The sequence below is a fragment of the Mesorhizobium sp. B2-5-13 genome (assembly GCF_006440535.1).
In the GTDB taxonomy this organism is placed as follows: Bacteria; Pseudomonadota; Alphaproteobacteria; order Rhizobiales; family Rhizobiaceae; genus Mesorhizobium; species Mesorhizobium salmacidum.
In genome coordinates, this window is sequence record NZ_VFUI01000014.1 from 1 (window position 1) to 56211 (window position 56211).

Consider the following 56211-nt stretch of genomic DNA (forward strand, 5'->3'; position numbering starts at 1 on the left):
AATGCGCCTGGAATGACGACTATCTCATCAATGCCATCACTCATATGCGATAGCCCTGCCGTGAACGGGGAGAAGGACGCTGTGGCAACGCCTACCCCACCCACTCGATCGGCACATGCCCCGGGTCAGCCTCCACGCGGCCGAGCCATGCGACCACGGCCGGATAGGCGTCGAGCTGGAAGCCGCCCTGCTCCGCCGTGTGGGTATAGGCATAGAGCGCGATGTCGGCGATGCTGAATGCGCGGCCGGCGAAGAAGGCGTTGCTTTCGAGATATGTGTTCATGACGCCGAGCGCTTTGTTGCCGCGCTCCAGCGTCGCCGCCAGCCGCTCCGGCGTCGCATCCGCTGCCCGCTCGGGAAAAGTCAGCAGCGCCTTGCGCACGGCGATATAGGGCTCGTGGCTGTATTGTTCGAAGAACAGCCATTGATAGGCGAGCCCGCGCTCGTATTTGTCCGTCGGCAGCAGGCGCGTGCCTTCGGCGAGATAGAGCAGGATGGCATTGGATTCTGCCAGCCGCCGGCCATCGTCCAATTCCAGCAGCGGCACCATCGCGTTCGGGTTCTTGGCGACAAACTCAGCTTTGCGCGTATCGCCGGTATGCGAACTCACCTCGACAGTGGTGAAGGCGAGGCCGAGCTTGGCCATCAGCAGCCGCGGCTTGTAGCAATTGCCGCTGTCGATCATGCTGTAGAGTATCATTGTGGTTCCCCGGAGCGCTGCTTCTGCGTGCGGATTATCGCAGCGGCGCCATCATCAACCAGTGATTTCTTTTGGCGCGACCATCAACGCCGCTTATGCAACGGCACGACCTTGTTGTCGAAGCCCAGCAGCGCATCGACCGCAAGCGGCTCTTCGTTGAAGATGGTGCCGGCAAGCGCGGGACGCCCGAGAAGAAAACCCTGCAGCAAATCGACCCCGCCTTCGAGCGCGACACGCAGGTGGGTGGGCTGCTCGATGCCTTCGACCAGCACCTTGGCGCCGCGGTCGTGCAGGCTGGACACCAGCGGGCGGAAGAAGCGTTCCGCGGCGGCGTGGCGGCAGAATTCCGCGAACCAGCCGCCATCGATCTTGACGATGTCGGGCTGAAGCAAGCTCACCCGCTCCTCGGTCGAATGGCCGGTCCCGAAATCATCGATGGCAATGCGGATGCCGTCGCGTCGCATTTCACGCACCAGCCTTGCCAGCAGCGCGTCGTCCGCCGCCTGTTCGGTGATTTCACAGACCAGCATGGCGGGCGCCAGGCCGAGTTCGTCGAGATGCCGGCTCATCAGCCGGATCTCGGCCAGCGCACGTCCAGCATGGTCGTTGACCAGTGGATTATAGTTGAAGAACAGGTCGAGCCCGTCGACGCCGATATTGTGGAAATTCCTGAGATGCAGCACGCGGCACATGGTTTCGACGAACAGCCGGTCCGAAGCCGCGACGCTGTCGAAGAACATCCGCGGCGACCCCGGCCGGCCGGCGCGGTGCGGCTCGATCAGGCCTTCGACGGCCACCGGTTGCAAGCTGCCGCCGCGCGGGGCGTAGATCGGCTGGTAGGCGCTGCGCAGGCGGAAGTCGCCATGGACGCCATATTCGATGCCGATCTCGTCGGCGAAGATCGCATCGCCCATGGTGCGCCGCCGCTCGAGGCTCATGGCGATACCCTGCGTCCGAAGGCTTTTGCGGGCCGCCCCTTGCGCGGCGTCGCGGTGACGGGAGCGGACGCATGGCTTGCGGCGGGGGCAGGTTCCGGACTGCTCTTTGCGAAAGCGCGGAAACTCGTCGGCGCCAGTTCGGGACGGGCCAGCACGTAACCCTGGACCATCGAGGCGCCCGATCGCTCGGCCAGCTCCAGTTGCCAACCTTCCTCGATACCCTCGAACACGGTGCGGATGCCCTGGTCCTCGAAGCTCCTCACCATGGACGTCAGCAGCGCGAAACCAGCGCCCGATTCCATCAGTTGCGTGATCCAGTGCGCATCGAACTTGACGATGTCAGGGCTCAGCTCCTTGACGCGGGTGATGTCGGAATCGTCGGCGCCATAGTCGTCGACGGCGATCCGGAAGCCGTTGGCTCTGAGCGCGGCGACGAAGCCGTGCAGGGTCTCCTGCGATGCCGATCTCTGCTCCGTCACCTCACAAACGACGCGGCCCGGATCGATACCGGCCTCGTGCAGCACCAGCCGCATGTCACGCAAGGCGTTGTCGACGATCGATCGCTCGGTGAACACCGACGGGTCGAAATTGACGAAGATCGATGCCTCCCGCGGCAGGCAGGCGCCGGCATTGAGCAGATGCAGTGTCCTGGTCAGCGCTTCGACATGCAGGCGGTCGACCGCCGGACATGTCGAGAAGAAGGTCATCGGCGATTGCGGCTCGCCGTCGCGAAATGGGCGGATCAGCCCTTCGAAGGCGGCGACCGACAGCTTGCCCTCGTTGAAGGCAAAGATCGGCTGGAAGGCGCTTTGCAGCGTATAGATGCCCCAGACACCGCTCGAGGTGCCGTCATCATGACGGATGATATGGTCAAGTCCGATGCTGCGTGACAAGCGTTCCTCGCTCCGCGACCAGGCGGAATTGAACGGCGATCCTGCCATGCAAGCCTCTACCGCCCGTTAATGAATTTATTGTTGCCGATCACGCCTCGTTGACCGCGCCACGCCACCTGGCCCAGCCGACAAGGCTTGCACTGACGGGAATGTTGCGACATGAGAAGCGCCGCGGCCGCTCCTGGCCGCGCCGATCCTTTGGAGAGACAAAAGGTCATGGCCTTTCTTGCCGACACCCTTTCCCGCGTTAAGCCTTCCGCCACCATCGCGGTGACGCAGAAAGCCCGCGAGCTGAAAAATGCCGGCAGGGACATCATTGGCCTTGGCGCCGGCGAGCCTGATTTCGACACGCCCGACAACATCAAGAATGCGGCGATAGAGGCCATTCGCCGTGGCGAGACTAAATATCCGCCGGTTTCGGGCATCGTGCCGCTGCGCGAGGCGATCGCGAAGAAGTTCAAGCGCGAGAACAATCTCGACTACAGGCCCGAGCAAACCATCGTCGGCACCGGCGGCAAGCAGATCCTGTTCAACGCCTTCATGGCGACGCTGAACCCCGGCGACGAGGTCATCATCCCTCGCCCCTACTGGGTCAGCTATCCCGAAATGGTGGCGATCTGCGGCGGCACGTCGGTGTTTGCCGACACCTCGATCGACAACGGCTTCAAGCTGACCCCCGCGGTGCTGGAAAAGGCGATCACGCCGAAGACCAAATGGCTCTTGATGAACTCGCCGTCCAACCCGTCGGGCGCGGCCTATACGGAGGCCGAATTGCGCGCGCTGGCCGATGTACTGTTGAAGCATCCGCAGGTCTGGACGCTGACCGACGACATGTATGAGCACCTGACCTATGGCGACTTCGTCTTCAAGACCATCGCTGAGGTCGAGCCCAGGCTCTACGAGCGCACGCTGACCATGAACGGTGTCTCGAAAGCCTATGCGATGACCGGCTGGCGCATCGGCTATGCCGCCGGTCCCGTCCAGTTGATCAAGGCGATGGACATGATCCAGGGCCAGCAGACCTCTGGCGCCTGCACCATCGCGCAATGGGCTTCCGTCGAGGCGCTCAACGGCCCGCAGGACTTCATCGCCAAGAACAAGGCGATCTTCCAAGGCAGGCGCGACCTCGTCGTATCGATGCTCAACCAGGCGCGCGGCATCACGTGCCCGTCGCCGGAAGGCGCCTTCTATGTCTATCCGTCCTGCGCCCAGCTGATCGGCAGGAAGACAAAGGCCGGCAAGGTGATCGACACCGACGAGACCTTCTGCTCGGAACTGCTCGAGGCAGAGGGCGTCGCGGTGGTGTTCGGCTCGGCCTTCGGCCTCGGCCCCAATTTCCGCATCTCCTACGCCACCTCGGAGACGCTGCTGGAGGAAGCCTGCACGCGCATCCAGCGCTTCACGGCATCGCTGACCTGATCAGGTAAGTCCAAAACAAACCCGGCGTCACCGCTTTCAGGCGTTACCGCCGGGTTTTGTCAACCCAGGCTCAGCACTCAGCCGCCATATTGCGCCGGCGTCACCGCTTCCAGCCAATCGGCATGGACGCCGTCAAGCGCCTCCTGCATGGCGATGTGCGTCATTGCCGATTTCGGCGCCGCGCCATGCCAATGCTTCTCGCCGGGCGCGAATGAGATGACGTCACCGGCCCTGATTTCCTGGATTGGTCCATCCCATGTCTGGGCCAGGCCGGCGCCAGCAGTCACATAAAGCGTCTGGCCAACCGGATGCGTGTGCCAGTAGGTGCGCGCGCCCGGCTCGAAACTGACCAGCGTGGCCCTGAGCCGCGCCGGCGCCTCCGTCTCGATGATCGGCGTCTGCAGAACCCGGCCGGTGAAGTATTTGTCCGGCGCTATGATGGTCGGCACGCTGCCGCAAGCAATGATCTTCATCGTCTGACCCTGGAGTTGGTGGGAGCTGGCGAGACGCCGGCCCCTTGAAGTGAGCCGCATTCTCGGTCTGGATTGGCCCTGATGCAACCGCCCTTGTCACCTCGCTTGGACGAAGGCCTGATTCTTCTCTTAACCATGACCCTTGCCGGCACGGGACCGCCAAGCGAAATGCCGGCGAATTCAATGTCTTGTTAACGGCTGCGCACTAGCCGTTAGCCTGCATTGCGGGGGCTGGCGGATGAGCATACTAGCAACGATCAAGGACCACAGCGGCCGGATCTATCGCGGTATCCAGTCGCTGCTCGTGATCAGCATCGGCGCGGCGGTGCTTGGTGCTTTCGACGTCTCGCGAAACCTGTCCGCCGGCGGTGCCTTCGCCATCTCGATCCTGGCCACGAGCCTGGCCTTGCTGGCGTTGATGTACATGCGCAGCAGCGTCGTCCATCGTCTCCAGTCGGCCGCCGCGGCGGAGGCCGAGAAACATCATTTCCTCACCAGGGATGCGATGACCGGCGCCATGACGAGACGTTATTTCCTCGAAGCGCTGCGCGAAGGCCTGGGCACCAGACGCGACAGGCGCGAGGCAGCCTTGCTCTTGATCGACCTCGACCATTTCAAGCAGTTGAACGACACGTTCGGACACCAGTTCGGCGACCTTACCTTGGCGCATCTGGTCAAGACCGCCGAGCGCGTCTTTGCCGGCGCCATGGTCGGACGCCTCGGCGGCGACGAATTCGGTGTCATCATTCCCCATGGCGACCTGGCGGCCATCAACAAGGATGTCAGACGATTGCTGGATGCCATGCGCGACGGCAAATCGCATGAAGGCAAGACCATTCCGCTCTCCATTTCGATCGGCGTCGCCCTGGCGCCGGCCCACGCCTCGAACACGACGGAACTGATGCTGGTTGCCGATCTGGCGCTTTATGAAAGCAAGGCGGCGGGCCGTGGCCGCGTCACCGTCTTCGATGAGGAGATGCTGTCCGACAAGCGCTACCGGCGTCTGGTCGAACGGGAATTGCGCGCCGCGGTCTATCTGGGCGAACTCGAACTGCATTATCAGCCGATCGTCAGCCCGGACGGTTCCACCGAGGCGTTCGAGGGGCTGATCCGCTGGCGCCACCCGGTTCGCGGCCTGATCGCGCCGGCCGAGTTCATTGCGATCGCCGAACGGTCGACGTTGATCGACATGCTCGGCGAATGGGTGTTCAAACGGGCTTGTGCCGATATCGGCCAGTTCCCCGGCCACCGCATTTCCATCAACGTCTCCGGCGAGCAGCTCAAGCGCGACGAGATCGTCACCATGTGCGACCGCGTGCTGAAGGACACTGGCCGGTCGGCATCACAGTTCATCATCGAGATCACCGAGACGGTGGCGACCGCCGCCACGCCCGAGATCCTGCGGCGCCTCGAGGCATTGCGTGGCCTCGGCTTTCACATAGCCCTCGACGATTTCGGCACCGGCCATTGCGGCTTCAACTATCTGAAGACCTTGCCCGTGGATATCATCAAGATCGATCGCTCCTACATCCGCGCCCTCGCCCATGACCAGGTAGCGCAGATATTCGTCTCGGCGCTGGCCCAGATCGCGCGCATCCAGCAGGTCACCATCGTGGCGGAAGGCGTGGAGACGGCGGAAGAATTCGCTCTCGCCAAGGCTGCCGGGTGCAATCGTTTCCAAGGTTATTTTCTTCGGCAGGCCGGCGCCTCGCGGCAAGCTCGCGCTGCTTGCCGGCCGCTCGGTCGAACCGCTCGCGCTCAGCGCCTGAGCCGGCCAGCCCCACCGGCCTCCTATTTTCCTTGCCCTCCCGGCAAACAAGTGGGACGATAATCGCGGGCAGGTCGAAACAGACCCACCCGCGACGGTCGAACAGGCCGGCCGCCGCTCAGGACCGATTGACCTTGGCCTGAACCATGAATGCCAGTCGGTCCCCAGGAAAAACGCCTGAGTGGAGGTCAGCCATGGGTAATCGCGCCGGAGGACGACGCACGGGACCGAAATGCATTGCCATAGTCGGTCCCTTCGCAAGCGGTAAGACGACACTTCTCGAAGCCATATTGGCCCGTACCGGCGCCATTCCCCGCCAGAACCCGGTTTCCTCTGGCAATACCGTTTCAGATCATTCGCCCGAAGCCCGCGCCCACGCCATGAGCGTCGAGGCGTCGATCGCCACCACCGAATTCATGGGCGAACAGTTCACCTTCATCGACTGCCCCGGGTCGATCGAATTCTCCTTCGAGGCCGAACCGGTGCTGGCCGCTTGCGATGTCGCGGTGGTCGTGGCCGAGGCCGACGAAAAGAAGATTCCCGCTTTGCAGCTCATCATGCGCAAGCTCGACGATCTCGGCGTGCCGCGCATCCTGTTCCTCAACAAGGTCGACAAGGCGATCGCGGGCGTGCGCGACACGCTGAAGATGCTGCAGCCGACAAGTGCCGCGCCGCTGCTTCTGCGTCAGATCCCGCTGCGCAAGGACGGCGTCGTCATCGGCTCGATCGATCTGGCGCTGGAGCGCGCCTACATCTACCGCGAATATGCCGAGAGCGAGGTGGCTCAGATACCAAGCGACGACAAGGCGCGCGAACTGGAGGCCCGCTTCTCCATGCTGGAGACGCTGGCCGACCATGACGATCAGCTGATGGAGCAGTTGCTGGAAGAGATCGAACCGCCCAAGGACGCGATCTTCGACGATCTCGCCGCAGATCTGCGCGACGGCGCGGTGACGCCGGTGCTGATCGGCACCGCCGAGAAAGGCAATGGCGTGCTGCGCCTCTTGAAAACGATCCGCCATGACGCGCCCGACATCGAGGCGACCCGCAAGCGGCTCGGCGCTCCGGACGGCAATGCGACGGTGGTCCAGGTGATGAAGACCATCCACACGCCGCATGGCGGCAAACTGTCGGTGTCGCGCATCCTGTCCGGCCAGGTCGCCGACAGCTCGGAACTATGGCTGCCCGGCGGCGACACCGCCAAGGTTTCCGGCATCTACAGGATGCTGGGCAAGGACCAGGTCAAGCTGACCACCGCCAGGGCCGGCGATACCGTGGCGCTCGGCAAGCTGGACACGGTCAAGACCGGCCAGACGCTGACTTCGGCCAAGGGCGGGGCCAAACAGCTCTTCGATGTCGAGCCGCCGCAGCCGGTCTTCGCCTTCGCACTGCGCCCCAAGGAGCGCAAGGACGAGGTCAAGATGTCGGCCGCCATCCAGCGCCTGGCCGAGGAAGATCCCTCGCTCAGCCTGCACCACAATCAGGACTCGGCCGAGACCGTGCTGTCAGGCCATGGCGAGATGCATCTGCGCGTCGTGCGCGAGCGGCTGGAGGGCAAGAACCAGATCCCGGTCGAGGGCCATGCGCCAGCGGTGCCCTATCGCGAGACGATCCGCAAACCGGTGCAGCAGCGCGGCCGCCACAAGAAACAGTCGGGCGGCCACGGCCAGTTCGGCGATGTGGTGATCGAGATCAAGCCGCTGCCGCGCGGCTCCGGCTTCCAGTTCACCGACACCATCACCGGCGGCGTCGTCCCGAAGACTTACATCCAGTCGGTTGAAACAGGCATACGCGATTACCTCAAGTCCGGCCCGCTCGGGTTTCCCGTGGTCGACATCGCTGTCAACCTGTCGGACGGCTCGTACCATGCGGTCGATTCCTCCGACATGGCTTTCCAGATGGCGGCCAAGCTCGCCATGAAGGAAGGCATGGCCGCCTGCTCGCCGGTGCTTCTGGAGCCGGTGATGAAGGTCGAGATCGTCACGCCGTCGGACGCGACGTCGAAGATCATCGCACTGATCCCGCAACGGCGCGGCCAGATCCTCGGCTATGACGCGCGGCCCGACTGGCCTGGATGGGATGTCGTCGAGGCGACCATGCCGCAGGCCGAGATCGGTGATCTGATCATCGAGCTGCGGTCGGCCACTTCAGGCGTTGCCAGCTACCGGGCCGCCTTCGACCACATGGCCGAGCTGACTGGCCGTCTCGCCGACGAGGCGATGAACGCCAACGGCAAGGCCGCCTGATTTCGCCCGGTGGCCGATTTGGAATGCATGTGAAGCGCCCGCTTCGAAGGATCGAGGGGGGCACAAACCAAAAACGACGCCCGGGAGGCCGGACGCCGTTTTGTTTTGCGGACCGTTTTCTTGGGAGGAAAAACGGCAGGTCCGCCGCGTGCAAGATCGCCGCGCTTCGGCGAGAAAAGGTTCGGACGCGGTAGCCGCCTGAGCCCGGGTCGTCCGAGTGATGCCCCCATCTCCCGTCCGAACCACACCGCGTCCTATGATCCATTTAGCAGATGAGGGATGTCCTTGTCATGTTACCAGAGGTTACATGACACTGTTACGCGGCAATTCTGGTGAACTTTTCAGCCATCCCATTGGCATGCAGGCAACAAAAAAGCCGGATCAATGAAGATCCGGCTGAGTTTGATTGGAAGTGCCTGTTAAGGCTAACCTCCAGAGGGGAACACTCGAGGGCGCTAATGGGAGGAGAACGCGCCCAGGAGATGATTTATATATGTGCTCATCATGCCCAAGAAACAAGCATCTATTTTGCAACACACGCATGCAAAAAGGCACAGGCTGTGGTCCAACCCGTTCCAGAAGCCAATAGGACCAGCAGAATCGTGAAGATGAAGCTCGCTTTCGGGTCATTGTCGTCTCGAAAACGCCGATGCCGGCCGATTCTGCTCCCCAAATGCCGAAAAACACTGATGATGTGGAATGAGGCAGCAATGGTTTAATTCAAAGGCAGTCAGGCGGAGATCAACCAATGCGTAGGTTTTCGGCGATTGCCGGCAGCGGCATTTTCCTGATTGCGGCCCCTGGCGTGGTCGCCGGGCTGATTCCCTGGCTGCTCAGCGCTCGCTGGGGCCTGCCATGGTCGCCCCTGCCCGGCCTTGTCTTCGCCGGCGGCGTGCTCATCGTCGCCGCCGCCGCCGTGCTGCTGCATGCCTTCGCCCGCTTCGCACTGGAGGGGCTGGGCACACCCGCCCCTGTCGCACCGACCGAAAGGCTGGTGATCGGCGGCATCTACCGCCATGTCCGCAATCCGATGTATGTCGCCGTGCTGTCGATCATTCTCGGCCAGGCGCTGCTGTTTTCGAGCTGGTCGATCGCCGCGTACGCGGCAATCGCGGCGGCTGCCATGGTGACCTTCGTCAAGCTCTATGAGGAGCCGACGCTCGCCGGCCGCTATGGCGCCGAATACGAAGCCTACCGCCGCAACGTACCGGGCTGGCTGCCGCGGATTACACCTTGGAAAGAATAGGCTTTGACCTTGGATCAGAAGGACCAGCTTCTGGCCTTGGCGATGATGAAGTCGCGGAACACGTGCAGCTTGGCCTGGTTCTTCATCGCGTCGGGATAAGCGAAATAGGTGTCGAAGGACGGCACCTCGGTTTCCGGCAGCAGCTGCACCAAGCCGGAATCCTTGCTGATGACATAGTCCGGCAACATGGCGATGCCGGCGCCGCCCTGCACGGCGCGTTTGATCGACAGGATGTCGTTGATCTGCAGCGACGGCACGCGCTGGCCGCTCTCGAAATCGCCGACCGTCTCCAGCCAGTTCAACTCCGACAGATGCGACGGCACAGGCAGGCCGAAGGTGACGATGCGATGGTTTCTCAACTCTGCGATAGAGCCCGGCTTGCCGTGCTTGGCGACGTAGGATGGCGCTGCGTAGAGATGGAAATGCACGGTGAACAGGCGGCGCTGGATCAGGTCCGGCTGCTGCGGCTGGCGCAGCCGGATGGCGCAATCGGCCTGGCGCATGGTGAGGTCGAGCTCCTCATTGGCGAGGATCAGCTGCAGGCTGACTTCGGGATAGAGTTCGATGAACTCCTGCACCCGTTCGGTCAACCAGCCGGCGCCGAGGCCGACGGTCGTCGTTACTCTGAGCACGCCGGACGGCCGGTCCTTGGTCTCGGTCAGCCGCGACTTGATGGTTTCCAGCTTCATCAGCACGTCATGCGCCGTGCGGAACAGCATCTCACCCTGTTCGGTCAGCACCAGGCCGCGTGCATGGCGGTTGAACAGAGGCACGCCGACATCGTGTTCGAGCGCGCTGACCTGCCTCGAGATCGCCGATTGCGACAGATGCAGGGTCTCGGCCGCATGCGTAAACGACCCCGCTTCCGCCGCAGCGTGAAACACGCGTAGCTTGTCCCAGTCCAACGCCATGATTTCCCCTCGTTCCGGTTGGCGTTTGAATGAAAAATCAGGCTTTTACACGGCGCTTCTAAGCCGATTTTCTAACAGTTTTGCGAGCCGCCTATTCCGCTGCCTCGCGATGCACCTCGATGCCGGCCAGATATTTTTCCGCTTCGAGCGCGGCCATGCAGCCGAGCCCCGCCGCCGTCACCGCCTGCCGGTAGATATCGTCCGTCACGTCGCCGGCGGCGAAGACGCCAGGCACGTCGGTGCGCGTCGAATCCGGTGCTGTCCACAGATAGCCGTTCGGCTTCTGCTTCAGCTTACCGGCGAACAGCTCGACCGCGGGCGCATGGCCGATGGCCACGAAGACGCCGTCGACCTTGAGGTGGCTCTCGGCACCGGTCACGGCATGCCTGAGCTTCAGCCCCTCGACCGAAGGCGGCAGCGGTGCCTTGCCGGGGCGCCCGGTGATCTCGTCGACGATCGTGTCCCAGATGACGCGGACATTGTCCTTCTTCAACAGCCGCTCACGCAGGATGCGCTCGGCACGGAAGTCCGAGCGCCTGTGGATGACGGTGACGCTCTTGGCGAGGTTGGACAGATAGAGCGCCTCCTCCACCGCCGAATTGCCGCCGCCGACCACCGCGACATCCTTGCCGCGATAGAAGAAGCCGTCGCAGGTGGCGCAGGCGGAAACGCCGAAGCCCATGAAGTCCTGCTCGGTCGGAATGCCCAGCCACTTGGCCTGCGCGCCGGTGGCGATGATCAGCGCATCGGCCGTGTAGGTCGTGCCGGAATCGCCCTTGGCGCGGAACGGCCGCACATTGAGGTCGACCTCGGTGATGATGTCGTTGATGATGTCGGTGCCGACATGCTCGGCCTGCTTGAGCATCTGCTCCATCAGCCACGGCCCCTGGATCGGATCGGCGAAGCCGGGATAGTTTTCGACATCCGTGGTGATCATCAGCTGGCCGCCCTGCTGCAGGCCGGCGACGAGCATCGGCTTCAGCATCGCACGCGCGGCATAGACCGCCGCCGTATAGCCGGCCGGACCGGAACCGATGATGAGAACGGGCGCATGCTTGGTGATCATCTGGAGCCTCTGCGGGGCGGACACGGGTGTGCCTTGGAAAAAGACGTGGAATATCGCGCTTAATGTAAGGGCTGCCAGCCACGCCAGCAAGACGAACGGACCGTCGTCCCCGGAAAGCTTCGGCCCATATGGATTTTCGCGCGACGAGCGCTTTCGTTACCTCTCTAAAATCCCGTCGACGGGGGCTGGCTTCGAGACAAAAGTCGTTTAACTACAAATCGCGAAAGATTCTTGCGCCATACCGATGATCGAGAACCCAATGCCCCTCAAGGCCGATCTGGACGCCATTGACTGGAAGATCCTGCGCGAGCTTCAGTCGGACGGGCGCATGACCAATGTCGAGCTCTCGAACCGCGTCGGCATTTCCGCACCGCCCTGCCTGCGCCGGGTCAAGCGGCTGGAGGAAGCCGGCATCATCCGCGGCTATCGCGCGCTGCTCAACGCGCCTGCGCTCGGCCTCGATGTCGTCGCCTTTTGCCTGGTCGGGCTGCATCATCAGGCCGATGCCGAACTGCGCATTTTCGCCGAGCGCACGCGCGGCTGGCCGATCGTGCGCGATGCCTGGATGGTGTCGGGCGAGTCCGACTTCCTGCTGCATTGCGTGGCCAGCGACCTCGGCAGCTTCCAGACCTTCGTCATCGAGGAACTGACCTCGACGCCGAACGTCGACACGGTGCGCACGGCGCTCACCATCCGCCGCGTCAAGGATGAGGGTTTGGTGTCGTTCGAACGCCCCTGAGGCCAGGCGAACGCCCGTGCGCCGGGCGAATTCCTTGCGTTCGCCACATCGGCGCCGCGTTGGTATTCGAAAGACGCCGATATGCAAGGCTGAACGGCTCTGCCGGACTTCACTGCTCGACTGGGCGCTTGACTGGTTTCTCAAGCAATTCCAGGAAGGGTGTGTAACGGTTTTCCGCCCGGAATTGCTTGAGAACAGATGGCACGAGCAGCGTGAATTCCGAGATAATCCGCCATGGGAAGGGGACCATGACCCGTTTTGCAAGTCCGGTCTCGGCGCTCATCATCTGCGTGAACGAGGCCGACATGATCGGCCCGTGCCTGGAAAGCATCGATTTCTGTGCCGAGATCATCATCGTTGATTCCGGCTCGACGGATGGCACCGTCGAATGCATTGAAAGCTATATCGCAAAGGGCTATCCGATAACGCTGCTGCACAATGATTGGCCCGGCTTCCCCCGCCAACGGCAATTCGCGCTCGACCACGCCAACCAGCCCTGGTGTCTTTCGATCGACCCGGACGAGCGCGTCGACGACCGGTTGCGGCAGTCGATCGTGGCCATCACCCAGGCGGCCGGCGGTAAGGCCAGCGGGTGGTACATGCGCCGCCGCGACTGGCTGAAGGGCTACGGCTATGCCCATCGCTGGGTGCTGCACAACAGGCTGCTCAGGCTTTTCCGCAGGGAAGGCGCCACCATGGATCTCACCGCGCGGGTGCATGAATCCGTTCGCGTGCCGGGCGAAACCGACACGATCGAAGACGGTGTCCTGCTGCATCGCCGTGAAATATCGGTCGAGGAGGATCTTGCCAGGGCCAACGCATATTCCGGCCTCAAGGCGGTCACGCTGGTTGAGAAAGGCAAGAAGCCCGGCCTGGTGCGGCTGGTGCTATCGCCGTTCGGCAATTTCCTCAAGTTCTACCTGGCCAAGCGCTACTTCCTGTGCGGCCGCCATGGCTTCGTCTACTCGATGTCGGTGATGATCTATTCCTTCGCCACCGAGGCCAAGCTCTACGAAGCCTCGCAACGCAACGACCAAGCGTAGGCCCTACGATCCGAGCGCGTCGATGGCGGCGAGCAGGCCGCCGAGATCGTGGTCGTCATGCAAGCGCCTGATGACGAAGCCGGGCTGAAGTGCCGCCTCACCATCGACCAGCCACCCCTGCGCAAGGCCCGCGCGTTGGCCGGCCTGCGTGTCGGCCAGCTTGTCGCCGACCACCAGGGAGAGCTGGAGGTCAAGATCAAGGCGCCTGCCCGCCTCTATCAGCATGCCCGGATTGGGCTTGCGCATCGGATGATCGGCTACAGCGAGAGGCCCGACGCCCGCCTCGTGATAGGCGCAGGCCAGCACCATGTCGACGGACACGCCCTGCCCGCGCAGCAGGTCGAGCACCCGGCCGTTCACGGCGGCAAAGGCACTCCAGCCGAAATAGCCGCGCGCGATGCCGGACTGGTTGGTGACCATGACGACCGGGATTCCGGCCCGGTTGGCGGCGGCGATTGCCGGCAGCATCTGCGGCCTCAGCTCGATCTCGGCCGGATCACTGGGATAGTCCGTGTCGACATTGATGGTGCCGTCGCGGTCCAGGAACAGCGCCGGCGACCGTGCCGGGAAAACCCGGCCGCCGATCCGCTCCACCCACAGGCCCGGTTCGGTCAATGGGTGCGGCTTCCCGATCCTGTCAGCCATTCGACAGGCGCGCTTCGACCACCTCGCACAGATAATGATAGAGGCACAAATGGCCCTGCTGGATGATCGGCGTCGAGGTCGAGGGTACGTTGAGCAGGATGTCGGTGAGCGGATTCAGCTTGCCGCCGGTATCGCCGGTCAGGCTGACCACCGTCATATCCATCATGCGCGCCTGTTCGGCCGCGGCGAGAATGCTCGGCGAATTGCCGCTGGTCGAGATCGCCAAAAGCACGCCGCCTGCAGCGCCATGCGCTTCGACCTGGCGCGAAAACACCGTATCGAAGCCGTAATCATTGCCCCAGGCGGTCAGCATCCCGGCGTTCGCCGGCAGCGCGATCACATTGTAGGCCTTGCGCTCCTTCAGGAAGCGGCCGACCAGTTCAGTGGCGATATGGATGGCGTCGCTGGCCGAGCCGCCATTGCCGCAGACCAGCAATGCCTTTCCAGACGAAAGCGCCGACACGACAGCGCTCACCGCTCGTTCCATCTCGCTGGTCAAATCCCGCGCGACCGTGGCAGTGATGGCGGCCGCCGAGCGGACCAGATAATCGTTCAATTCGGACATGAGATCCCTCAGTTGGTGGCGCTGCCGGCGCGTAGTTTGCCGATGGTGCCAGTGGTGCTCTTGCCGGCGACCAGGTCGACCAGCACGACGCGGCCGCCCGCCTTCTGCACCACATCGGCGCCGACCACGGTGTCGATCGTGTAGTCGGCGCCCTTCACCAGTATGTCGGGCAGAAGCGCCTCGATCAGCGCCAAAGGCGTATCCTCCTCGAACACCACCACGGCATCGACCGAGGCGAGCGCGGCGAGCACGCAGGCGCGATCATGCTGGTCGTTGACCGGGCGGCCCGGACCTTTCAGCCGCCGCACGGAGGCATCGCTGTTCAACCCGAGCACCAGCCGGTCGCACTGGCTGCGCGCCGCGTGCAGCAGGCTGACATGGCCAGCATGCAGGATATCGAAGCAGCCATTGGTGAAGCCGACGCTCAGACCTTCCGCCTTCCATCCCGCCACCATGCGCGCGGCCGAAGTAACGTCGAGGATGGCGTCCTTGTGCGCGGTCGGTCCGTGCGAGCGGAACAGCGCGCCGGTGAGTTCCTCGACACTCAGCCGCGCGGTGCCGCGCTTGCCGACCACGACGCCGCCGGCGGCGTTGGCGATCGAGGCCGCGGCGACAGGATCGGCACCGGCGGCAAGCGCCAGCGCGAAGGCCGCGATCACCGTATCGCCGGCGCCCGAGACGTCGAACACCTCGCGCGCCTGGGTGGCGATGTGGCGTGCCTCGTCGGGGCCGACCACGCTCATGCCCTTTTCGCTGCGGGTGGCGACGACGAAGTCGAAACCGTGCGCCGAAATCAGCTCGCGTGCCGCCGCGACGATCTCGTCATCGGCGAACACCGCATGGCCGACGGCCTCGCCAAGCTCCTTGCGGTTGGGCGTGACGGCGGTCGCCCCGGCATAGCGCGCATAGTCGCGACCCTTCGGATCGACCAGCACCGGCTTGCCCGCCTCTCGGCAGATGGCAATCAGTTCGGTGGCGACGCCGTCCAGCAATATGCCCTTGCCGTAATCGGACAGGATGACAATGTCCGCCTGTTTCAACGCATCCCGGAAACGGCGGATCAGCTCCGCCCGTTCGGCCTCGCCGAGCGGCTTGATCTCTTCCTCGTCGAAACGCAGCACCTGCTGGTTGAGCGCGCTGAAGCGGCTCTTCGACGAGGTCATGCGGCCGCGCTGCTGCACAAGCCCCGCCGTATCGGCGCCAAGCTCGCCCAGCATCCGCGCCAGGCTGTCGCCGGCAGGATCAGTGCCGATCACCGAGACCGGAACGGCGCGTGCGCCAAGCGAGACGATGTTGGCCACGACATTGCCGGCGCCACCCATCGCCGAGCTTTCGCCCCGCCCATGCAGCACCGGGATCGGCGCTTCCGGCGAGATCCGTTCGATGACGCCATTGACGAAGCGGTCGAGGATGAGGTCGCCGGCCACCAGCACGGCGACGTCGCCGAAGCGCGCGATGGCGCGGTGCAGGGGCTCGGGTGAAGGCGGATTGTGCTTGATCATGTCATCTGCCACGTGCGGAAAACGCCGATCTCAGATAGGTCGAAACACCAGATTTGCGAGGCCGGCCGGTCATGCCTGCGGATATACCGCAATTCGGCACAGCGCAACGCCAGGGGCAGAGGCAAACCCGGACAGGTCAGGTTTTCTGCAGGGCGACGTGGACGCCGAGGCCGACCAGTACCGCGCCGCCGGCCCGCTGCATCAGGCGCTGCGCCCCGCTCGAACGCCGCAGCCGTCCGATCACGAGGCCGGCCAGGAATACGCAGACGATGTCGGCCGAGGAGAACATCAGGTTGACGATCGTGCCCAGCACGACGAATTGCAGCCAGACCGGCAAGGTCGCCGAGGCATCGATGAACTGCGGCAGGAACGCCATGAAGAAGATCGCGGTCTTGGGGTTGAGCACCTCGACGGTGATGCTCTCGAAAAACGCCCGGCGGGCCGATTTGCGCTCGATCGCCGGCAGCGCCACGTCGCCCTCCACGCGCTTGCGAAACAGCGAAATGCCGAGCCAGATGAGGTAAAGCGCGCCGACCAGCTTGACCGCCATGTAGAGCGGCGGCACGGCATGGAACAGCACGGACAAGCCGGCGGCGGCGGCAAAGACATGCACATAGCCGCCGAGATGAATGCCGAGTGCCGCCGTCAGCCCCGACCAGCGCCCGCGCGCCATCGTTTGCGCGGCGGCGTAGAGCATCGCGGGACCCGGAATGTAGGCGAAGATCGCCGTGGTGGCGAAGAACGCGATCAGCAGTTCGGTCGACGGCATTTCTTGTCCCTCATGGTCCCGTCCAGCGGCGAACCGACAGAAGCGGCAGCTTTGCGGCGCCACTGTGACGCAATCACCTGCTTTGTCGACAGCCCGGCCAGCCTCCCTTATAAGGACCGGAATCGCACGCAAGCAGAGGCCTTCATGATCATCGTCACGGGCGGCGCCGGCATGATCGGCTCCAACATCGTCGCCGCGCTCAATGCGGAAGGCCATGACGACATCCTGGTCGTCGACGATCTCACCGACGGTCACAAGATCGCCAACTTGGCCGATTTGACGATAGCAGACTATCTCGACAAGGACGATTTCCTGACCCGCATGGAGGCCGGCTCGCTCGGCCGCATCGAAGCAGTGTTCCATCAGGGCGCCTGTTCGACCACCACCGAGTGGAACGGCAAGTTCATGATGGAGGTGAATTACGCCTATTCGAAACGGCTGCTGCATGCCTGCCAGGCGCTGCGCGTGCCTTTCCTCTACGCCTCCTCCGCTTCGGTCTATGGCGGCGGCGCCGAATTTCGCGAGGAGGCTGCGCTCGAGCGGCCGCTCAACGTCTATGCCTATTCCAAGAAACTCTTCGACGACTATGTCAGGCGCACGGTGTTCGACGCCGATCATTCGCAAGTCGCGGGGCTGCGCTACTTCAATGTCTATGGCCCGCGCGAAGCGCACAAAGGGGCCATGGCCTCGGTTGCCTTCCATCTGTTCAACCAGGTCGAGCGCGGCGAGAATCCGAAGCTGTTCGGTGCCCATGACGGCTTCGGGCCAGGCGAACAGAGCCGCGACTTCATCCATGTCGGCGATGTCGCCGACGTCAATCTGTGGCTGTGGAAGCACGGCGCGAGCGGCATCTTCAACTGCGGTACCGGGCACGCCCAGCCGTTCCGCGCCATCGCCGAAACGGTCATCGACACGCTGGGCAAGGGCGAGGTCGAGTTCATCCCCTTCCCCGACCATCTCAAGGGCAGCTACCAGAGTTTTACCCAGGCTGATATGTCCCGCTTGCGCGCGGCCGGCTATAACGGGCAATTCCGCACAGTAGAAACCGGCGTCAGAGACTATGTCGAATGGCTGAAAGCCCAACGATCCTCGTGATCGGCCCACGCTGGGTGGGCGATATGGTGATGGCGCAGTGCCTGTTCTCGGCGCTGAAGGAACGCCATCCCGACGCCGCGATCGATGTGCTGGCGCCCGCCTGGGCGGCACCACTGGTCAAGCGCATGCCCGAAATCCGCCAGCAGATCGACTTTCCGCTGCAGCCCGGCGCGCTCGAATTCACCCATCGCCGCCGCTTCGGCCGCCTGCTGCGCGGCCGCTACGACATGGCCTATGTCCTGCCGGGCAGCTGGAAGTCGGCGCTGATCCCGTTCTTTGCCCGCATTCCGCGTCGTTTCGGCCACCTTCGGGAAATGCGCTACGGCCTGCTGACCGACATCGTGCCATTGCCCGACGCCGTGAAACGGCGCACTGCTCAGGCCTATTTCGGGCTCGCCCAGGGCGGCAGTTTCCGCGCGCCCCGGCTGACCGTGGATCCGAAAAACCAAGCCGCCCTGCTCGACCGGGTCGGTCTGGCGCCGCGGGAATTCGTGGCCCTGATGCCCGGCGCCGAGTTCGGTCCGGCCAAGCGCTGGCCAAGTGAAAGCTACGCCGGCCTTGCCCGCGAATTCATGGGCAAAGGCTTGAAGGTCGCCCTGTTCGGTTCGAAGAACGATCGCGACGTGACGGCGGAGATCGCCGCCCTTGCCCCCGGTGTCGTCGACCTCGCCGGCCAGACGCGGCTGGAGGACGCCATCGACCTGATCGCGGCGGCAAGGCTCGCGGTCTCCAATGATAGCGGGCTGATGCATGTCGCGGCCGCCGTCGGCACGCCGATCGTTGCCGTCTACGGCTCGACCTCGCCTGAAAATACGCCGCCGCTGGCGGAGCGACGCGAACTGGTCTGGCTCGGCCTGTCCTGTTCGCCCTGCCACCGGAAAATCTGTCCGCTCGGCCACCTTAACTGCCTGAAGGCATTGGAAGTCCGGCAGGTCGCCGCGGCGGCCGACCGGCTGCTGGAACTTCCGGCCGCGGCATGAAGGCGCTGATCGTCAAGACCTCGTCGATGGGCGACGTCATCCACACCTTTCCGGCACTCGAGGATGCCAGCCTCAACCGGCCGGACGTGATCTTCGACTGGTGCGTGGAGGAGGCTTTTGCCGGCATCGTCGCCCTGCATCCAGCGATCGGCACCATCCATACGGTGGCGATAAGGCGCTGGCGAAAGAACCTTTTCGACACGAACACCTGGCGCGAGGCGGCGGCCTTGCGCCGTGCTTTGCGCGCCTGCCGGTATGACCTCATCATCGATGCGCAAGGCCTGCTGAAGTCGGCCCTGGTGGCGCGCCAGGCACGTGCGCCGATTGCCGGCTTCAACCGGTCGAGTGCGCGCGAACCCTCGGCGACGCTGTTCTACGACATCACCCACGCCGTGCCGCGCGACCTGCACGCCATCGAGCGGACACGGCGGCTGTTCGGGTTGGCGCTTGGCTACCAGCCCGATTTGTCGACCCTCGACTCCGGCATGGTGCCACCCTCCGGCAGTCTGGCCGGCATCGACGGCAAAACCGCCTTCCTGCTGCACGGCACCAGCCGCGAGGACAAGAAATGGCCGGTCGAGGACTGGATCGGAACTGCCAGCCTGCTGGTCGAGCGCGGCATGACGCCGGTCACCACCTGGTCCAACGAGCGTGAGAAGACGGTGGCCGAAGCGATCGCCAAGGCCGTGTCATCCACGGTCGTGGTGCCCAAATCGCCGCTGGCCGACATCGCGGCCATCCTCGGGCGCTCGACACTGGTCATCGGCGCCGACACGGGATTGACCCATCTCGCCAGCGCTTTCGGCCTGCCGACGGTTGCGGTATTTTTGGCGACGGAGCCGGGCTTGACCGGGCCGCGTGGGCCTTATGCGTCGACTTTGCTGGCGCCGGCCGGCGGGGGCGTGACGCCGACCGAGGTTGTGGCTGAGGCGGAGAAACTGTTGGCACTGAAATTACAAGCGCCGGCTTAGGACCTTTCAGAATTCGCTCTGGCGAGTCAAATAGCTTGATTCTTCGAGAACCGGAGCGGCGCGTACTTTAAGGTACGTTGAGCACCGGAAGCGCAGAAAACCGGGCTAGTTGGCGGCCAGAGTAGAATTATCAAAGGTCCTAAATAAACTGCACCTGGACGATCTCGTACCCGCGTGCGCCACCAGGCGCATTGACCTCGATGGCGTCGCCGACTTCCTTGCCGATGAGCGCACGGGCGATGGGCGAGGAGATCGAGATGCGGCCCGATTTCACGTCGGCTTCCTGGTCGCCGACGATCTGGTAGGTCTTCTTCTCCTCGGTGTCCTCGTCGACCAGCACCACGGTGGCGCCGAACTTGACCTTGTCGCCGCTGAGCTTGGTGACGTCGATCACCTCGGCGCGCGCGATATAATCCTCGAGCTCGTTGACGCGGCCCTCATTGAGGCTCTGCGCCTCTTTCGCGGCATGATATTCGGCATTTTCGGACAGGTCGCCATGCGAGCGCGCCTCGGAGATCGCCTCGATGATGCGCGGCCGCTCTTCCTGCTGGCGCCAGCGCAGTTCTTCCTTCAATGACGCGAACCCCTCGCCTGTCATCGGGACCTTGTTCATAGTGCCTGACCTTTCCTGCCGCCGCCCCCGCGTTTCGGGGGAAGCCTTGTCGTTGGGTATAAAAAGAAAACGGTCCGGCAGCCTCGGGCTAACGGAACCGTTTCACCGCAATTTCCCTGAATATAGCAATCTTTGCGGGCTTTTCACGCTCAAAAATCGGTTTTGCAAAAATCATCCCTTCTTTTGTCAGCGAAGGTGGCTGTGGGATGGAGAACAAAAACGGCCGCGATTGCTCGCGGCCGTTTCGAGACCATGAAACCCGATCAGCTTCTCATGAAATGCTCGATCTGCTCGGCCAGCATGCCGTATTCGCGCGAACCCTTGCCGGTGCGCTTTTCGATCTCCGTCAGCTGCTGCTGGGCGCCGGCTAGATCACCGATCTGCAGATGCGCCTCGCCGAGATATTCGCGCACCAGCGTGTAATTCGGGTCGATGCGCAGCGCTTCCTCGTAATAGCCGAGGCCGACAGTGACGCGGCCGGAATGGCGGTGCGAGTAGCCGAGATAGTTGAGGATGCGCGGATCCTGCTTGTTGGCGGCGAGGCTGAGCACGGCGATCGCCTCGTCATAGCGGCCCGCCATCGCCAGGTCATGTCCGGCATAGTAGATGCTGTCGTCGTCCAGCTTGCCTTCCTGGGGTGCGACGCATTTGTTCTTCTTCTTGTCCCAGACCATACCCTTCTTGCATTGGGTGGTCGTATTGGTGTCGCCACCACTGCCTGCCGCAAACACCGGAACGGCAAGGAACTGCACGGCGACAAGCGCGGCGGCTGCCTGGATCAGCATTCTTTTATGCATGGAAAACCTCCTGAGGGTGTGACAATGCAACACTAACGCCAAGCGATCCGCGTTTCATCCCGGAAAAAGCCCGTCTGGAGAACATGAGGTGACGGATGCCGCAAATCCGGTATCATCGCCCTCGAATGAGACGATCCACGGAGAGGGCCCGTGCAGCGGCGGCTTGACAAAGACTGGGATCTCACGATCGGCCCCGATACCGTGCGGCTGTTCATTCTCAAGGCCAAGGCGCTGAGCGCGGCCGTCAACGAGGACTATGCCGGCGGCGCCGAACACGAGGTCGAGTTCGACGGCGATAGGCATGACAACCACCACCATGACGGCCTTGCCGAGGAAAGCTCGGAAAACCTCACCGAGGAAGAGCTGCGCGAGCTGATCAACGACCTCAATATCGACGAGGCCGCCGAGCTGATCGCGCTGGCCTGGGTCGGCCGCGGCGACTACGACGCCTCGGAATGGGCCGAGGCGGTTGCGGCGGCGCGAGAGCGGGCCAACAAGCGCACGGCGAAATACCTGCTCGGCATGCCGCTGCTCGCCGACTTGCTGGAAGAGGGACTGGAAGCGATCGGCGCGTAACGCGGAGGTAACCGATTGTGATCGGGTCGAAGCGCCTGTCCAGGCAACTTCAGCCGACCGGCGCCGTTTCGTGGGTGATGGCAAAGCTGAGCTCTTCCAGTAGATCCAGGATGATTGCATCGGCGATGGCCGTCACGGCTCTGCTGGTCATGCCGGCCGAGGCCAAACACCGTCACAAACATCACAGGGCGCTAAGCCCGCGCGTGGAGCAGCCGCTGACACAGCGGGCCGATCAGCCGCTGAGCCCGCGAGGCAAGCGGCAGTCGAGAGCGCGGGCCAGGCAGCACCCGGCGCCAAATCCAGCGCCGCGGAAAACGCAGGATATCCAGCCATCCGCCGATGTTCCGGTGCCCGAGCCACGTCCTGCGGACACTCCAAAGACGCAAGACCGGAACGCTGGAGGTCCAAAGAACGGCGGAGCGCCCGATCTGCTCAAGAACCCCGATCTGCTCAAGGACCCCGATCTGCTCAAGGACCCCGATCTGCTCAAGGACGAAGAGGCCCATCGGAAAAGCCAGACACCGCCCGAACCACCAGCCGAAACGGAAAGCGAGCCGGAGCCGCCAGCCGTGGTGCCAATACCGACGCCAAAGCCGGGCACCACGACGCCCGAGCCTCAGCCGCCGGCCGTCGCCCCTCAGCCGACGCCAAAGCCGGCCGATGCGGCCGACGAGGAGAAGATGCTGCCCGATCCACGCTCGGCCGATCTTCCCGCCGACAAGATGCCGGCGGAGGAAGTCGCCTGCCGCGAGCGCCTGAAGACGCTCGGCGTCGAATTCGAGGAGCACAAAGCCGAGAGCAACCCCGAAATCGGCTGCTCGATCCCTTACCCGATCGTGCTGAAGACGCTCGGCAAGTCGATTGCGATTGCCCCCGGCACCGAACTCAACTGCCCGATGGCCGAGGCAGCGGCGCGTTTTGCCGCCGACGTCATCCAGCCGGCGGCGAAAGCCGAGTTCGGCGCCGACCTGAAATCGATCGGCCAGGCATCGGCCTTCATCTGCCGGCCGCGCAACGGCACGCGCAAACTGTCGGAACATGCTTTCGGCAACGCGCTCGACATTGCCAGCTTTACGCTTTCCGACGGCAAGACGATCGAGGTTGGCCCGGCACCGCCCGAGAAGGACGGCAAGTTCCTCGACGCAGTGCGCAAGGCCGCCTGCGGCCCGTTCAAGACCGTACTCGGCCCCGGCGCCGACGCCGACCACGCGCTGCATTTTCATTTCGATCTGGAGCCGCGCCGGCATGGCGGTACGTTTTGCCAGTGAGCGGAACCTCCGCCGCAATTCAGCCGTAGGCATGAACACGGGCGCTGAGTTTTCCTTTACCCTTGATCGTTAAAATGCCGGATATCCAGAATAGGATTTCCGCCAATGGCCGGCACATTTCGCGCCGTTTTCCTCGCCGCCGCACGCCAATTGAAACCCGCTGCGTTGCTGGCCGCCAGCCTTGCACTTGCCGCGGTTTCGGCCTGCAACACCGGCAGCGTGCTGTCGTTGCAGCCTGCCGTCGATGTCGGCTCGCAGACCGCGGCCGTGCCGCAATATACGGGCATGCAGAAGCTTGTTCCGTCCAATCCCTATATGACGCAGGCCGCCTATCCACGCATGGATGAGCCGATGTCGCCGGTCGAGCAGATTCCAGCCAGCGAAGCCGATTGCCGCCAGCAGCTGAAGCGCCTCGATGTCGCCTATACCGATCTGGCGCCGATCCACGAGGGCCAGTGCGGCATCGACTATCCGGTCAAGGTCTCGGCCATCGGCGGCATCCAGATGAAACCCGCGGCGACGCTGACCTGCGACATGGCCGCCACCTTCGCCGCCTGGACGAAGAACGAACTCGTTCCCTCCGCCCGCTGGCGCTACTTCTCCGGCGTCAGGACCATCCACCAGGGCTCCAGCTATTCCTGCCGCAACATTGCCGGTGAAGGCGTGCTGTCGGAGCACGGCAAGGGCAACGCACTCGACGTCATGAGCATCGAACTCAACAATGGCGACGACATCGACGTGCGCAAGCCCGGGCTGTTCGCCTTCCGCACCCGGGGCTTCCTCAACAATGTGCGCGCCGACGGCTGCCAGTATTTCACCACTGTGCTCGGCCCCGGCTACAATTACGATCACCGCAACCATTTCCACTTCGACATCAAGAACCGCAAGAACGGTTATCGCGCCTGCCGGTAGGAAAAGATCATGCGTCACCGGTGGACGCGATAATTTGCCGAGCCACGAGATCCTGGATGCGCCAGAGATTCTTATCGCGAATACCGCTTTCTTCCAGCTTGCTGACGGTCCGGAACAGATACTGCGCCGACGACCCCCAGTGTCCGGCGGCTCGCGCCAGCGTGTCCGCAACCTGCTCCAACGGCAACCCTCCGGCATAGGCCTTGCCACCCGGCGCGGCGACGAAAGCCAGAGCGCGTAGCGGACCCTGCTTGGTCTTGACCTTGATCCAGCAAGGTACGTTGGTTGGTGGGTTGGCATCGATTTCCCGGCGCATCAGCTGACCGAGCTGCCCGAAATGATCTTCATCGGGCAGCCGGTAGACGATCCCGTTGCAGCTGCCGCCGCGGTCCAGCGCAAGCATCAGGGCAGGCAATTCGCGCGTCCCCCGCCAACGCGTCAGCTTCAGGCAGAACGAACGGTGCCATCCAGGCGCCGTCGCCGGGCGCTGCTCGACAGGAACGAATTCGGGATTCCAGATCAACGAACCATAGGCGAAGACCCACAGCATTTCGGGCCGATATTCGGCAAGCAGTCGAGCGACCAACTCATCGAACTCCGCGTTGGTGTGCTCGGCCGTTCCAGGCTCAGGCCCGGGATCCAGTTCGACGCGCTCGACCCGGGCGACAAGATCCGCGGTCAACGCCATCGTTCTCAGGCCCGTCGGCTTCCGCTTCATTCCCGCCCCCACGAAAAATGATGGCTGACGATAAACCGTCTGCTCATCCCTGGCCATTGATTTCCAGGGACTGTCAGGCAACTGATACCGCTCGGATCGAGCAGGAAGCTTCACCGGCGCCGGAGAGCGGCTGCGTGTAACGAAATCGGCGGTCGGCAAATCGGTCGCGCACCTAAGCCCGACAAGTGAAGCGTCGCCCACGCCTGGAGCATCAGGCAGGCCGATGGCCATGTCGTGAAGTTCACGCCGCGGGCAAGGCTGGTGCTCGACAATGGCGAGTCGATGCTCGGCGCGGTCCTTGCCGGTTGCGGCATCACCTTCCTGCCGACCTGGCTGGTGGCAGACAGCCTCAGGAGCGGCACGCTCGAAATGGTGCTTGTGGACACGCTGGTCGAAAACATTTCCGTCCATGCCATCTGGCCGGTGACACGGGCCTTGACGCCCAAGGTGCGGGTCGTCGTCGACGCGCTGGTCGCGCATTTCTCATCGCCACCCTGGGACGCCGTCTGATCGCCCTGCATCCGCCGTCATCTTTCTAAAATGGTCGCCGACTATTTTCGAAAGCCGTGCGGCAATGCTATTGAGCCCTCATGCTATACGTTGAAATCGCCACCGTGGTCGTCCTCATCTGCGTGAACGGCCTTCTGTCGATGTCCGAACTCGCCATCGTCTCGTCGCGGCCGGCTCGCCTGAAGGCGATGATCGACCGCAACGTCAAAGGCGCCGGCCGCGCTTTGGCGCTTGGTTCCAATCCGGGCAAATTCCTGTCCTCCGTGCAGATCGGCATCACGCTGGTCGGCGTGCTATCGGGCGCCTTTTCCGGGGCCACGCTTGGCCAGAGGCTGGCGCAATATCTGGCTTCGACAGGCATCCGCGAGAACATCGCCGATCCGCTCGGCGTCGGCATCGTCGTGGCCATCATCACCTATGCCTCGCTGATCATCGGCGAACTGGTGCCCAAGCAGATTGCGTTGCGCGATCCCGAGCGGGTCGCGGCCCGCGCGGCCCCGGCAATGACCATCCTTGCCTCCGTCTCGGCCCCTCTGGTCTTCCTGCTCGATATTTCGGGCCGTTCCGTGCTCTGGCTGCTCGGCCATCACGGCGAAAGCGAGGAAAAGGTCACCGACGAGGAGATCAAGATGCTGGTCGCCGAGGCCGAGCATCACGGCACCATCGAATCCGACGAGCGGCGCATGATCGCCGGCGTCATGCGGCTTGGCGACCGCGCCGTGCGCGCCGTCATGTCGCCGCGCACCGATGTCGACTGGATCAACCTGCAGTCCGACGAAGCCACGATCCGCAAGCTTCTGATGGACACCCAGCATTCGCGCCTGCCCGCGGGCGACGGCGGGGTCGACGCCATGATCGGCGTCATCCAGACACGCGACGTGCTGGCCGCACTGCTCGGCGGCCGCGCGCTCGACCCGCGCAAATATGTGCGCGCGGCACCCATCGTGCACGACCAGGCCGATGCGCTGGACGTGCTGCAGAAGCTGAAGGAGAGCGACGTGCCGATGGCGCTGGTGCATGACGAATACGGTCACTTCGAAGGCATTGTCACCCCCGCCGACATTCTGGAAGCCATCACCGGCGTCTTCCGCTCGGACCTCGAGGCCGGCGAGGAAGAAAACGCCGTCCAGCGCGATGACGGCTCATGGCTACTCGCCGGCTACATGCAGGCCGACGAGATGGCCGAGGTGCTGGGCATCGACCTGCCGGAGAACCGCGATTACGAGACTGTCGCCGGCTATGTGCTGTCGCACATGCACCATCTGCCGGCGACCGGCGAATGCGTCGACGCGCAGGGCTGGCGCTTCGAGGTGGTCGACCTCGACGGCCGCCGCATCGACAAGCTGATCGCCACCCGCATGCCCAGCGGCCACCGCGAGATGGCACGCTGACCGTTCAAATGTCCAAGGGGATCTACTGCTCCGCGAAAGCGCGCGCGAATGAATCGAGCATCGGCCGCGCGAGATACTCGAAAAAAGTCCGATCGCCGGTGCTGATGAACGCCTCGACCGGCGTCCCGGGATAAAGTTGATCGCGCCTCACGCCGGGCGGCAGGTCGGCGGCAATCGTCAGTTTGGCGCGGAAATAGGGTTCACGCGTGGTCTGCTCGATGAGCCGATCCGCCGAAATCTGCGTCACGGTGGCTGAAACCTCTGGCGTGAACCGCAAGTTCAACGCGGACAATCGCAGTTTCGCCGGCTGGCCGACACGGACCTGATCGATGTCCTTCGGCCGCAGCTTCGCATCGACGACCAGGCCCGACGCAGTGGGCAGGATCTCCATGATCTTTTCGCCCGGGGCAATCACGCTGCCCTTGGAATTGTAGGTCGACGACACCACGATGCCCGCTACCGGCGCCTTGATCGTCGTGCGCCGCAGCACCGCCTCCGCCGCCCTGATCTGTTCGTCGACATCGGCCAGATTGAAGCGAACGTCGTCCAGTTTCGTCAGCGCCTCCTCGACGCGTTGCGTGGTCAGGCGCTCGGTCTGCTCCTGGCCTTCGACGATCTGGGTGTTGGCCGTCGCGAGATTGGCCTCCAGCGCTCCGGCTTGCCCAACGAGATCGGCTTCGCTGCGCAAAAGCTGGGAGTATTCGGTACGATTGGTGAGGCCCCTGTCCAGCAAGCCGGTCTTGATGCCGAGTTCTTTCTTTACGACTTCGGCTTGTTGCTGGACGGCCTGTTTCTGGGCCTGTAACCCCACCACCGACTGCCGGTGCATGGCGACCCGTTGTGCCAGGATCGATTTTTCCGACCGGAACCGGGCGAGCCTGGCGTCGAATTCCTTTTGCTGTTCTCGAATCAGGATCTCGAAATCGGGCTGGAAAGGTGCCGGCGCCGCTTCGGTGATTGGCGCCAGCCTGTCCAACCCGTCGCGTTCCGCCTCCAGCCGCGCCGCACTCGCCCTGAGCGCGATCGCCTGTCTTGTCAGCCGGTTGAGTTCGGCCTGCGCGGCCGTTGGGTCCAGCACGATCAGATCCTGGGCCAGTTGCACGCGATCGCCTTCATGGACCAGCAACGCCTGGACGATACCGCCCTCGCGATGCTGGATCTGGATGTTTCCGCCGGTTGCCGAGATCGTGCCTTGCGTGATCACCGCTCCCGACAAGGGGGCGCTGACGGCCCAGTAGCCGAAGCCGCCCGCCAGCAGCGCTATGGCGGCATAGCCGGTAAGGGCCACGCGTCTTATGTCGGTGCGGGGCTGACTGTCCCGGGCGAGGCTCCGTGTCGTCATCTCAGGATCCGAAACTGCCACCCGCGCGGATCGTCGGGGCGAACGACCCGGTCACCACCGTGCTCTGCTGGACCGCCTTGCCGGTGACCGACCGCCGCAGCACCTCGCCGCTTGGACCGAAGGCTTCGATCATGCCGCCGCGCAAAAGCATCACGCGGTCGCAAGCAGCGGCGATCGAAGGCTGATGGGTGATCGCGACGACCGTGACGCCCGCCGTCCGCGCGGCCGAAAGCACCGCCTCGAGCGCGGCCTCACCGTTACCGTCGAGATGGGAGCTGGGCTCGTCGAGCACCAGGAACCGCGGATTGCCGTAGAAGGCGCGCGCCAGCCCTATTCGCTGGCGCTCGCCGCCCGACAGCGCCCTGTCCGACGGGCCGATCATGGTCTGGTAGCCATCGCGCTGCGCCAAGATCAACTCATGCACCTGGGCGCGCTTTGCCGCCTCGACGATCGCTCCGTCGTCCGCCTCCGGGTCAAAGCGGGCGACGTTTTGCGCGATCGATCCTGGAAAGAGCTCGACCTCCTGCGAGAGGTAGCCGATATGCTTTCCGAGCTGGCTTTCGTCCCAGGTCCCGAGGTCGGCGCCGTCGATCCTGATTGAGCCGCCGGTCGGTTGGGCGGCACCCACGAGCAACCGCGCCAGCGTCGATTTGCCGGCGCCGCTCGGACCGACGATGGCCAACGCTTCGCCGGCGCCGATCGCAAAGGTCAGCCGCTTGAGGAGGGGCTCCGTGCCGGGTCGGGCATTCGGCGCCATGAAGAAAACGTCCTGCGCGGAAATCGCGCCTGCCGGATCGGGCAGGATCAGTTTTCGCGACCCGGCCGGACGTGCCGCAAGCGCCTTTTCCAGCCGTGCCCACGCCCGCCGGGCGTCGGCGATCTGCCGCCAGGCGCCGATCAGCTGGTCGAGCGGCTGCAGCGCGCGCGACGACACCAGCGAAGAGGCGAAGATCATGCCGGCCGTCATCTGCCCCTGAAGCACCAACCATGCGCCGGCGCCGAGGATCGCCAGTTGCAGCATCATGCGCAACGCCCGCGAGGCGCCGCTGAAGATCGCATTGGCGCTCGAGGAACGGTCATGGAAGGTGAGCGCCGCCCCTACGTGCCGGCCCCAGACCCGCGCGGCGTTCTCCACCATACCCATGGCGCGCAGCGTTTCCGCATTGCGGGCAAAGGCCTGTTCCGCCTGGCTGGCCAAGGCCGAACGCTCCGTGGACAAGGCATCGTTCCTGCCGATGGCAAGCTGGTTGGCCACGACCAGGAAAAGCAGAAGCACCGCGCCGGCGACCGTCACCCAGAACAGCACCGGATGGATGAGATAGAGCAAGGCGAGGAAGACAGGGGCGAAGGGCAGGTCGAACAACACCGCCACGCCGCGCGACCTGATGAAGGCGCAGACCGAGGCGAGGTCGCGCAGCGGCGACAGGCCGCCGGCATATCTTGCGCCGAGCGAAACGGCGAAGGTACTCGCACCCAGCTTGCGGTCGACGGTCGCCGCGACGCGCTGCGTGTAAACGGCGCGGATCGCGTCCAACAGCCCGAGGAAGACGAGCGCGAGAACCGCGATGGCCGAAAGATAGACAAGCGTCTCGACGCTGGAGGACGGCAGCACGCGATCATAGACCTGCAGCAGATAGAGCGGGATCACCAACAGCAGGATGTTGATCAGCAGCGAGAAGACGCCGACATCGGCGATGGCGCGCATGAAGACCGGCCGCAGGCCGGAGGGTCCAGTCATTTCCGCATTTCCCGCCGCTGCATGATCCCGAGACCTTACACGTGGCCCCCGAATTCGGAACCGCCGTGCTGCGTGCCGCTGGCGATGCTGTGCGTGGCGGTGCTGCTGGTGAGGTGCAGAGCGCTCGCCGGCGCGTTGTCCAGCGTATAGGCGCGGATGTAGTCGATCTTCATCTCGGCAGGCGTCGCCAGATGATCGGGAGGCGCGCCGGCAATGCCGCCGACCGCGAGATCGGCCAGCATGTACATTGGCTTGTGCATATCGGATGGCGTCGCCGTTTCCGCGACCTGGACACCGTCATAGGTCCAGACGAGCTTGTCCGGCGTCCACAGCACACCATAGGTGTGGAAGCCGGCGGTATCCATGGTATTCACCGTCAATGTCACCTTGGTGTGCGTTCCCGTTTCATTCGAGTGCGCCGTCATGATCAACGAGTTCGGGTCCTGTCCGCGCGTTTCGATCACATCCAGTTCCGGCGGCCACGAGCCGTCTGCCGGCAGCAGCCAGAAGGCCGGCCAGGCGCCGGCGTTCTCGGGCAGGTCGGCGCGTATTTCGAAATAGCCATAGGTCTGCGAGAAAGTGCTGTGTGTGTTGAGGATGCCTGACGTGTATTCGTAATTATTGATCAGCGGCTTGATGTCGGCCGGCGCCTGCGCGGCGGTGATGGTCAGCACGCCGTTGTTCACGCTGAACGGGTGGACGGAGCTCGTCGGCCCGTAATTGGCGTCGATGTACCATTGCAGCTCGCCATTGCTGGTCAATGTGCTGCCGTTCGGCGCCCCCCATGAGAAATTGGTATCCCATGTGCCACCCTGGGCATTGTGAAGATTGAGCGTGTTGAAATCGTCGCTGAAGGACAGCTTCATTCCGGACATGTCGATCGGTAACTGGAACTGGTTGGAATTCAGCTTGTCGACGGTCGTATCCTTGAACTCGAGGATCTCGCCGGATCCGAGGTTCAACAGCACGTTCGATCCCGCCTGGACCATGTTCGAGTGGATGGCGTCGAAAGACGTGAAGCCATAGCCATTGAGGCGGACGGTGTCGCTGGCGGCAAAATTGGCGATCAGGTCGCTTCCGTTGCCTTTCGAGATGATGAAGGTGTCGTAGCCGCCGCCGCCGTCGATCAGAACGTCATTTCCCCGGCCGCCGTCCAGCGTCTGGTGCCCGGCCGTGGCGGTGATGATGTTGTCCAACCCATTTCCGAAGGCGTAGTTATTGGGGTTTGTGACGATGAGGTTCTCGACATTGTCGGGGAGCTTGTAGCTCATCCATGTGCTGATCGTGTCGATGCCTGCCCCGGCGGCCTCGGCCACCTTGTTGCCCGCCCCATAGAGGTAATAGATGTCATCGCCCGTACCACCGTGCATCGTGACGTTGGCACCGCCTGCTCCCCAGAAGGAATCGTTTCCGGCGCTGCCATACATGTCCGGCCCGGCCCCTGTCGCTGAGTACCAGTGGTTGGACGTGCCGCTATAGGGAAGAGGAACACCCACGGCGTTGACGAAGAAGCTCATCGAATAAATCCTCCTCGCGGTGCCAGCCCAGCTCGAACCGTTCGATACGAACTTCGGATGGCCGCATTGGATCAATGCTGAAAGGAACGATATCGTTCCCGGGAATCATTACACAATTGACCATAACATCGATCTTTCGGAAGACATATACTTATTATCCGTGAAGAGAGCGCCGGTTAACCGCAGCTATTTAGTAAAATTGTGTATAAACCAGAAATTGCAAAGGATCTACTTAGATGAAGGATCTACTTGGATGAAGGGTATCCACCCGGCCCATCGCTGCCTCCCTTCTCGCCGCCAGATCCTGCGGTGGGGCGGGAAGCTTACGCCCTCAGACAGCGGCTTCAATCGGCTCGGCAAGCCTGGGATTTGAACGTGCCGCGATCAGGCAACTGGCCACGATGAGGCCCGCTCCCGCCAGCGTGGTCCAGGTCACCGCCTCATCGAAGAAGAGGAAGCCAAGCGCGATCGCCCAGATGAAGGCGGAGTATTCCGTCGGGATCAGATACTGCGCTTCCGCCCGCGCATAGGCCCAGCTCATCAGGAATTGGCCGGCGAGCGACAGTGCCGTCACTCCGGCCAGCGGAAGCCAGAGCTCGCGCGGCAGGGCAATGGCGAGCCAGGGTGCGGCGAGACCGAGGATGACCGCCACGCAAAGGTTCTGGAACAGCATGATCTCGATCGGTTTGGCCAACAGCGCCTGCTGCCGCGCAAGGATCAAATTGTAGGCATAGAACACCGTCGACACCAGCACCGCCGCCGTGCCGAGCAAGGCATCCCTGGCATGGCTTGTCTGCCCGAACTGGCCGACGACGATGATTGCGACGCCCGCAATGCCGGCCAGTGAGGCCCAGATCGCCTGACGCTGGATTCGTTCGCCCAGCAGCAGCGCGGCCAGCAGCAGGGCGAACAGCGGCGCTACGAAACTGAGCCCGATCGCCTCCGCCAGCGGCAGTCTGGCGAGCCCCCAGAAGAAGGACAGCAAGACAAAGCCGACGACCGCGGCACGCAATGCGTGCAGCCTGAGCACGGAAGGCGTGGGCAGCGTGCGCGGCCCCGCCGACCAGCCGGCGCCCGCAACCACGGTCGCGAGCATGCTGCGCCACAGCACCGTGTTGTAGACGCCGACGGCGATGACCAGGACCTTCATGGCCGCGTCCATCCCGGACAGAAGGAAGATGCCGAGCGCGCAGACAAGCACCGGGACCATGGGAGAAACGGCGCCTGCCAGGCTGGATGACTTCACGAGGCCCCTCATGTGATGGATCGCAGCCGGATATATCAGGGCCGACCGGCGGGGCCAGATGGCAACCCCGCCGATATGGCGGTCCAACCAAGCCGGCTTGTGGCCTGACTGGGGACCCGAACCACTGCGGACCTGAACTGCTGGCGACCTGAACTTTCTTGCCGCGCGTGTCGATTTCGCCATTGCCCGTTCGTCATATGATTGAAACCAACCCAACCCAGGAGAAAGACCATGCGGTTTATGATGCTGATGATCCCCGGCGGCTACGCGGACGCCGCGCCCGATGTCATGCCCGGCGCCGAGGCGGTGGAAGGGATGATGAAATACAATCACGAGCTGAAGAAAGCCGGCGTGTTGCTGGCGCTCGACGGCCTGCATCCGCCATCCTCCGGGGCGCGGGTCAGCTTCAAAGGCGGCAAGCCTGTGGTCGTCGACGGCCCCTTCGCCGAGGTCAAGGAAGTTCTGGGCGGCTATTGGGTGATCGATGTACGCTCGCGCGACGAGGCCATTGAATGGGCCCGCCGCTGCCCCGCCGGGGAGAGTGACGTGATCGAAATCCGCCAGGTCTTTGAAATGAGCGAATTTCCCGAGGACGTCCAGAAGGTGGCGGACCGCCTCGGCAGGCTGAAGGATTGACCCCCAACGCAACCATCGAAGCCGTCTGGCGGATCGAGCAGCCGAAGCTCACCGCCAGATTGGCACGCACTCTCAGGGATGTCGGGCTGGCCGAGGAAATCGCGCAGGACGCCTTCCTGCTGGCGCTGGAGCGCTGGCCTCGCGACGGCATTCCGCGCAATCCGGCCGCCTGGTTGACGCAGGTCGCCAGGAACCGTGCGCTCGACCGACTGCGCCGCACCACCATGATCGACGGCAAACATCGCGAACTTGCCGTAGACCTCAGCGAGCTGGAGCGCGAGATTCCCGACATCGAGGGGGCCCTCGATGAGGATATCGACGACGACCTTTTGCGGTTGATCTTCACCGCTTGTCATCCCGTCTTGCCAACCGAGCAGCGCGCCGCATTGGCCTTGCGGCTGCTGGGGGGACTGTCGACGCCGGAGATCGCCCGCGCCTTCCTGGTGCCCGAAGCCACCGCCGCCCAGCGCATCGTGCGCGCCAAGCGAACCCTTCGCGATGCCGTCATCCCCTTCGAGACGCCGCGTGCGCAAGAGCGGCGCGAACGCCTCGGTGCTGTGCTGGAGGTGGTTTATCTCATCTTCAACGAGGGCTATGTGGCCACCGCCGGACCGGACTGGCTGCGCGCCGGCCTGTGCGGCGAAGCGCTGCGCCTCGGCCGCTCGCTGGCGGCACTGATGCCGGATCAGCCCGAGGTGCAGGGGCTGGTATCGCTGATGGAGTTCAACGCCTCCCGCTTCGCGGCCCGCACCGGCGGGGCGGGCGACCCGATCCTGCTGCTCGACCAGGATCGCGGCCGATGGGATTGGTCGCTCATCCGGCGCGCCCTCGACGGCCTGAACCGCGCCATGGCCCTGACATCAGCGCCCGGCCCCTATCTGCTGCAGGCGATGATCGCGGCCTGCCATGCCCGCGCGGTGACTGCCGCCGACACCGACTGGATCGCGATATCGGCCTACTATCAGGCGCTTGCGCTCACGGCCCCCTCGCCCATCGTTGAAATCAATCGCGCCGTGGCGGTCGGCATGGCGTTCGGCCCCGCACAAGGCCTTGCCATCGTCGAGATGCTGAAGGACGAGCCGCGCCTGAAAGACTCGCATCTTCTGCCCACGGTGCGCGGCGATCTCCTGCAGAAACTCGGCCATCAGGCGGAAGCCAGCGCCGCGTTCCGCCACGCCGCCCAATTGACCCGCAATGACAGGGAACGCGCCCTGCTGCTCGCCCGCGCCACGGGGGCAGCCGATTGCGACCTTTAGCTGTCCGTTCGCCGCCAGTTGAAACCCGCCCGGGCAGGCTGGCCCTCAGCACGTCCGGTGACAGTTCACCTCCTATGCTCCGCCGCAACGCCAAGAGGTTTGGTTGGTGCGGCGCGGCGTTTCCAGCAGTTTCAGGCCAAGCCGCAACTTCTTTGCAAGAAACCCGCCAACAAAAAAGGGCGGCGCAAGCACCGCCCCGTAGCCTTGGGAGGACAATCCGATCCGGCGGATCAGGCCGCTTGCGCTTCCCCGGCGATAGCATCGGCGGCACGAGCGGCCTTCAGCACCTTGGCCCACCAGGCGACGTCATTGACCAGCGCGGCGGCGGCCTGGTTCAGGTGCTCGAGATCTTCGAGCTTCTTCTCGCCCTGGCGGACGGCAAGGAAATCGCCCCATGCAATATGGACGGCGGACTTGACCGGCGCCATCTGCAATTCGACGGCGTGGAGACGAAGCTGTTCGACAGCGCGCGAGCCACCGACACTGCCATAGCCGACAAAGCCGGCCGGCTTCTTGTTCCACTCGTTGGCGGCGTAGTCGATGGCGTTCTTCAGCACGGCCGTCGGGCCGTGATTGTACTCGGCGGCAGTGAAGATGAAGCCGTCGAATCCGGCGACCTTCTTCTGCCAGCGCTGTGCGACTTCGTTCTGCGACGGCGCCCAGGCGGAAGACGCGACCTCATCGAAGAAGGGCAGCGGAAAATCGCGCAGGTCGACGATTTCGACATCGATATCGGCATGTGCCTTGGCGATCTTGGCGATCCACTGCGTCGGCACGTCGGCGAAGCGGGCGGCGCGCGTCGAACCGATGACAATGGCGATTTTGGGCTTGGACATAAGGGGCTCTCCTTGCGGGAATTTTTGGTATCGTTTGGATACCGGCGATATATGTGATACTGACAAACCGGCGCGCAAGGAGGCACGTTTTTGTTACTGAGGCACCCGCATAATACCGAGGACTGCCGGGCCGTGTCGGAGATCCTGCAGCGCGTCGGCGACAAATGGACCGTGCTCGTGGTCGGCAAGCTTGGCCGCGGACCGCTGCGTTTCAACGAGTTGCGCGCGGCCGTAGGCGGCATCTCGCAGAAGATGCTGACCACCACCTTGCGCGGCCTGGAGCGCGACGGCTTCGTCACCCGCAAGGTGTTTCCGACCATCCCGCCACGCGTCGACTACGAGCTGACCGAGCTTGGCCACGAGCTGCTGGTCCCGGTCGGCGCGCTCGGCGAATGGGCCCGCAAGAACACCCAACGCGTTCAGTCGGCGCGCGCCAGATTCGACGAGATGCAAGCCTGAAACCCTTGCGCGGCAAGGAGGCCGGAGTTTCGCACTGAGCGGCGGTTCGTGTTTTAAGGCGAAGTCATGGTTCCCTGAACGAGAAGTCCTGGTTCGCCCATGGCGCTCAAGGTGTGCTCACGCGCGTGGCGGTGACCACATTCCAAAGGCAGCCGGTCAGGCTCTTCGCGCCATGGCCCCGCAAGGCGTCGAACTGCAGATCGTGCACATCGCTGTCCGCTCCTTCACACCAGCCGTGTCACGCAGACAGGCGGTGTGCCCAAGGTCCTGTTTGACTTCGGCATAAGCGGTTATGCCGAGCAGGCAGGCGAGCGCGGCGAGAGCCGCCGCAAGCCAGCCGTTCAATAGGTGTTGACGCATTGTCTTCCTCCGACGCCCGCACAATTGGGCGTGGAGGCAACGGCAGGATGTCGCTGAGCGCATCGCTCCGCTCGGCGATGCTACAAATGTCCGGATTGGCGGTATCGAATCAGCTTTCGGCTGGAACGGCCTTCGGCTTGCCCTCGCCGTCCAGCGCCACCATGATGAAATCGGCGTGCGTGACTTTTTCCATCAGGTCGGAGAGATAGCGCTGCGCCCAGGCCTCGACCTTGAGCGTCATCGAGGTGCGGCCGACGCGTTCGACATGGGTGTAGATGCACAGCGTGTCGCCGATCTTCATCGGCTTGGCGAAGGACATCTCCTTGACCGCCGCCGTCACCACGCGACCCCTGGCGCGCTCGGCGGCGCGGATGCCGCAGGCAAGGTCCATCTGCGCCATCACCCAGCCGCCGAAAATGTCGCCCGCGGCATTGGCGTCCGAAGGCATGGCCAACGTGCGCAGCGTCAGGTCTCCGATCGGCCGTCCGTCCGCGTACTGCACCATGGGCAGAATCCTTAAGCAGTGATGGTCATCGATCCCGTATCGCCGCTACAGGAATAGGTCAACGCGCGGCGGCTGCTGTTTCCTCGCCCCCAAGGCCATCGGCTAACCTGGCATTCGCCCGATTGTGCCTGATTTTCAGCGGCTTCGGGTATCAGAGGGTTTCTCCCAATCGCCGAGGAACGCGGTTCCCCGAGATCGCACCTCTCAAAAATAACGTGCAAGGCTAGCGCGGATACGGTCGAGAACCGTATCCCCGGAGGTGTCGGGAACGAATGCCTTGCCGGTGATCGCCTCGAAAGCCTGGGCATACACCTTGGAGGCCTGTTCGATGATCTCGTCCGGAATCCTCGGGATCGGGTCCTTGTAGGGATCGCAGCGCGCCGTCACCCACGAGCGAATGAAATCCTTGTCGAAGCTCTCCGGTCGCGTGCCATCAGCCAGCGCCTGTTCGTAGCTCCTGGCGATCCAGTAGCGGCTGCTGTCGGGCGTGTGGATTTCGTCGGCGAGAATGATCGTCCCGTCCTTGTCGGTACCGAATTCGTATTTTGTGTCGGCAAGGATCAGGCCGCGCTCTGCGGCGCGCGCCTGGCCGCGGGCGAACAGCTTCAGGGCGTAACTCGAAACTGTGTCCCACTGCTCCTGCGTAAGAAGACCCTGCTCGATGATCTCGGCCCTGGACAGCGGCTCGTCATGGCCCCCATCCGCGGCCTTGCTGGTCGGCGTGATGATCGGCTCGGCCAGCTTCTCATTGTCGCGCAGGCCGTCCGGCAGGCGCATCCCGTACATCTTCCGTTCGCCGCGCCGGTGGCGGGTCAGGATCGAGGTGCTGGTGGTCCCGGCCAGATAGCCGCGCACGACGATCTCGACCGGCAGGATGTCGAGCCTTGTGCCGACGACGACGTTCGGGTCGGGATATTCCAGCACATGGTTCGGACAGATATCGGCCGTTTCCTCGAACCAGTACCGCGCCGTCTGCGTCAAGATCTCTCCCTTGAACGGGATCGAGGTCAGGATGATGTCGAAGGCGCTGAGACGGTCGGTGGCGATGATGATGCGCCTGCCGTCGGCAAGGTCGTAATTCTCGCGGACCTTGCCTTTGTAATAGCCCGGCAGTTCGGGAATGAAAGCATCCGACAGGACACGCATGGGTTCTCCTGCCTTGCGCAGAGTGGCCGATGCCCTCGCATAGTCCGTCAACCCCATACATATCAAGCGTGATTGTCGGTATTCCCGGCAACCCGGCTGGATATACCAGTCGCTTTTTTCACAACCGATGCCGGAAGGCCCGGCGACTTGGCGGACCCGCCGCGCCTAGGTTGGTGTCACATTCAGGAGCCACCGACGTCCACCATGCAGACCTACGATTTCATCATTGTCGGCTCCGGCTCGGCCGGCTCGGTCCTGGCCGACAAACTGTCGGCCTCGGGGCGCTTCTCGGTCCTGGTGCTGGAGGCCGGCGGCAGTGACCGGCGCTTTTACGTGCAGATGCCGCTCGGCTACGGCAAGACCTTCTTCGATCCCACCGTCAACTGGAACTACAAGACCGAGCCGGATCCCGGCCTCGGCGGCAATGTCGATCACTGGCCGCGCGGAAAGCTGCTTGGCGGCTCGAGTTCGATCAACGCCATGGTCTGGATCCGCGGCGCGCGCGAGGATTTCGACGACTGGCGCGCCGCCGGCAATCCCGGCTGGGGCTATGACGATCTGTTGCCGGCCTTCAAGGCGCTCGAGGACAACGAGGCCGGCGCCGACCGATGGCGCGGCACCGGCGGCCCGCTGCACATCAGCGATACAGCCAGCGCCGTCCACCCGTTGACCAAACGCTATCTCGCCGCCGGCCAGCAGGCCGGACTGCCGTTCAATCCCGACTTCAACGGCGCCGCCCAGGAAGGCGTCGGCATCTACCAGATCTCGACCAAAAACGGCCGTCGCATGTCGGCCGCCCGCGCCTTCCTGCGCCCGGCGATAAAGCGCGCCAATGTCCGCGTGGAGACCAATGCGCTGGCAAGCCGCATCCTGTTCGAAGGCAGGCGCGCCGTCGGCGTCGAATATCTGCGGAACGGCCAGACCAAGACGGCCCACGCCGGCCGTGAAATCATCCTGTCCGCCGGCTCGATCAACTCGCCACAGCTGATGCAGCTCTCCGGCATCGGCCCGGCGGCGCTGCTCAAAGGGTTGGGCATCCCGGTCGTTCATGCCAACGAGAATGTCGGCGCCAATCTGCAGGATCATGTCGGCATCAACTACACCTTCAAGGGCAAGCTGCCGACGCTCAATCAGATCCTGCGCCCCTGGTGGGGCAAGCTTTTGGTCGGCATGCAGTACATCCTGACCCGCTCCGGCCCGCTGTCGCTGTCGATGAACCATGGCGGTGGCTTCTTCCGCACCGACCCGGCGTTTTCCCGGCCCAACATGCAGCTCTATTTCCAGGCCTTCTCGACGCTCATCCCGAAGAACGGCGAGCGGCCGATCCTGACGCCGGATCCGTGGCCGGGCTTCTCCATCGGCCTGTCCAACTGCCGTCCGTCGAGCCGCGGCGAGATCATGATCCGCTCCAGCAATCCGCTGGATTATCCCAAAATCGTCGCCAACGCCTACTCGACCAACGCCGATGTCGACGAAATGTTGGCGGCGGTGAAATTCGTGCGCAAGATCGCCTCGATGCCCGCCATGGCCGAGATCATCGCCGAAGAGGTGTTGCCCGGTCCGTCGATCCAGTCCGACGCCGACCTGATTACCGATTTCAGGAAGCGCTCCGGCACGGTCTATCACCCGGTTTCGACCTGCCGCATGGGCCCCGACCCCTCGCGATCCGTGGTCGATCCGCGCCTCAAGGTGCACGGGCTCGAAGGCTTGCGCGTCATCGACGCCTCGATCTTTCCCGACAACATCACCGGCAACACCAACGCTGCCTCGGTCATGACCGGGTGGAAGGGCGCCGAACTGGTTCTGGAGGACCACACATGAAGATCACCGATGTCAAGACCTGGGTTGTCGGCAACCCGCCGCCCGGCATCGGCGGCAAGTATTTCATCTTCGTCAAGCTGACCACCGATGGCGGCGTGGTCGGCTATGGCGAAGCCTACAACGCCACCTTCTCCGCCCACATCACGGCGAAGATGATCGAGGACATGGCCGAGCGCTATCTCGTCGGCCGCGACCCGCACGACATCGAGAATTTCTTCCGCCGCGCCTATTCCTCCGGCTTCACCCAGCGCCCCGACGTTTCCGGCATGGGCTGTTTTTCCGCACTCGAAATGGCCTGCTGGGATATTATCGGCAAGGAGGCCAACAAGCCGGTCTATAAGCTGCTCGGCGGCCAGGTGCACGAGACGCTGCGCTCCTACACCTACCTCTACCCGCACACCGGCAGCGTGCATTCCGAGGACGCGCCGGACGGCAGGAACGTCTACAACGATCCGGAGATGGCCGCGGCCTGCGCGCTCGAATATGTCGAGCAGGGGTTCAACGCGGTCAAGCTCGACCCGGCCGGCCCCTACACCGCCTTCGACGGCCACCAGCCGCGCCTCATCGACATCGATGTCTCAACCCGCATGATCAAGGCGATCCGCGAGGCGGTAGGCACCCGCGCCGACATATTGTTCGGCACGCACGGCCAGTTCACCGCATCGGGCGCGCTGCGCTTGGCGCGCGCCATCGAACCCTATGATCCCTTGTGGTTCGAGGAGCCGGTGCCGCCTGACATGCCCGAAGTGATGGCGCAGGTGGCGCGTGCGACTTCGATTCCGATCGCCACCGGTGAGCGGCTGACGACGAAATCCGAATTCGCCCGAGTCATCGAGAACCGCGCCGCCACCATCCTGCAGCCGGATCTCGGCCGCTCCGGCGGCATTCTGGAGACCAAGAAGATCGCCGCCATGGCCGAGGCTTATCACATCCAGGTCGCGCCGCATTGCTATTGCGGGCCGATCGTCGGTGCCGCCAACATCCAGCTCGCGGTGACGCTGCCGAATTTCCTCATCCTGGAATCGCTGAAACAGTGGGACGGTTTCCACGCCACGCTCTTGAAGAAGAAGATCGAATGGCAGGACGGCAATGTCATCCCATCGAAGGAGCCTGGGCTCGGCGTCGAGCTCAACGAGGCGGTCTGCGATGCCCATCCCTATACCGGCAAGGACCTGCATCTGCAGATGATGCAGACACCGTTGATGCCGTGAGCGAAAGCTACGCCTTCATCGGCCTTGGCCATCTCGGCGGCAACCTTGCCGCCAGTCTGATCCGCAACGGCTTTGTCGTCACCGTTGTCGACCGCGATCCCACCGCCGTCGAGCGCCTCGTCGCGCTCGGCGCCACGGCCGCCAACAGCCCGGCCGAGGCCGCTGCCCGCGTCGGCAATGCCATCACGTGCCTGTCCTCGCCGAAAGTCAGCGAGGCGGTGCTGGCTGGTCCGGGCGGGTTGCTGGAAGGTCTGCCCAAGGGCGGCACCTGGATCGAGATGTCGACCAACGGTCGTGACGAGATTTTACGGCTTGCCACCCTCGCCTCGGCCCAAGGCGTCGAGACGCTGGAATGCCCGGTCACCGGCGGCGTGCATCTGGCGGCGGTCGGCAAAATCACCGCGCTGGTCGGCGGCGACGCCATCCTCTACGAGCGCCACTGCCCGGCCATCGAAGCCATGTGCGCGAAGTCGTTCCTGATGGGCCCGATCGGCTCGGCGGCGGTGATCAAGGTCATCACCAACATGCTGGCCTTCATCCATCTGGTCGCCGCCGGCGAGGCGCTGATGCTGGCCAAGCAGGGAGGGCTCGATCTCGCGCAGAGCTACCACGCCATCGTGGCCTCCTCCGGCAACAGCTTCGTGCACGAGACCGAAAGCCAGTTGGTGCTGAACGGCTCCTATGACATCGGCTTCACCATGGACCTGGCATTGAAGGACCTTGGCTTCGCGCTCGCCATGGGCAGGGATTTCGGCGTTCCGCTGGAGCTCGCATCGCGGGTCGACGCAATCTTTCAGCAGGGCAAGGCTGCCTATGGCGGCGACGCCTGGTCGACCCAGATCGTCAAGCTGCTGGAAGACGCGGTCGGAACCGATCTTCGTGCGCCCGGTTTTCCGGCCAAGCTGGAGATTTGAGCAACATGAGCCAGCAAAATGAAATCAATGCGTTGGGCAAGAATCTAGAATCATAGCCGCAACAACTTGAATCAGAGCTGCAACATCTCGACTGGTTTCCCGAGCGAGAGTTTCGATCGGATTGCATACCACGGCGATTGGCGAAAACACCCTCCACGCGGTACATCAAGGCGTTGCAACGGTGCTGTTCCGCCGCGGGCGCTCTACCCCTCCGGCAACGCCTCGCTTCAATATCTCAGCATCAACGCCCCGGGCAGGATCTCGAAGGTCGCCGGTATGCGCCCCGGCGACTCGCCGTCGATGTCGACCAGCGCGCCGTTCTTTTCCACATCGCCGAGCGGTTCGACCACCACCTTCCTGCCGCGCAGGATGGTGATGGCGGGATGGTTGCGATGCCTGCCGCCATAGAGCAGCCTGATATCCCAGATCAGCTTCAGCTTGCCGGCCGCGCGCAGGATGACGATGTCGAACTGCCCGTCGGTCAGCTCCGCATCGGGCGCGATCATCATGCCGCCGCCGAAGAATTTGCCGTTGGCCACCGCCACCAGCGCCATCCGCGCCTCGACCGGCGTGGCGTCGTCGACGGTGATCCGTACGTCCTGGAAGCGATAGCGGATGAACTCGACCACCGTGCGCCACAGGAACAGCGCCTTGGCCGACATCCTGCCCTTGCGTTTGTCGGCATTGACGGCGCGGTCGGTGGCGCCCGACAGGCCGAGGCTGGCGATGTTGATGAAGTGCCGGCTGGCCAGCGCGCCATGATCGTCGACATAGCAGATGCGGCCGGCATCGACCGCCCTTGCCTTGGCGTCGGCGATCCGTTTCAGCGTTGCGTCGATCTCCTTCGGCAGGCCGAGGCCGCGCGCGAAATCGATGCCGGCGCCGCACGGCAGCAGGCCGAGTTCGGCTGTCCTGCCGCCCTCCTCGCGGGCCTGCAGCAGGCCGTCGGCCACTTCGCTGGCCGTGCCGTCGCCGCCGGCCGCGATCACCAGGTCGAAGCCGTTTGCCGCGAGATCGAGCGCCAGCCGTTCGGCGTCGCCCTCGGCCTGCGTCTCGCGCAGTTCGAAATCGCCGAAGTGCTTTTTCAGCGCGGCGGCGACATCGGGCCAATGCCGTTTCAGCCGGCCGCCACCGGCAATCGGATTGAGCACCACCCCGACCTTCACTACGCGTCCTCCCCCGGAAGGCGCCGGACATGCCGCGCCCGATCCTTTGCCGGCCCCGATCTTAGCCGGCCCCGATCTTAGCCGGCCCCGATCTTAGCCGGCATTGAAACCCGCGCCTGTCGGCAGAGCAAGGGGGCACCGTCGGTTCGTTCGCCGAAAAGCGGGGCAGGCTGTCTAAGGCCTTCGCGCCTGAATTTCCCTAGCTTCTGGCATCGGTCCCCGATAATCCCGCTATCCACAGGGGCGCGGCCATTCCCCAAACCCCTTACCCGGCGTAAGTTCAACCCATCTCAGGCGGCTACCGATCATCAAGCCGAAAGGCGAAGTGAAAGGCGGATTTCCTGAGGCCCGTACGGCCCGAAGCGAGAGCAGGCTTGCCTGTTCGAGGGACGGAAGCCGAGACCTACGGGGCCGCGGAAAGCGTGCCAACGCCGACGGCGGACCGATGCTGCCATGAAGGACGGCAAAAACCTTCGATGGCACGCAGGGCAAAGCCCGCAAGGGCCAAGACCGGCGTGGTCTGGAACGGACGTCGCCCTCGGGCGGCTTCTGGCAGGACCGTCAAAATCAAGGCCGGCATGGCGCGACGACTTTACGGAAGTTGCTGCCGCGACCGTGTCCTGATCTGACAGGGAGGCGCTGGGAGAAATCCCGGCGCCGACTGTCTTTTGGCTCTCCCACACAATTGTTGCGGTGTTTCCGGTTGGGGCTGCAACCGGAAACAAAATCAGCTAACGTTCGACGTCAATTGAAGGGGGATACTTCATGACATTGATCCAGAAGCTTGCCGTCGCCTATGCATTCCTGTTCTTCGCGGTCGTGGCCATCGGCTACATTCCGGCCTTCAACGATGCCGACGGCAATCTGTTCGGCCTGTTCTCGCTGCAATGGTATGACGACCTGCTGCATGCCTTTTCCGGCGTCTGGGCGCTGGCCGCCGCTTTCATCTCGCACCGCCAGGCGGTGTTCTATTTCAAGCTGTTCGGCTCGGTCTATCTGTTCGACGGCGTGCTCGGGCTGATTACCGGCTCCGGCTGCCTCGATGCCGGCATCTTCATCAACGGCTTCCGCTCCCTCAACGACATTGAATTCCCCACCCGCTTCTTCGCCAACCTGCCGCACATCGTCATCGGCGGCATCGCCGTCTATATCGGCTTCTGGCTGTCGAAGCGCATCTACGACCACTTCGCCACGGCCTGACCGGCCATGGCCCGCTTGATAAAGCGCATCATCAAGGCGATCCTCTGGCTGATCGTCATCGTTATCCTGATCCCGATCGCTGGGCTCGCCTATGGCTTCCTGACGACGCCGTCGCTCGACAGGACGCCGCTGCCCGGCATTGCCGACGGCGCGCCACCCAAGGCGCTGGCCGACAAGGTGCGCGCCGAGATCCCCGGCTACCAGCGGCCGGAGGAATCGACCTTCCTCACCTATCCGGAATGGGCGATCGTCTACGCCGCGCGCGAATACGCCGGTTTCGTCGCCAAGGACCAGCCGAGCGGCTTTCCCTATTGGTCCTATGTCGGCCGCTTCTGGCAGGATTACGCGACGGTGATGCGCGCCAGTTCCCCCTACAAATTCAACTATGCCAACCACCAGATGCTGATCATCATCGGCACCAGCCACTCGATCGAGCATATATTGCAGTGGGCCTACGAAAACACGGTCGGCCGCATCACCGAGGCGGCATCGGGCAAGCGCACCGCCGCCGACATCTACCAGGCCAAGGTGGCGGCGGATTATGCAGGCTTTCTCGACCAGGTGCCGTGGTACCAGTTTCCCTATGCGCAAAAGCGCGCCGGACTGTTTGCCGTGCAGCCGGCGCCTGGTGACAGTTCCATCCGCACCAGCGAACGCAAGCTCGCCTTCGGCCTCGCCGACACCATCAAGCAAGGATATGCCGACCTCATCAAGAAGGCGCTTGCCGCGACTTCCGAGCCGGCCTTCCTCGATGTCCATGTCTGGGCAAAGGGGCCGGTCGGCGAGGCCACCCGCGACGAGCCCGACACCTTGCTGGAACGGGACCTGGGCCCGGACGGCACAATCTTCGTCACCAAGCGATATCAGGTCTTCACCGACATGATCCCGCGGCTGATCGACAAGGGTGTCTCCTTTGTCGAGATCGGTGGCAATGAGGAGATCATGATCACGGTGCTGTCAACCGATTCGATCGCCGTCCCCGAAGGTATGCGCATCCTGTTCAGCTATCCGCTCCCGGCGGATCCCTCGACGCGCCGCACCGGCATGGTCGTGGCCGTGCGCAAGCTGCATCTGGTGTTGCCATCGCTGATGAAGGCCGGAGCCGGGCTCGAACACGTCTACGACTATTGAGGCGACAGTCCTGCCATGCGTCGACTGATCCGGATTGTCGGCTGGCTCGCGCTCACGCTGGTCGTGCTGGTCATTGTGGCGCTCGTCGGCTTTCGCGCCGCAGCGGCTTTTCGCGAGACCCTGTCGCCGCGGGAAGCGGCTCCGGCGGGAGCATTGTTCGCGACGGTCGACGGGCTGAAGATGCACTACCAGGTCTGGGGACCGTCGGACGGATCGCCCCTGCTTTTGTTCCACGGCACGGCATCGTGGGCCGAGACCTACCGCGATATCGCAGCGCCGCTGGGTGAACAGGGCTTCCGCGTAATCGCCGTCGACATGCCGCCCTTCGGTTATTCGGAAAGACCGGCCGACCAGGACTATTCGCGCGCCGCTCACGCCAGGCGTGTCCTTGGCTTTGCCGACGCGCTCGGCCTTCGGCATCTCAGCGTCGGCGTCCACTCTTATGGTGGTGGCGGCGTGATCGAAGCCGCCTTCTCGGCTCCGAATCGCATCGATGCGCTGATTCTGCTCGACGTGGCGATTGGCCTCGGCCAGACCGAGGCTTCGGCCCTGCCGTTCGCATCCCTCCTGAAAAGGGACTGGCCACGCCAGCTCCTGACTGCCTCGACCTTCACCAATCCGCTCATGACCCGGTTCGGCTTGCGCAAATTTATCGAGAACGACGATCTCGTCACGGCCGAGCGCATCGCCATCTACACGCGCCCGCTGAACGTCAGGGGCACCACCAATGCCGTTGGTCATTGGCTGTTCAGCGGCCTCTACAATGACGAGCGGAAATCGCTTGCCGCCAACAAGGCGAACTATCGCGCCTTCACGCCGCCGGTTCTCGTCATCTGGGGGCGAGAGGATTCGACCACGCCGCTGGCCCAGGGCGAAGAGATCGCCTCGCTGTTTCCACACGCCGAACTGACCGTCCTCGATGGTGTCAACCACATCCCGCAGGTCGAGCGCCCGCATGACGTGGTGCGGCTGATCGCCAATTTCCTCAAACGGATCTTGCCGGGCACCGGGTAGGCACGCGCCGCCACGCACATTCCACGGTCGAAGCCAAAATCCCGCCTTGTTCGCGCGCAATGGAGAATGCATGTCGCTTGGAACGCGACATGCGCCTGACTGGGCTGCCGGGGGGCATCTCGAAGGGACGAGACCGTGATCAAGACCGCCCTTGTCGCCATGACTATCGTCGGCTGCGACTGCGACGCCAAGCTGTGCGAATATATCGGCGAGACGCCGGCCAAGTGGTCGACCATCGCCGATTGCGAAGCCGCGATGAAAAGCCAGATCCTGCACGAGCGCAATTTCAACTATCCGCTGGTGTCCGGCATCTGTCGCGCGAAAGGTTCGGTGTCCTCATCGCACCTGGCCGCGATCGCGTCGGGCCCGGAACTGAAGCCCGCCAGCCGGATCGTCAGAACGGAAAGCCCGCTGCCGCCGGAACTCAGCCATCGGCCGAGCGTCCCGGTCGGATCGCCCACGACGGCCCTGGACGCGGCCGCTGCGCGCCCCGTCGCCTATGAACAGGTGGTGGATGGCGGCACCGGCGTGCTCTATCGCACGAAGAATGGCTACGCCGTGGTCAAGACCGATCTCGGCCGCGCCGTCTCGGCAACTGCCGACGCGGCAAAGCGCTCCGTGAACTGGCTGGCCGGCCTGGTGCCGGGCAAGCTGTAGGCCTCGCCTACATCTTCAGCTTCAGGCTCTGCCAGAACTTGTCGATCAGCGGCTTCTCGGTCGCCGCGTCCTCGCCCGCGACACGCGTAATGAACAACAGTCCCTGGTCGGCGAGACCGTAGCCGACGATCTCGAAATAAGCGGTGTCGGTGCGGGTCTTTACCTCGGCGGTGATGCCGGTCAATTCCTTGCCGTCCGCGAGCTTGCGCGTCGTCGGCTGCTGCGTCAGCTTGGCACCCGCCTTGACCGATTCCTTCGTCATCTCCTGCAGCATCAGCTGGTTCAGCGACACCGGGTTCATCTTGCCGTATTCCTGCACCACGACGATCGTGCCCAGCGCCGAGGCCATCAGATATTGCGTGACGTTCTCGCCGAGATCGGTCTTGGTCACCGAAATGCCGCTCGGATGGTTGAAGGAGAAACTGTCGCCGGAAAAGGTCGCGAAATCGTTCTTGTCGAGCTTCACTTCGACCTGTTTGCCGTCCGGCAACGTCACATGGGCGCTCTCGCCGGCATCGATATCAACCGCCTTGCCGTCGATCGTCAGCCTGAAGGCTTTCAGGTCTTCAGCGCCGGCCGGTCCGGGGCAAAGTGCGACGAAGGCGAGCACCGCCGCCGCTGATCCCATCCGCATGGAATTCTCCTCTGACTGCTAAGCCGTCCCGCTCAGCGCCTTGATGGCACGGTAGAAGGTCGAGGAAAACAGTTCCGTCGGGTCATAGTGGCGCTTTGCCGCCAGGAAAGCCGGCAGCTCGGGATAGGACGCCAGCAGCTCCTTGGCCGTATAGTGCAGCTGGTAGGGCAGGAAGAATCGGCCGCCATGCTTGATCGTTACGTCGATAAGGGCCCGCGTCAGCACGCGCATCCTGGTATTGCCATCGGCATCGGCGGGCTGGTTGATATAGAGCACCAGCGAATAGGCCGGCTCCGGCGCATAGGTCAGCGCCACGTCCTCCTTGTGGACGATGCGCACCGAGGCGTTGAGCACCGGCAGATCCTGGTTGCGCAGGATCTCGCGCGCTTCCGCGATGAATTCGACGTAGGCGGCGCGAGGAATAAAATATTCGTGCAGTATGTCGGTCTCGCCCATGAGGTTGTTGAACAGATACGGCACCGAATCGTGCATCGGGTTGTTGCGGGTGACGAGGCAGGCCTCGCCCTCGGCAAGCGCGGAGGTACGCGGCACCGTGCAGCTCTCGAATTTCGGCTCCAGCGTCTTTTCGGTGAACCATTTCAGTTCCTGGAACGCACTGCCCCATTTGGCCATGTTCATGATCGCCCGCTTCAGGCCGACGCCATCGGGTTCGCCGAGCGCCGGCTGGTCGGCGGGCGGCTGCTCCGCCACCTTATCGTAGCGGTAGACGATCATGTCCTCGAGGAAATTGCCCGGCGCGGTCGACAGATGGCCGTAGAACAGGCCGATGTCCTTGTTCGGCTCCAGCACCTCGACAAAGAATTTCGGGAAATCGTCGGACTTGATGATCTCGCGCGAGGTGCGGTAGACGGCATTGTCGACGATATCGAGCGTCGCCTCCAGCACCACGCCGAACAGGCCGTAGCCGCCGACGACATGGCGGAACAACTCGCTGTTGTCGGCTGGCGAGCAGGTGGTCACCGAACCGTCGGCCAGCATCACCCGCATCGAGCGGATCGAACCGGCCACCGAGCCTGCCTGATGGTCCATGCCATGCGCGTTCACCGACAGCGAGCCGCCGACCGAAAAGATGTCGGTCGACTGCATCGCCTTCACCGCGAAAAGCGGATGCAGCATGTTCTGGATGTCGTGCCAGCACGCGCCCGGCTGCAAGGTCATTGTCTTGGCCGCGGCGTTCACCGTGACTTTGTTGAACTTTCTGAGGTCGAGAACCAGCGCATTGTCGTCGAAAGCATGCCCGCCCATCGAATGGCGGATCGCCGCCAGCGACACCTTCAGCCCGGTGGCGCGCGCGAAGGCCAGCGCCCTGGCGATGTGTTCTTCCTCGCTGACCTCGACCATGCCGTAGACCGGCGTCCTCGACAGGCCGCTGGCGTCGTTGATGTCGCCGCCTTTTGCCAGCCAGGGCAGCGACGGATCGAAGGCCGGCGGGCTGGCGATCGGCTTCAGCGGCAGCGCGATGCCGTCTATATCGGCGATGCGTCCGGTGTTCTTCGGCCCTGACGGGCCACGCGCCAGCCGCGCCACGGTGGTACCGCCCCACAGTACCGCGCCGCCGAAAACAGCCGCCCCCAGCAGCAGCCGCCGCGACAGGCGAAATCCCCTTTGTTCCTCGGCCATGCGGATCCCCCGTCAGCCAAGGAATAGCGCGGCCTTTTGGCAAAAACCATAGCGGCGCTGCCGGAACGGCGTTTTACCACCGTCGTCGCCTGGCGGTGAGTGCCCAAGGTAATGAAAATGGCCGGTCCCCGAAGGAACCGGCCAGATTGGAGCAGGGTCTCAAAAGTCCGGTCAGCAGTCGCTATGAAGCCTTCTTGATCGACGTCACCATGCCGGTCTTGTCGTCGACGGTCACCGCCACCTTGGCCCCAACCTTCAGTTTCCCGACCGACGCATCGGGCGACAGCTGGTAGATCTTGCCGTCGTCGAGCGTGACCGACTTGGTTGTCGGATCGACCGCCTGGATGGTGCCCTGAACGGTCGCGGCATAGGCCGTGCCGAGGAAGGCGAGCAGAGCGGCGGTGGTTGCGAGGGTCTTCTTCATGGATAGCACTCCGTGCTGTTTCGGTTTTCCGGTACCGCTTGGGAGAGAGCAGCACCGAACGGCCCGAGACTGGAACGAGACAGCCATGATCGGCAAATCACGTTGGGTGAATTTTCGCAAAGGATATCATAGGCTTAATTCCGACATATTGTCCGCGGCCGACATCATTTCAGGCCGCTTCGGTTCCCCCGGCGAGCGCATTTCTGTTCGCGAAAAGAGTCGTTTAGACGGATTGTGGCGAGCGGTTGCGATCACGGCGCGGCCGCCGCAATCCGTCTCGAGCAGCATCACGAAACAGACGGCCGAGCGGTTATCGATACACACTTTGTGTCATGGATCAGTTCGGATCGCCAAATTGAATTGGACGAAACTCGCGCTCCGGTTGCAAATCTGGAACGGATGCCGGATGGTGCGCCGTTACCATGAAGGGGGCCTTTCCATGAAGCTTGCAGTCCGATCCATGATGTCCTTGATAATGCTGGCGTGTGCTCCGGGATCGGCCGGCGCGCAAGCCGCGAATCCGAACGATGACAAACCGCTTATGTTTGCCACGGACGACCCCGAGATGGCGACGGCCACTGCAAAGGCTCTTGCCAGCCTGGATGAGTTCCTGGCCCTGGCCGGAACGCCGCCCTCGGGGACGGACAGGTTCAAATTGAAGGTCGAGGTGCGCGATGGGGATATCAGCGAGCACTTCTGGGTCATCCCGTTCCAGCGTACCGAAACAGGGTTCGTCGGCATATTGGCAAACGAACCGGCAGCTGTGCGCAATGTCGTCCTCGGCCAGAACATAGAATTCACCAGGGACGATATTTCGGACTGGGGATACAGGCGCGACGGGCGGCAAGTCGGTAGCTTCACCGTGTGTGTGATGTTCAAGAGGATGTCGAAGGAAGAAGCGGACTACCTGCGCGACAAATCCGGTTACGATTGTTGATCGTTTGCCCAACCGGACTAGCTTGCGCCGATCTTGCGCACCAGTGCCGCGGTCGCCAGCATGGCACCCAGGTCCGAAATCATCGGTGCGACATGGCTGGCGTAGTCGAGCGGCACCGAAATATCAGGTAGCTCGAAAAAGTTCTTCGGTTGCGGCAGGAGCAGAAAACCGTCGCTGCCGTTGAGCGCGACACGCGCGGGCTCGTCCGGCCAGGTTTCGCCGAGCCATTTCAGCGCTTGCGCCAGCCGGCCGGTCACCAGCGGCCGCGCCGCCTCGACATTGTCGGTGCGGAACTCATAGGCGGCGTCAAGCTCAGGCACGCCGGACGGCAGTTCCTGCATCCTGGTCGCGAACATGCCGCGGAAAAAGCCGATGACGCCAGTGGCACGTCGCGCCGCGACCAGTATTCCAGGAAACGGCTCGAAGGCCTCGAAAGCGACGATGACGCCCTTGAACGTGGTGGTCTTGTTCTTGGTGGCGCCCCTGTCCCAGAGATCGGCTTCGTACAGCTCGAAGGCAAATCCGTCATAGCGTCCTGAGATGATGTCATCGAAGCGGCTCATGGTGAAACCGCCGACCGTCTCGCGCGGCAATCGGTCAAAGGAATGCGGCGTCACGTCGTGCTGGTAGCGCATATCCCCAATGAAGCCGAAGATGATTGGCAGCAGCGTCTGGCGAAACGATTGCTGCAGCCTCGCCGCCGGCCTGATTGCCCTGAAATAGACCACGATCGCCACCACCAAGCCGATGCCATAGAGAAACACATGCGGCGTCGAGAACCATTGCTCGTTGGGATCGGCGACCTTGTTGAACAGCCAGGCAATGAGCGCGACGAAGACGACCACCAGGCCAACGAACAACGGCACGCGCCACTTGACCCCGCGTGCCACCGAGGCCCTTGTCGCTTCGTAGGTCTCGATGTCCTTCTTGATGGCCGCGATGTCGGCCGCGCCCGGCATGAAAGTTTCCATTGCCATCCCCCCGCTGCCGAAGCCCGCTTTGCTCCATTATGATAGCTGCTTTTGCAGGAATGACGCCAGCCGGATAGAGCGGTGATCCCTTATCCCCTTGTGTGAGAAGGGAAGATTGCGCCCAGCCGCCCTTCGACCTTTCCCCTTATCGAACTCTCCAATTCCTCCACCGACACCAGCCGCTCATGGTCGCCCACGCGTACCCGCATGAATGGATGCAGCCCGTGGGCGGCGATCCTGCCGCGCGTATCGGCATCGGCACTCACATCGACGACGAAAATCCCGCCGATCCGCCCCGGCCATGGCTGGCGGGCAAAAGCGGTGCCGAGGAAATCGCCGAGCCCATAAGCGACGATCGCGTCGCCGATCCGCTCCACCGGCTGCACGACATGCGCGTGATGGCCGGCGATCAGCCCTACGCCCTGCCCGGCCAGCCGCCGCGCCAGCGCCCGTGTTCCGGCACGCGGAAAATGCCGAAATTCCCAATCCCAATGCGGCACGGCGCAGAGGAGGTCGAAACGATCGCGCGGCCAGCCTGTCGGGTCGCTGTCCATCGACACGCGACCGGCAAACAAGCTCTCGTCGGCGTTGCGCCACAGCGTGAAAGCAGCGAAGCCGACATCCAGGGGCCCGACTTTGATCGACCGAACCGGACCATTGGCGGCTAGGCCGATGGTGCGGATATCGAGCCGCTTCAACGCGGCCACCGTCACGTCGAAACCGGCGACGCCCTGGTCGAACACATGATTATTGGCCAGTGACAGCACCAGTTTTTCGCGCCCGATGCCGACCGCCGCGAGTGCCTCGGCCAGAAAGCGTTCGCTCATCGCATGATGCGTACCGAGCTTTGTCCCCAGCACGGCGCTCGGCCTGTCGACAACAGGGCTTTCGCAATTGCCGATCACCAGGTCGGCCGTGCCCAGCAGCGCCTTGATCGCCGGATCGCAGTCCGGCGCGCCCCGGTTGGCTACCGCCGAGATGTCGCCGATGAAGGCCAGCCGCACCGTCTGTCTCGGTGGCGGGTCCATCAGCGTCCCCGATGCCGGCGCGAACCCGGTGGCGTCACCGACGAGCGACGGTTTCAGGAAATGCGGCAGCCAGGACAGTTTATAGGAGAGCGGATAGTTCGACACGGCGCGCCCAATCGTTTGCCTTGTCTAGACTGTCCAGCGGGCTGGTTGAAGCCGTCGGCAATCAACGATGGCAATCAACGATGTGGACAGCGTGTCGGCGCCGACAGGCGCGACATCGTAAATCCGTGTATGGTCGCTGGCGACAAATGGGAGGGAAAAATGACGCGAATAGCAAGCCTGCTGGGATCGGCTTTCATTCTGCTCGTGCCACTGTCGTCCGCATCGGCCGCCATGCCGGAAGCGGCAACCGCCTTGTTCGAGGCAAAAACCGTAGCCGCGCGCGACGCCGCGCTGTCTACCCTGGAAGCGGCCGCGCCGAAAGATCCGGCGTCCGCCTATGCCGCCGGCGCCGGCGAGTTCTTCACGGCGCTGGAATTGCTGGCCAGCGGCCTGCACCGCCATGGTTTCGAAAGCCCGCAATCCTTCATGCTGCCACTGATGCAGCTGCCCGTGCCGCCCAATCCCAAACCCGAGCCGCTGGCCTATGAAGAGTTCCGCGCCATACTGGTCGCGTTCCGCGACCGGCTGGGAAAATCCGCCGCGACACTGGGTTCGGTGCCGGCCGATGCCGATATCGGCACGGTCATCGACCTCACCCATGTCGGTATCGACCTCAACGAGGACGGCACGATCGCGCCGGATGAAAGCATGGCAGCGATCATGGCCGCGCTGTCGCATGGCGGCATGGCGCCGGACGGCGCCGCACCGGCGCTCACTTTCCGCTTCGATCGCGCCGACGGCTATTGGCTGCAGGGCTATGCCGAGTTCCTGATGGCGCAGGCCGATTTCTGGCTGGCGCATGATTTCAGGGGCACGTTCGACGGCTCGTTCCACATGCTTTTTCCGCGCGCCAAGCTGCCGTTGCAGGACATCCTCGTGCCGCCGCCAAGTGAGATGGGCTCGAGCATCTTCTCCTCGGAATGGCGCATCGCCGATTTCATCTCGATGGTGCACATGATCAACTGGCCGGTGATCGAGCCGGAGCGTCGCAAGGCGGCGCGCCAGGAGCTGCTCGAAATGATCCGGCTGTCGCGCGAGGACTGGAAGGCGATCCGCGCCGAGACCGATAATGACCGCGAATGGCTGCCCGGCCCGCAGCAGAAGGGCGAAAACCCGCTCACTGGCCTCGAAGTCGGCGAGGAGCAGGTCCAGGCCTGGCTCGCCACCTTGACCATGGCCGAGGATCTGCTCGAAGGCCGCGCGCTGCTGCCGCATTTCCGCATCACCGGCAAGGGCATCAACATGAAGCGCTTCTTCGACGAGCCAAAACCCTTCGACCTCGTGCTGTCGATCACCGGTCCCGGCATCGCCCCTTACCTCGAAACCGGCAAGATCCTGACCAGCGAGGATTTCGATCAGATCCAGCGCCAGTTCGGCGGCGGCGGGTTCTTGACGTTCGCGCTGTGGTTCAACTGAGCGCGCAATGAGGCGATGGAGGTGCCTCAGCGCGCGAACCCGTGCAGCCGGGCCAGCAGCCACTGCAGTGGATTGCCGACAAAGGCCCGCGTGACGAAGGTGTCGTGCGCAGCGTCCGAGGCAAGCAGGGCGACAGTGCCGGCTTCGAGGCGGCGCGGTGGATCGGAACTGGCATCTATACCGTGGCCCGCCAGCAACCGCCTGATCTCGGCATTGCCGGAGGCCGATGATTTGCCATAGGCGCTGACGAAGAAACTCTTCCTGTGATGCGCGATCCAGTCGGCGAAGATGCCGGCCTCGTCGAAGACGGCGTCGAGCAGGATGACCCCGAGCAGGCGTCTGCCGATGTCACCATTCCCGAGCACGGAAGCGGCCGGATTGTAGCCGCCGCTATAGGCGACCATCACCACCGGCATGGCCTCGAATTTTGCCGCCTTGGCGCCGGTCAGCGTGGCCAGGCCTTGCGCCGCCTCGGCCATGAACTTGGCAAAATAGCCTGGTGTCCAGAAATTGCCGGCGCTGGAATCCTGCGCGTCGCGGGCAAATTGCGGCGCCACCAGCACGGCGTTGAGGCCTGAAGCCTCGACCTGCGCGACGACCCGCTGGCGCCCGACCACGTCGCGCTGCAAGGTCGCGCCATTGCCGTGGAAGAACACCACGATGACAGCAGGCCTGGCGGGATCGAACCCTTTGGGAATCGCGAGCAGCGTCGAGCGATCGGAATAGGTCTCGTCTTCCCAATAGATTCCCCCGCGCGGCGAGGTGTGACCGTGGCGGCCGTTCGCATCGACGTCGAGAAACGGCCCGGAGCCGTCGGGCAGCTTGCCCCGGTACGGAAACGGTGACGCCTTGAGCGGCACGATGGTCGAGACCGCCTTGTGCAAGCGCGCCCCCTGGCTTGCCGCCGGAAACGCCGCCGTGGCCAGCAGTCCGGCGACGATGGCGCGCCGGTCCGGCATCAGGCGGGCACCACCCGGAGAGCGGGCGCCTTCGATGGCAGGAGCACGGCAAAGAACGCCGGGATGGCAACGACATAGGCCATCGCTGCCCATTGCAGCACGGCACTGAGCCCGAAGCTGGTGGCGACGATCGGCACGGCGGCCGAGCCGATGACCGAGAAACAGCCATTGATGCCCCAGGCCCAGACGAACAGATGCTCCTTGCCCAGCCGCGCCAGCCAGGTCATCGCGGTGGCCATCGGCATGCCCATCAGGAAGGCCGGCGGCGACACCAGCAGGAAGCAGAGCAGCAGCCGCACGGCATAGGGATAGGCGCCGATCCGGTCGAGCACGGGCGACAGATAGAACCCGTAGGCCAGCAGCAGCACGCAGACCGTCAGCAGCACAACCGGCAGCAGCGTCCTGGCGCGGTCGAAGATGCGCTCGGCGAACAGGCTGCCGAGGCCGGAGAACACCAGCATCGAGGAGATCAGAACCGAGGCCGAGACGGTCGGGTTGGCCAGCGCCACGGTAAAGCGGCTGATCAGCCCGACCTCGACCATGATGTAGCCGAGACCGAGGCAGGCGAAATAAAGGATGGTGCCGAGCTTGCCGCGCGAGCGTGAGAACACGATGCGCCAGCCGAAGATGACCGGCAGCAGCACCAGCGATGCCGCCGTGATGCAGGCAATGCCGAGCGTCGCCCAGATCAGGAGATAGCCCCAGTCGTCCTGGAACAGGTCGAGCCGGTCGAGCGTGCGCGGCAGGTCGGCGACCTTCACATAGGCGGCGAAATAGGGTTGGTCGTTGCTCAGCGCGCGCGCGTCGAAGACATAATCGTTGGCGAGCTTTTCCCAGCCGCCGGTCAAAAGCGCGTGCCAGGTCATGCGCTGCAACGCGGTCGCAGGCAGCACCTGCGGACCGGCATCGGCACCGGCATCCACACAAGCATCGAGTGTCGGATCGGCAGGCGCCGTCGGGTCGCAGTCAGGATTTGCAGGCGCTGACGCATCGGCGGGCTGGGTCAGCGTCGCGTCCTGTCCGCTGCCGAAGATCGAGGCGCGGTAATCATCGAGTACCTTTTGCGCCCCCGAGCCGTCATAAACTATTCCTGGATAGTAGACCTCCTCCCAGGACATCGATTTGGTGTAGTCGCGCAGCGTCTTGATTTCGGCCTCGGTGAAGCCGCCGCGCTTGAACAGCACGGT

General features: G+C 63.7%; 55 protein-coding genes (1 of these 55 only partly in view). 26 read left to right on the forward strand and 29 right to left on the reverse strand.

Going from position 1 to position 56211, the window contains the following annotated elements:
* Positions 1–91: 91 nt before the first annotated feature.
* The 3 genes from FJ434_RS21015 to FJ434_RS21025 all read right to left on the reverse strand — a co-directional run bounded on the left by FJ434_RS21015 (position 92) and on the right by FJ434_RS21025 (position 2531).
* Positions 92–700: a glutathione S-transferase family protein gene (locus FJ434_RS21015; RefSeq protein WP_140712358.1), complete on the reverse strand. Its 609-nt coding sequence runs from the start codon at positions 698–700 to the stop codon at positions 92–94.
* A gap of 83 nt (positions 701–783) precedes the next feature.
* Positions 784–1638 (reverse strand): EAL domain-containing protein, encoded by an 855-nt coding sequence (locus FJ434_RS21020; RefSeq protein ID WP_140751174.1) that lies wholly within the window; start codon positions 1636–1638, stop codon positions 784–786.
* Complete coding sequence (locus FJ434_RS21025) at positions 1635–2531, reverse strand: EAL domain-containing protein (RefSeq protein WP_140751185.1); 897 nt, start codon at positions 2529–2531, stop codon at positions 1635–1637. The genes FJ434_RS21020 and FJ434_RS21025 overlap by 4 nt, the downstream gene beginning before the upstream one ends.
* A 216-nt stretch (positions 2532–2747) precedes the next feature.
* Here FJ434_RS21025 and FJ434_RS21030 point away from each other — a divergent pair, with 216 nt between their 5' ends.
* A complete protein-coding gene (locus tag FJ434_RS21030; RefSeq protein WP_140505042.1) occupies positions 2748–3950 on the forward strand; it encodes a pyridoxal phosphate-dependent aminotransferase in 1203 nt (400 codons plus the stop codon).
* Positions 3951–4027: 77 nt separating this feature from the next.
* Here FJ434_RS21030 and FJ434_RS21035 read toward each other — a convergent pair whose 3' ends face one another.
* Entirely contained in the window at positions 4028–4423 is a 396-nt protein-coding gene (locus tag FJ434_RS21035; protein ID WP_140751172.1) for a cupin domain-containing protein, read from the reverse strand.
* A 238-nt stretch (positions 4424–4661) separates the two neighbouring features.
* On the opposite strand from FJ434_RS21035, the gene FJ434_RS21040 reads away from it, so the two are divergent.
* The 3 genes from FJ434_RS21040 (at position 4662) to FJ434_RS21050 (ending at position 9683) form a co-directional block, all read left to right on the forward strand.
* Positions 4662–6254 carry a bifunctional diguanylate cyclase/phosphodiesterase gene (locus tag FJ434_RS21040; protein ID WP_140751170.1) on the forward strand — a complete coding sequence of 531 codons (1593 nt, stop codon included), beginning with the start codon at positions 4662–4664 and terminating at the stop codon, positions 6252–6254.
* Positions 6255–6385: 131 nt separating this feature from the next.
* The gene (locus FJ434_RS21045) at positions 6386–8437 is read left to right on the forward strand and encodes an elongation factor G (protein ID WP_140751169.1); all 2052 of its coding nucleotides are present in this window, start codon (positions 6386–6388) and stop codon (positions 8435–8437) included.
* Between the two features lie 748 nt (positions 8438–9185).
* Positions 9186–9683, forward strand: a complete 498-nt coding sequence (locus tag FJ434_RS21050; RefSeq protein ID WP_140505034.1) for an isoprenylcysteine carboxylmethyltransferase family protein — start codon at positions 9186–9188, stop codon at positions 9681–9683.
* Positions 9684–9697: 14 nt separating this feature from the next.
* Here the strand turns inward: FJ434_RS21050 and FJ434_RS21055 are convergent, their stop codons facing one another.
* A complete protein-coding gene (locus FJ434_RS21055; RefSeq protein WP_140751167.1) occupies positions 9698–10594 on the reverse strand; it encodes a LysR family transcriptional regulator in 897 nt (298 codons plus the stop codon).
* A gap of 91 nt (positions 10595–10685) precedes the next feature.
* Positions 10686–11660, reverse strand: a complete 975-nt coding sequence (gene trxB / locus FJ434_RS21060; RefSeq protein ID WP_140505032.1) for a thioredoxin-disulfide reductase — start codon at positions 11658–11660, stop codon at positions 10686–10688.
* A gap of 259 nt (positions 11661–11919) precedes the next feature.
* Between trxB and FJ434_RS21065 the strand changes: the two genes are divergently transcribed.
* Together FJ434_RS21065 and FJ434_RS21070 are read left to right on the forward strand one after the other, a co-directional pair.
* Complete coding sequence (locus FJ434_RS21065) at positions 11920–12399, forward strand: Lrp/AsnC family transcriptional regulator (protein WP_027143279.1); 480 nt, start codon at positions 11920–11922, stop codon at positions 12397–12399.
* A 248-nt stretch (positions 12400–12647) separates the two neighbouring features.
* Entirely contained in the window at positions 12648–13442 is a 795-nt protein-coding gene (locus FJ434_RS21070) for a glycosyltransferase family 2 protein (protein WP_140505030.1), read from the forward strand.
* A gap of 3 nt (positions 13443–13445) precedes the next feature.
* Here FJ434_RS21070 and gmhB read toward each other — a convergent pair whose 3' ends face one another.
* From gmhB to FJ434_RS21090, 4 genes are all read right to left on the reverse strand, one after another.
* Entirely contained in the window at positions 13446–14087 is a 642-nt protein-coding gene (gene gmhB, locus FJ434_RS21075) for a D-glycero-beta-D-manno-heptose 1,7-bisphosphate 7-phosphatase (protein ID WP_140751165.1), read from the reverse strand.
* On the reverse strand, positions 14080–14652 hold the full coding sequence (locus FJ434_RS21080; RefSeq protein ID WP_140751163.1) for an SIS domain-containing protein: 573 nt from the start codon (positions 14650–14652) through the stop codon (positions 14080–14082). Before FJ434_RS21080 ends, gmhB begins: the two co-directional genes overlap by 8 nt.
* 8 nt (positions 14653–14660) lie before the next feature.
* Positions 14661–16154 (reverse strand): D-glycero-beta-D-manno-heptose-7-phosphate kinase, encoded by a 1494-nt coding sequence (gene rfaE1, locus FJ434_RS21085; protein ID WP_140751161.1) that lies wholly within the window; start codon positions 16152–16154, stop codon positions 14661–14663.
* Between the two features lie 136 nt (positions 16155–16290).
* On the reverse strand, positions 16291–16923 hold the full coding sequence (locus FJ434_RS21090) for a LysE family translocator (protein ID WP_140751159.1): 633 nt from the start codon (positions 16921–16923) through the stop codon (positions 16291–16293).
* Positions 16924–17067: 144 nt separating this feature from the next.
* Here FJ434_RS21090 and rfaD point away from each other — a divergent pair, with 144 nt between their 5' ends.
* Genes rfaD through waaC form a run of 3 tightly spaced genes read left to right on the forward strand, consistent with a single transcriptional unit; the run spans position 17068 to position 19969 of the window.
* On the forward strand, positions 17068–18018 hold the full coding sequence (rfaD, locus tag FJ434_RS21095; protein WP_140751157.1) for an ADP-glyceromanno-heptose 6-epimerase: 951 nt from the start codon (positions 17068–17070) through the stop codon (positions 18016–18018).
* Positions 17991–18998 carry a lipopolysaccharide heptosyltransferase II gene (gene waaF / locus FJ434_RS21100; RefSeq protein WP_140712376.1) on the forward strand — a complete coding sequence of 336 codons (1008 nt, stop codon included), beginning with the start codon at positions 17991–17993 and terminating at the stop codon, positions 18996–18998. Before rfaD ends, waaF begins: the two co-directional genes overlap by 28 nt.
* Positions 18995–19969, forward strand: coding sequence for a lipopolysaccharide heptosyltransferase I (gene waaC / locus FJ434_RS21105; RefSeq protein ID WP_140751155.1), 975 nt, complete (start codon positions 18995–18997; stop codon positions 19967–19969). The genes waaF and waaC overlap by 4 nt, the downstream gene beginning before the upstream one ends.
* 139 nt (positions 19970–20108) lie before the next feature.
* On the opposite strand, the gene greA is transcribed toward waaC, so the two are convergent.
* Positions 20109–20582 (reverse strand): transcription elongation factor GreA, encoded by a 474-nt coding sequence (greA, locus tag FJ434_RS21110; protein ID WP_023671981.1) that lies wholly within the window; start codon positions 20580–20582, stop codon positions 20109–20111.
* Between the two features lie 263 nt (positions 20583–20845).
* Entirely contained in the window at positions 20846–21379 is a 534-nt protein-coding gene (locus tag FJ434_RS21115) for a tetratricopeptide repeat protein (protein ID WP_140712380.1), read from the reverse strand.
* A gap of 150 nt (positions 21380–21529) precedes the next feature.
* On the opposite strand from FJ434_RS21115, the gene FJ434_RS21120 reads away from it, so the two are divergent.
* The 3 genes from FJ434_RS21120 to FJ434_RS21130 all read left to right on the forward strand — a co-directional run bounded on the left by FJ434_RS21120 (position 21530) and on the right by FJ434_RS21130 (position 24135).
* Positions 21530–21955, forward strand: coding sequence for a DUF3775 domain-containing protein (locus FJ434_RS21120; protein ID WP_140505015.1), 426 nt, complete (start codon positions 21530–21532; stop codon positions 21953–21955).
* A 347-nt stretch (positions 21956–22302) separates the two neighbouring features.
* Positions 22303–23223: an extensin family protein gene (locus FJ434_RS21125; RefSeq protein ID WP_246678360.1), complete on the forward strand. Its 921-nt coding sequence runs from the start codon at positions 22303–22305 to the stop codon at positions 23221–23223.
* Positions 23224–23328: 105 nt separating this feature from the next.
* The gene (locus tag FJ434_RS21130; protein WP_140505013.1) at positions 23329–24135 is read left to right on the forward strand and encodes an extensin family protein; all 807 of its coding nucleotides are present in this window, start codon (positions 23329–23331) and stop codon (positions 24133–24135) included.
* Between the two features lie 7 nt (positions 24136–24142).
* Here the strand turns inward: FJ434_RS21130 and FJ434_RS21135 are convergent, their stop codons facing one another.
* Positions 24143–24853 carry a gamma-glutamylcyclotransferase gene (locus tag FJ434_RS21135; RefSeq protein WP_140751183.1) on the reverse strand — a complete coding sequence of 237 codons (711 nt, stop codon included), beginning with the start codon at positions 24851–24853 and terminating at the stop codon, positions 24143–24145.
* Between the two features lie 234 nt (positions 24854–25087).
* Between FJ434_RS21135 and FJ434_RS21140 the strand changes: the two genes are divergently transcribed.
* Together FJ434_RS21140 and FJ434_RS21145 are read left to right on the forward strand one after the other, a co-directional pair.
* The gene (locus tag FJ434_RS21140; RefSeq protein ID WP_246678359.1) at positions 25088–25363 is read left to right on the forward strand and encodes a LysR substrate-binding domain-containing protein; all 276 of its coding nucleotides are present in this window, start codon (positions 25088–25090) and stop codon (positions 25361–25363) included.
* A gap of 80 nt (positions 25364–25443) precedes the next feature.
* Positions 25444–26754, forward strand: coding sequence for a hemolysin family protein (locus FJ434_RS21145; RefSeq protein ID WP_140751149.1), 1311 nt, complete (start codon positions 25444–25446; stop codon positions 26752–26754).
* Positions 26755–26776: 22 nt separating this feature from the next.
* Here the strand turns inward: FJ434_RS21145 and FJ434_RS21150 are convergent, their stop codons facing one another.
* From FJ434_RS21150 to FJ434_RS21165, 4 genes are all read right to left on the reverse strand, one after another.
* Entirely contained in the window at positions 26777–28096 is a 1320-nt protein-coding gene (locus FJ434_RS21150; RefSeq protein ID WP_140751147.1) for an HlyD family type I secretion periplasmic adaptor subunit, read from the reverse strand.
* A gap of 1 nt (position 28097) precedes the next feature.
* Positions 28098–29834, reverse strand: a complete 1737-nt coding sequence (locus FJ434_RS21155; protein WP_140751145.1) for a type I secretion system permease/ATPase — start codon at positions 29832–29834, stop codon at positions 28098–28100.
* Positions 29835–29869: 35 nt separating this feature from the next.
* Positions 29870–31351, reverse strand: a complete 1482-nt coding sequence (locus FJ434_RS21160; RefSeq protein ID WP_140751143.1) for a family 16 glycosylhydrolase — start codon at positions 31349–31351, stop codon at positions 29870–29872.
* Between the two features lie 331 nt (positions 31352–31682).
* Positions 31683–32609, reverse strand: coding sequence for a DMT family transporter (locus FJ434_RS21165; protein ID WP_140505005.1), 927 nt, complete (start codon positions 32607–32609; stop codon positions 31683–31685).
* A 219-nt stretch (positions 32610–32828) separates the two neighbouring features.
* Between FJ434_RS21165 and FJ434_RS21170 the strand changes: the two genes are divergently transcribed.
* Both FJ434_RS21170 and FJ434_RS21175 read left to right on the forward strand, forming a co-directional pair.
* Positions 32829–33233, forward strand: coding sequence for a YciI family protein (locus tag FJ434_RS21170; protein ID WP_027143300.1), 405 nt, complete (start codon positions 32829–32831; stop codon positions 33231–33233).
* On the forward strand, positions 33230–34489 hold the full coding sequence (locus FJ434_RS21175) for an RNA polymerase sigma factor (RefSeq protein WP_140751141.1): 1260 nt from the start codon (positions 33230–33232) through the stop codon (positions 34487–34489). The genes FJ434_RS21170 and FJ434_RS21175 overlap by 4 nt, the downstream gene beginning before the upstream one ends.
* 230 nt (positions 34490–34719) lie before the next feature.
* Here FJ434_RS21175 and FJ434_RS21180 read toward each other — a convergent pair whose 3' ends face one another.
* Positions 34720–35325 carry an NADPH-dependent FMN reductase gene (locus FJ434_RS21180; RefSeq protein WP_140712396.1) on the reverse strand — a complete coding sequence of 202 codons (606 nt, stop codon included), beginning with the start codon at positions 35323–35325 and terminating at the stop codon, positions 34720–34722.
* 90 nt (positions 35326–35415) lie between these two features.
* Between FJ434_RS21180 and FJ434_RS21185 the strand changes: the two genes are divergently transcribed.
* Positions 35416–35784, forward strand: a complete 369-nt coding sequence (locus FJ434_RS21185; protein ID WP_140751139.1) for a helix-turn-helix domain-containing protein — start codon at positions 35416–35418, stop codon at positions 35782–35784.
* Between the two features lie 156 nt (positions 35785–35940).
* Here FJ434_RS21185 and FJ434_RS21190 read toward each other — a convergent pair whose 3' ends face one another.
* From FJ434_RS21190 to FJ434_RS21200, 3 genes are all read right to left on the reverse strand, one after another.
* Complete coding sequence (locus tag FJ434_RS21190; protein WP_140751137.1) at positions 35941–36144, reverse strand: hypothetical protein; 204 nt, start codon at positions 36142–36144, stop codon at positions 35941–35943.
* Between the two features lie 109 nt (positions 36145–36253).
* Positions 36254–36649: an acyl-CoA thioesterase gene (locus FJ434_RS21195; protein WP_027143305.1), complete on the reverse strand. Its 396-nt coding sequence runs from the start codon at positions 36647–36649 to the stop codon at positions 36254–36256.
* A gap of 204 nt (positions 36650–36853) precedes the next feature.
* Positions 36854–37795 carry a phosphoribosylaminoimidazolesuccinocarboxamide synthase gene (locus tag FJ434_RS21200; protein ID WP_140751135.1) on the reverse strand — a complete coding sequence of 314 codons (942 nt, stop codon included), beginning with the start codon at positions 37793–37795 and terminating at the stop codon, positions 36854–36856.
* Between the two features lie 204 nt (positions 37796–37999).
* On the opposite strand from FJ434_RS21200, the gene FJ434_RS21205 reads away from it, so the two are divergent.
* The 3 genes from FJ434_RS21205 to FJ434_RS21215 are packed head-to-tail and all read left to right on the forward strand — an operon-like array spanning position 38000 to position 41741.
* Positions 38000–39616: a GMC family oxidoreductase N-terminal domain-containing protein gene (locus FJ434_RS21205; RefSeq protein WP_140751133.1), complete on the forward strand. Its 1617-nt coding sequence runs from the start codon at positions 38000–38002 to the stop codon at positions 39614–39616.
* Positions 39613–40827, forward strand: coding sequence for a mandelate racemase/muconate lactonizing enzyme family protein (locus FJ434_RS21210; protein ID WP_140751130.1), 1215 nt, complete (start codon positions 39613–39615; stop codon positions 40825–40827). The genes FJ434_RS21205 and FJ434_RS21210 overlap by 4 nt, the downstream gene beginning before the upstream one ends.
* Positions 40824–41741: an NAD(P)-dependent oxidoreductase gene (locus tag FJ434_RS21215; protein ID WP_140751127.1), complete on the forward strand. Its 918-nt coding sequence runs from the start codon at positions 40824–40826 to the stop codon at positions 41739–41741. Before FJ434_RS21210 ends, FJ434_RS21215 begins: the two co-directional genes overlap by 4 nt.
* Before the next feature lie 227 nt (positions 41742–41968).
* Here the strand turns inward: FJ434_RS21215 and FJ434_RS21220 are convergent, their stop codons facing one another.
* Positions 41969–42907, reverse strand: a complete 939-nt coding sequence (locus FJ434_RS21220) for a diacylglycerol kinase family protein (protein ID WP_140504993.1) — start codon at positions 42905–42907, stop codon at positions 41969–41971.
* A gap of 765 nt (positions 42908–43672) precedes the next feature.
* Here FJ434_RS21220 and FJ434_RS21225 point away from each other — a divergent pair.
* The 4 genes from FJ434_RS21225 to FJ434_RS21240 all read left to right on the forward strand — a co-directional run bounded on the left by FJ434_RS21225 (position 43673) and on the right by FJ434_RS21240 (position 46909).
* A complete protein-coding gene (locus FJ434_RS21225; RefSeq protein WP_027143311.1) occupies positions 43673–44107 on the forward strand; it encodes a hypothetical protein in 435 nt (144 codons plus the stop codon).
* A gap of 6 nt (positions 44108–44113) precedes the next feature.
* Positions 44114–45238, forward strand: coding sequence for a hypothetical protein (locus FJ434_RS21230; RefSeq protein WP_140751124.1), 1125 nt, complete (start codon positions 44114–44116; stop codon positions 45236–45238).
* A 15-nt stretch (positions 45239–45253) separates the two neighbouring features.
* Complete coding sequence (locus FJ434_RS21235) at positions 45254–46252, forward strand: alpha/beta hydrolase (protein WP_140751122.1); 999 nt, start codon at positions 45254–45256, stop codon at positions 46250–46252.
* Positions 46253–46387: 135 nt separating this feature from the next.
* The gene (locus FJ434_RS21240) at positions 46388–46909 is read left to right on the forward strand and encodes a hypothetical protein (protein WP_140751120.1); all 522 of its coding nucleotides are present in this window, start codon (positions 46388–46390) and stop codon (positions 46907–46909) included.
* Between the two features lie 7 nt (positions 46910–46916).
* On the opposite strand, the gene FJ434_RS21245 is transcribed toward FJ434_RS21240, so the two are convergent.
* The 3 genes from FJ434_RS21245 to FJ434_RS21255 form a co-directional block, all read right to left on the reverse strand.
* Positions 46917–47543: a hypothetical protein gene (locus tag FJ434_RS21245; protein ID WP_140751118.1), complete on the reverse strand. Its 627-nt coding sequence runs from the start codon at positions 47541–47543 to the stop codon at positions 46917–46919.
* Positions 47544–47561: 18 nt separating this feature from the next.
* A complete protein-coding gene (locus FJ434_RS21250; protein ID WP_140751116.1) occupies positions 47562–49184 on the reverse strand; it encodes an FAD-binding oxidoreductase in 1623 nt (540 codons plus the stop codon).
* A 181-nt stretch (positions 49185–49365) separates the two neighbouring features.
* Complete coding sequence (locus FJ434_RS21255; RefSeq protein ID WP_015316128.1) at positions 49366–49608, reverse strand: DUF1344 domain-containing protein; 243 nt, start codon at positions 49606–49608, stop codon at positions 49366–49368.
* Between the two features lie 85 nt (positions 49609–49693).
* Here FJ434_RS21255 and FJ434_RS30320 point away from each other — a divergent pair, with 85 nt between their 5' ends.
* Positions 49694–50545: a DUF2314 domain-containing protein gene (locus FJ434_RS30320; RefSeq protein WP_246678358.1), complete on the forward strand. Its 852-nt coding sequence runs from the start codon at positions 49694–49696 to the stop codon at positions 50543–50545.
* Between the two features lie 17 nt (positions 50546–50562).
* Here FJ434_RS30320 and FJ434_RS21265 read toward each other — a convergent pair whose 3' ends face one another.
* Together FJ434_RS21265 and FJ434_RS21270 are read right to left on the reverse strand one after the other, a co-directional pair.
* The gene (locus FJ434_RS21265) at positions 50563–51516 is read right to left on the reverse strand and encodes a DUF3137 domain-containing protein (protein ID WP_181166049.1); all 954 of its coding nucleotides are present in this window, start codon (positions 51514–51516) and stop codon (positions 50563–50565) included.
* An 89-nt stretch (positions 51517–51605) separates the two neighbouring features.
* Complete coding sequence (locus FJ434_RS21270) at positions 51606–52649, reverse strand: CapA family protein (RefSeq protein ID WP_140751112.1); 1044 nt, start codon at positions 52647–52649, stop codon at positions 51606–51608.
* A gap of 159 nt (positions 52650–52808) precedes the next feature.
* On the opposite strand from FJ434_RS21270, the gene FJ434_RS21275 reads away from it, so the two are divergent.
* Complete coding sequence (locus FJ434_RS21275) at positions 52809–54065, forward strand: hypothetical protein (protein WP_140751110.1); 1257 nt, start codon at positions 52809–52811, stop codon at positions 54063–54065.
* Positions 54066–54091: 26 nt separating this feature from the next.
* Here FJ434_RS21275 and FJ434_RS21280 read toward each other — a convergent pair whose 3' ends face one another.
* Together FJ434_RS21280 and FJ434_RS21285 are read right to left on the reverse strand one after the other, a co-directional pair.
* A complete protein-coding gene (locus tag FJ434_RS21280; RefSeq protein WP_140751107.1) occupies positions 54092–55024 on the reverse strand; it encodes a hypothetical protein in 933 nt (310 codons plus the stop codon).
* Positions 55024–56211: the 3' end of a hypothetical protein gene (locus FJ434_RS21285; RefSeq protein ID WP_140751105.1), read on the reverse strand. The gene runs 1497 nt beyond the window's last position; the window shows 1188 of its 2685 coding nt (coding positions 1498–2685); the start codon falls outside the window, past its right edge; it ends in the stop codon at positions 55024–55026. Before FJ434_RS21285 ends, FJ434_RS21280 begins: the two co-directional genes overlap by 1 nt.

What these genes read in the sequence shown, in the direction of transcription:
- gmhB (WP_140751165.1), bottom strand. Translation starts at nt 14,087, where the DNA reads ATGGCTGACAGGATCGGGAAGCCGCACCCATTGACCGAACCGGGCCTG.
- FJ434_RS21250 (WP_140751116.1), bottom strand. Translation starts at nt 49,184, where the DNA reads ATGGCCGAGGAACAAAGGGGATTTCGCCTGTCGCGGCGGCTGCTGCTG.
- FJ434_RS21225 (WP_027143311.1), top strand. Translation starts at nt 43,673, where the DNA reads ATGACATTGATCCAGAAGCTTGCCGTCGCCTATGCATTCCTGTTCTTC.
- FJ434_RS21040 (WP_140751170.1), top strand. Translation starts at nt 4,662, where the DNA reads ATGAGCATACTAGCAACGATCAAGGACCACAGCGGCCGGATCTATCGC.
- FJ434_RS21030 (WP_140505042.1), top strand. Translation starts at nt 2,748, where the DNA reads ATGGCCTTTCTTGCCGACACCCTTTCCCGCGTTAAGCCTTCCGCCACC.
- FJ434_RS21275 (WP_140751110.1), top strand. Translation starts at nt 52,809, where the DNA reads ATGACGCGAATAGCAAGCCTGCTGGGATCGGCTTTCATTCTGCTCGTG.
- greA (WP_023671981.1), bottom strand. Translation starts at nt 20,582, where the DNA reads ATGAACAAGGTCCCGATGACAGGCGAGGGGTTCGCGTCATTGAAGGAA.
- rfaE1 (WP_140751161.1), bottom strand. Translation starts at nt 16,154, where the DNA reads ATGATCAAGCACAATCCGCCTTCACCCGAGCCCCTGCACCGCGCCATC.
- FJ434_RS21265 (WP_181166049.1), bottom strand. Translation starts at nt 51,516, where the DNA reads ATGGAAACTTTCATGCCGGGCGCGGCCGACATCGCGGCCATCAAGAAG.
- FJ434_RS21170 (WP_027143300.1), top strand. Translation starts at nt 32,829, where the DNA reads ATGCGGTTTATGATGCTGATGATCCCCGGCGGCTACGCGGACGCCGCG.
- FJ434_RS21165 (WP_140505005.1), bottom strand. Translation starts at nt 32,609, where the DNA reads ATGAGGGGCCTCGTGAAGTCATCCAGCCTGGCAGGCGCCGTTTCTCCC.
- FJ434_RS21035 (WP_140751172.1), bottom strand. Translation starts at nt 4,423, where the DNA reads ATGAAGATCATTGCTTGCGGCAGCGTGCCGACCATCATAGCGCCGGAC.
- waaC (WP_140751155.1), top strand. Translation starts at nt 18,995, where the DNA reads ATGAAGGCGCTGATCGTCAAGACCTCGTCGATGGGCGACGTCATCCAC.
- FJ434_RS21190 (WP_140751137.1), bottom strand. Translation starts at nt 36,144, where the DNA reads ATGCGTCAACACCTATTGAACGGCTGGCTTGCGGCGGCTCTCGCCGCG.
- FJ434_RS21115 (WP_140712380.1), bottom strand. Translation starts at nt 21,379, where the DNA reads ATGCATAAAAGAATGCTGATCCAGGCAGCCGCCGCGCTTGTCGCCGTG.
- FJ434_RS21015 (WP_140712358.1), bottom strand. Translation starts at nt 700, where the DNA reads ATGATACTCTACAGCATGATCGACAGCGGCAATTGCTACAAGCCGCGG.
- FJ434_RS21145 (WP_140751149.1), top strand. Translation starts at nt 25,444, where the DNA reads ATGCTATACGTTGAAATCGCCACCGTGGTCGTCCTCATCTGCGTGAAC.
- FJ434_RS21020 (WP_140751174.1), bottom strand. Translation starts at nt 1,638, where the DNA reads ATGAGCCTCGAGCGGCGGCGCACCATGGGCGATGCGATCTTCGCCGAC.
- FJ434_RS21130 (WP_140505013.1), top strand. Translation starts at nt 23,329, where the DNA reads ATGGCCGGCACATTTCGCGCCGTTTTCCTCGCCGCCGCACGCCAATTG.
- FJ434_RS21245 (WP_140751118.1), bottom strand. Translation starts at nt 47,543, where the DNA reads ATGCGGATGGGATCAGCGGCGGCGGTGCTCGCCTTCGTCGCACTTTGC.
- FJ434_RS21135 (WP_140751183.1), bottom strand. Translation starts at nt 24,853, where the DNA reads ATGAAGCGGAAGCCGACGGGCCTGAGAACGATGGCGTTGACCGCGGAT.
- FJ434_RS30320 (WP_246678358.1), top strand. Translation starts at nt 49,694, where the DNA reads ATGATCGGCAAATCACGTTGGGTGAATTTTCGCAAAGGATATCATAGG.
- waaF (WP_140712376.1), top strand. Translation starts at nt 17,991, where the DNA reads ATGGCTGAAAGCCCAACGATCCTCGTGATCGGCCCACGCTGGGTGGGC.
- FJ434_RS21080 (WP_140751163.1), bottom strand. Translation starts at nt 14,652, where the DNA reads ATGTCCGAATTGAACGATTATCTGGTCCGCTCGGCGGCCGCCATCACT.
- trxB (WP_140505032.1), bottom strand. Translation starts at nt 11,660, where the DNA reads ATGATCACCAAGCATGCGCCCGTTCTCATCATCGGTTCCGGTCCGGCC.
- FJ434_RS21235 (WP_140751122.1), top strand. Translation starts at nt 45,254, where the DNA reads ATGCGTCGACTGATCCGGATTGTCGGCTGGCTCGCGCTCACGCTGGTC.
- FJ434_RS21200 (WP_140751135.1), bottom strand. Translation starts at nt 37,795, where the DNA reads ATGCGTGTCCTGTCGGATGCTTTCATTCCCGAACTGCCGGGCTATTAC.
- FJ434_RS21160 (WP_140751143.1), bottom strand. Translation starts at nt 31,351, where the DNA reads ATGAGCTTCTTCGTCAACGCCGTGGGTGTTCCTCTTCCCTATAGCGGC.
- FJ434_RS21195 (WP_027143305.1), bottom strand. Translation starts at nt 36,649, where the DNA reads ATGGTGCAGTACGCGGACGGACGGCCGATCGGAGACCTGACGCTGCGC.
- FJ434_RS21280 (WP_140751107.1), bottom strand. Translation starts at nt 55,024, where the DNA reads ATGCCGGACCGGCGCGCCATCGTCGCCGGACTGCTGGCCACGGCGGCG.
- FJ434_RS21155 (WP_140751145.1), bottom strand. Translation starts at nt 29,834, where the DNA reads ATGACTGGACCCTCCGGCCTGCGGCCGGTCTTCATGCGCGCCATCGCC.
- rfaD (WP_140751157.1), top strand. Translation starts at nt 17,068, where the DNA reads ATGATCATCGTCACGGGCGGCGCCGGCATGATCGGCTCCAACATCGTC.
- FJ434_RS21070 (WP_140505030.1), top strand. Translation starts at nt 12,648, where the DNA reads ATGACCCGTTTTGCAAGTCCGGTCTCGGCGCTCATCATCTGCGTGAAC.
- FJ434_RS21205 (WP_140751133.1), top strand. Translation starts at nt 38,000, where the DNA reads ATGCAGACCTACGATTTCATCATTGTCGGCTCCGGCTCGGCCGGCTCG.
- FJ434_RS21180 (WP_140712396.1), bottom strand. Translation starts at nt 35,325, where the DNA reads ATGTCCAAGCCCAAAATCGCCATTGTCATCGGTTCGACGCGCGCCGCC.
- FJ434_RS21255 (WP_015316128.1), bottom strand. Translation starts at nt 49,608, where the DNA reads ATGAAGAAGACCCTCGCAACCACCGCCGCTCTGCTCGCCTTCCTCGGC.
- FJ434_RS21090 (WP_140751159.1), bottom strand. Translation starts at nt 16,923, where the DNA reads ATGCCGTCGACCGAACTGCTGATCGCGTTCTTCGCCACCACGGCGATC.
- FJ434_RS21065 (WP_027143279.1), top strand. Translation starts at nt 11,920, where the DNA reads ATGCCCCTCAAGGCCGATCTGGACGCCATTGACTGGAAGATCCTGCGC.
- FJ434_RS21230 (WP_140751124.1), top strand. Translation starts at nt 44,114, where the DNA reads ATGGCCCGCTTGATAAAGCGCATCATCAAGGCGATCCTCTGGCTGATC.
- FJ434_RS21050 (WP_140505034.1), top strand. Translation starts at nt 9,186, where the DNA reads ATGCGTAGGTTTTCGGCGATTGCCGGCAGCGGCATTTTCCTGATTGCG.
- FJ434_RS21150 (WP_140751147.1), bottom strand. Translation starts at nt 28,096, where the DNA reads ATGACGACACGGAGCCTCGCCCGGGACAGTCAGCCCCGCACCGACATA.
- FJ434_RS21210 (WP_140751130.1), top strand. Translation starts at nt 39,613, where the DNA reads ATGAAGATCACCGATGTCAAGACCTGGGTTGTCGGCAACCCGCCGCCC.
- FJ434_RS21055 (WP_140751167.1), bottom strand. Translation starts at nt 10,594, where the DNA reads ATGGCGTTGGACTGGGACAAGCTACGCGTGTTTCACGCTGCGGCGGAA.
- FJ434_RS21045 (WP_140751169.1), top strand. Translation starts at nt 6,386, where the DNA reads ATGGGTAATCGCGCCGGAGGACGACGCACGGGACCGAAATGCATTGCC.